The following is a 55,309-nucleotide window of genomic DNA, read 5'->3' on the forward strand; positions in this document are numbered from 1 at the left end:
TGGCCGAGATCCCGGCGCCGCTGGGTATGGGCACCTTGCTGCTGGCAGACGGGCGACGGGTGAAAGGCTTTATCTGCGAACCTTGGGCGCTAGAGGGCGCGACGGACATCACTGAATTTGGCGGTTGGCGCCACTATACCCGTCATCTTTCAAACCGTGGCGTTGTTGGCTGCACAGGCGCACCCCAGTCACTTACCTGAGTAAGCTCCCGGGGATTTACCTGTTTGCCGCCTAGCCACTGCCTGAAAACTATTGGGTATAGCGAATCTGGTCTTATAAGGGTTTCATTATGTTTACTACCGTATTAATTGCCAACCGCGGCGAAATTGCCTGCCGGGCGATCCGCACCCTGAAACGTCTGGGCATCACCAGCGTAGCGGTCTATTCCGACGCCGATCGCAACGCCCCGCACGTGACCGAGGCTAATCTGGCGATACCGCTCGGCGGCGACAAGGCCGCTGACAGCTATCTGTGCATCGACAAGATCCTGGCGGCCGCGGTGCAAACCGGCGCGCAGGCGATTTATCCGGGCTATGGCTTCCTTTCCGAGAGCGCCGAGTTTGCCGACGCCTGTGAAACGGCGGGCATCGCTTTTATCGGTCCGACGGCGGCGCAAATCCGCGAGTTTGGCCTGAAACACCGTGCTCGCGAGCTGGCGGCGGTGGCGCAGGTGCCGATGACGCCGGGTACGGGCCTGCTGAACAGCGTTGAGGAGGCGGTCAGCGCCGCCGGCCGCATTGGTTATCCGGTGATGCTGAAAAGTACCGCCGGTGGCGGTGGCATTGGCCTGACGCGCTGCGACGATGAAGCCGCGCTGCGTGAGGCTTATGACAGCGTAAAACGCCTGGGCGAGCAGTTCTTCCGCGACTCTGGGGCCTTTATTGAGCGCTTTGTCGATCAGGCCCGGCACGTGGAAGTGCAAATATTTGGTGACGGTCAGGGCTGGGTGGTGGCGCTGGGTGAGCGCGACTGCTCATTGCAACGCCGCAACCAGAAAGTGGTGGAGGAAACCCCGGCACCGAATCTGCCCGCCGCCACGCGTCAGGCGCTGCATCAAGCCGCAGTGGCGCTGGGGGCGTCGGTCAACTACCGCAGCGCCGGCACCGTGGAATTTATCTACGACGCTGCGCGTGACGAGTTTTATTTTCTGGAAGTGAATACTCGCCTGCAAGTGGAGCATCCGGTGACTGAATGTGTCACCGGGTTGGATCTGATCGAATGCATGTTGCAGGTGGCGGCGGGCGATGCGCTGGACTGGGCGGCGTTGCAACGAGCGCCGCAGGGGGCATCGATTGAAGTGCGCATTTATGCCGAAGATCCGCTGAAGAATTTCCAACCCAGCCCCGGCGTGCTGACTGAAGTGCACTTTCCGGACGACGTGCGCGTCGACGGTTGGGTGGCCACCGGCAGCGAAGTGTCGGCCTTTTATGACCCGATGATCGCCAAGCTGATCGTTCATGGCGAAGACCGCCGCCAGGCGCTGGAGAAAATGCGTGTCGCGCTGGATGCCACCCGACTGCACGGGATTGCCACTAACCTGGACTACCTGCGACAGGTGATTGCGACCGAGGCATTCCAGAACGGCAGCGTCTGGACACGCATGCTGGACAGCTTCCGGTTCCAACCCAATAGCATTGAAGTGCTGCAGCCGGGCACCTACAGCAGCGTGCAGGATTATCCCGGCCGTGTTGGCTATTGGGATATCGGCGTGCCGCCGTCCGGGCCGATGGACGACTTCGCTTTCCGGCTGGCCAACCGCATTGTTGGCAACCACCCCAGCGCCGCCGGGTTGGAGTTTACCCTGCAGGGGCCGACCCTGCGTTTTCACTGCGACGCCATCATTGCCCTGACCGGCGCGGATTGTCCCGCCGATCTGGACGGTGAGGCCGTGGCCTACTGGCAGCCGATAGCGGTGCGTGCCGGTCAGGTACTGCGTTTGGGGCGAGCACAGCGGGGATGCCGTACCTATCTGGCGGTACGCAATGGTTTTGACGTGCCGGTGTATCTGGGCAGCCGTTCGACCTTTGCGCTGGGGCAGTTTGGCGGCCACGCCGGCCGTACCCTGCGCGTGGCGGACATGCTGGCGGTATCGCAACCGGGTTTGGCCGCCGCCACGACTCCGGCGCCGATTGCGGCCCCGCAGGCAATGGACGAAAGCCTGATCCCGCAGTACGGCAATCTGTGGAATATCGGCGTGCTGTATGGTCCGCACGGCGCACCCGACTTCTTTACCCCGGCATCCATCGAGCGTTTCTTTGCCGCCGAATGGCAGGTGCATTACAACTCCAACCGGTTGGGCGTACGCCTGTCCGGGCCTAAACCGGAATGGGCGCGACAGGACGGCGGCGAGGCGGGGCTACACCCGTCCAACGTGCACGACTGCGAGTACGCCATCGGTTCGATTAACTTCACCGGCGATTTCCCGGTGATCCTTACCCGCGACGGACCGAGCCTGGGCGGCTTTGTTTGCCCGGTGACTATCGCCAGGGCGGAGCTGTGGAAGGTCGGTCAGGTGAAACCGGGGGATCGCATCCGTTTTCATCCTATCGGTTTCAAGCAGGCGCAGTCGCTGGAGCAGGCGCAGCTCGGCAGTATCGAAGCCTTGGCAGCGGTGAAGGCTATCACCCTGGCACCGCCGGATCTGATGCCGGGCACGACCGCCTCCGCCGCCATAGTGGCGGCGTTACCGGCCACCGACAGTCGGCCGGCAGTGGTCTATCGCCAGGCCGGGGATGGTTACATTTTGCTGGAGTACGGCGACAACGTGCTCGATCTGGCGCTGCGGCTGCGCATCCATTTGCTGATGCAATCGCTCAAGCAGGATGCGATCCCGGGCGTGGAGGAGCTGGCACCCGGCGTGCGATCGCTGCAGATCCGTTATGACAGCCGCATTATCGGTCAGGCCGATTTACTCCAGCGCTTGTTGGCGCGCGAACAGGCGTTGGGTGATGTCAGCCAGCTGAAAGTGCCGACGCGAACGGTTTATCTGCCGATGGCGTTTGAAGATTCCGCCACGCTGGGCGCGGTGGAACGTTACCAGCAGACGGTGCGTTCGTCGGCTCCCTGGTTGCCGAACAACGTCGATTTTATCCAGCGCATCAACGGGCTCGGCAGCCGCGAGCAGGTGCGCGACATCATCTTCGACGCCAGCTACCTGATCCTCGGGCTGGGCGACGTCTACCTGGGCGCACCCTGCGCGGTGCCGATCGACCCGCGGCACCGTTTGCTCAGTTCCAAATACAACCCGGCGCGCACCCATACCGCCGAAGGCACGGTTGGCATCGGCGGCATGTACATGTGCATCTATGGCATGGATTCGCCGGGCGGCTATCAGTTGGTCGGACGTACCTTGCCGATTTGGAACAAATTTCTCAAAAACCCGCAGTTCAACCCCGGCGAGCCCTGGCTGCTGCATTTCTTCGATCAGGTGCGTTTCTATCCGGTGAGCGAGCAGGAGCTGGATGAGCAGCGCGAGGCGTTCCGCGAAGGGCGCGCGCAGATCCGCATTGAGGACAGCGAATTCGATTTTGCCGATTACCGCCGTTTTCTGGCGGAAAACGCGGAAGACATCAGCGCCTTCCAGCAGCGCCAGCAACAAGCATTCAGCCACGAAGTGACGCGCTGGCAGGCGGAAGAGGGGGAGGCCGAGGCCCAATTGTTGCCACCGCAGACTGATGAGGAAGAGGTGGATGGCGACCTGGTCAGCGCCGACCTGAATGGCAGCGTGTGGAAGATCCTGGTTGAGCCGGGGCAGAGGGTGGAAGCCGGTCAACCGCTGATCGTGGTCGAGGCGATGAAAATGGAGCTGGCGGTCACCGCGCCGCGCGCCGGGATCATCAAGCGCATCAGTTGCCAGCAGGGGCGACCGGTGGGGCCGGGCGATGCGCTGCTGTGGCTGGAACACGCCAGCTAACGCTCAATCATTCACGTCGGGGCGCGCTATGCCGCGCCCACGGAGAGGCATGCGATGCAAATCACCAATAACCGCAGCAAGGCTCGGCCGGAGGGGCTGGCGGAACGTATCTATCTGCAGCTTAAGGACGACATTTTTGATTTTCACCTGCTGCCGGGCGATCGCTTCAGCGAAAACGAAATTGCCGTGCGTATGGACGTCAGCCGTACGCCAGTGCGTCAGGCGTTGTTCTGGCTGGAGCGCGAGGGCTACGTAGAGGTGCATTTTCGCAGCGGCTGGCAGGTGCGCCCGTTCGATTTTGCCTACTTCGAAGAACTGTATGACCTGCGCATCGTGTTGGAGTGCGAAGCGGTAAAACGGCTGTGCGCTCGGCCAATGGGCGAGGTGCCGGGGCAGTTGGCGGCGCTTACCCGTTTTTGGATCGACGAACCGCGGCTGGAGGAGGGAAAAACCGTCTCAGTGCACGACGAGCAGTTTCATATGGCGCTGGTCGAGGCGGCGGGGAATGGCGAAATGGCGCGTATTCACCGCGATTTGACCGAGAAAATTCGCATCATTCGTCGGCTCGATTTCACCCAGGAAAGCCGGGTGGAGGCGACCTACAACGAACACGCCGCCATTTTGCGGGCGATCTTGCAACACCGAACCGAGGAGGCGCAAACGCGGCTCAGTCACCATATTGCCGTCAGCAAGGCTGAAGTAAGAAAAATAACTCTGCATATGCTGCATCAGGCCCGGCTTCGTCAGCCATAACCCGGCGTCTTTCGAGCTGCAGCGTTGTTGGCTGCAACTCGAAATTCATAGGGTTAATTCTTCTTAACAAGGTGGGTTTTCTAACATCAACATCAGGAGTTTGAATTATGCAACGTCGTCACTTTATAAAAGCTTTTGCGTTGTCCGCCACCGTGATCGGCATGGGGATGGCCTGGGGCGTACAGGCCGCCGACACCATCAAGGTCGGTATCCTGAGCTCGCTGTCCGGCACCATGGCGATTTCTGAAACGCCGCTGAAAGACGTGGCGCTGATGACCATCGACGATATCAACGCCAAAGGTGGCGTGTTGGGTAAAAAGCTTGAGCCGGTGGTGGTGGATCCGGCCTCCAACTGGCCGCTGTTCGCCGAGAAGGCGCGTCAGCTGTTGAGTCAGGACAAGGTGGCGGCGGTGTTTGGCTGCTGGACTTCGGTGTCGCGCAAGTCAGTGCTGCCGGTGTTTGAAGAGCTGAACGGCCTGCTGTTTTACCCGGTGCAGTACGAAGGGGAAGAGATGTCGCCGAACGTGTTCTACACCGGTGCCGCGCCTAACCAGCAGGCAATCCCGGCGGTGGAGTATCTGCTGAGCGAAGACGGCGGAGCGGCCAAACGCTTCTTCCTGTTGGGAACCGACTACGTGTATCCGCGCACCACCAACAAGATACTGCGCGCCTTCCTGCATTCGAAAGGGATCCCGGATAAAGACATTGAAGAGGTCTATACGCCGTTCGGTTACAGCGACTATCAGACCATTGTCGCCAACATTAAAAAATTCTCCGCCGGGGGCAAAACGGCGGTGATCTCCACCATCAACGGTGACTCCAACGTCCCCTTCTACAAAGAGCTGGCCAACCAGGGGATCAAGGCTACCGATGTGCCGGTGATTGCCTTCTCGGTCGGTGAAGAAGAGCTGCGCGGTATCGACACCAAACCGCTGGTGGGTAATCTGGCGGCCTGGAACTACTTCGAGTCGGTGGATAACCCGACCAACAAGCAGTTTGTCAGCGAATGGCGAGCCTACGCCAAGGCCCATAACTTGCCGAACTACGCCACCGCCGTGACCAACGACCCGATGGAAGCGACCTATGTCGGCATTCACATGTGGGCGCAGGCGGTTGAGAAGGCCGGAACTACCGACGTTGATAAGGTGCGCGCCGCCATGGCCGGACAGACCTTCGCTGCGCCATCGGGCTTTACCCTGACCATGGACGCCACCAACCACCATCTGCATAAGCCGGTGATGATCGGTGAGATTGAAAGCAACGGTCAGTTCAACGTGGTGTGGCAGACCGATGCGCCTGTTCGTGCTCAGCCGTGGAGCCCGTACATTGCCGGCAACGATAAAAAGCCGGATCACCCGGTAAAAGGCGGTCAGTAAAACCCGGTTCCCCCGCTGCGGCGGGGGCAGGCTACGACGCCTCATTGCGACGAGACACCCGATGAAACTTTTCTCTTTAAGCCAACTCAGGCCTCTGTGTTTTCTGCTGTGCTGCCTGCCGATGTTCGCGCAGGCGGGGCCGGCCGATGAATTTGCTACGGCCAATCGCACGCAGCAAGCCAAATTATTACAGGCATGGGCCACCGCGCCGGATGCTTCGCGACTGCCGCTGCTGCAAGCGCTGAAACAAGAAAGTGTGGTGATCGACGACGCCAAACATGCCTTTGTCCAGCAGGGCGAAAATTACCAGCCCTTGTCTGGCAGCGCTGCCCCGGTCGGCACACCGAAGAAGCTGTGGTTGAACAATCGGCTGCGCATCCTGATTGCCAACGCACTGTCGGCGCATCGGCTGGTCAGCGAGGACCCGGCGGTGCGTTTACAGGCGGCGCAGGCCCTGCAGCGCGAGGCGCAAAGCGATCAGTTGCCGCTGCTGACCCAGCGTTTGGCGCTGGAACAAGACAGCCGGGTGCATGAGGCATTGAGCATCGCGCTGGCGAATCTGCAACTGAACGATGCCGATGCCGGGGTACGCCTCAACGCGGTGCGCTTGCTTGGCAGCTCGGGCGATCCTGAAACGCAAACGCGCCTGCAGGCGTTGACGGAGACAGGCCATGAGCCGGACGCCGCGGTACGTGCCGAAGCGATGAAAAGCCTGAGCAGCGTGAAACATCGGCTGATGATCGGTGACCTGATCGGCCAGGCATTTACCGGTCTGTCGCTGGGTTCGATCCTGCTGTTGGCGGCGCTCGGTTTGGCAATCACCTACGGCCTGCTGGGGGTGATCAACATGGCACACGGCGAAATGCTGATGCTCGGCGCCTATTCGGCGTATCTGGTACAGGGGCTGTTTCAGCAGTTTGCGCCGCAGTGGCTGGCGCTGTATCCGTTGGTGGCGCTGCCGGTGGCGTTCGCCATCACGGCCTGCATCGGCATGGCGCTGGAGCGCACGGTGATCCGCCACCTTTACGGCCGACCGCTGGAAACGCTGTTGGCCACCTGGGGCATTAGCCTGGTGCTGATCCAAGGGGTACGGGTGCTGTTCGGTGCGCAAAACGTGGAGGTCGCAAACCCGGCCTGGCTGTCGGGCGGTATTCAGCTCCTGCCGAATCTGGTGCTGCCGTGGAACCGCATTGCCGTCATCGTGTTTGTGGCGCTGGTCCTGATCCTCACCTGGCTGTTGCTGAATAAAACCCGACTGGGCATGAACGTGCGAGCCGTGACGCAAAACCGCGCCATGGCCGCGTGTTGCGGTGTGCCCACCGGCCGTGTCGATATGCTGGCGTTCGGGTTGGGGTCCGGCATTGCCGGGTTGGGCGGCGTAGCCTTGTCGCAGTTGGGCAACGTCGGGCCCGAGCTGGGGCAGGGTTATATCATCGACTCCTTCCTGGTGGTGGTGCTTGGCGGCGTGGGCCAGTTGGCCGGTACGGTGGTGGCGGCTTTTGGCCTCGGTATCCTCAACAAAATTCTCGAACCACAGATTGGCGCCGTGCTGGGTAAAATCCTGATCCTGGCGCTGATTGTCCTGTTTATTCAAAAGCGTCCTCAGGGGCTATTTGCCCTCAAGGGCAGGGTGAATGACTGATGAGCCAACCTTTGACTGTAACCGGGGTGCAAAAGGCCCCCCGGCTGGCGCTCGGCATCGGCGGGCTGGCGTTGCTGACGCTGTTAATCATGCCGTTTCTCGCGCTGTTACCGGTGGATCACCCGCTGGCGATCTCCACCTATACCCTGACGCTGGTAGGCAAAATTCTGTGCTATGCCGTGGTGGCGGTGGCGCTTGATCTGGTGTGGGGCTATGCCGGGTTGTTGTCCCTGGGTCATGGGCTGTTTTTCGCCCTGGGTGGCTATGCCATGGGCATGTACCTGATGCGCCAGGCGGCGGGAGAGGGCCTGCCGAGCTTTATGGCGTTCCTGTCCTGGAGCGAACTGCCCTGGTTTTGGAGCGGCACCCAGTATTTCGCCTGGGCATTGTGCCTGATTGTGCTGGTGCCGGGCGTGCTGGCTTTTGTCTTCGGCTACTTCGCCTTCCGTTCAAAAATCAAAGGCGTCTATTTTTCCATCATGACGCAGGCATTGACCTATGCCGGCATGCTGCTGTTCTTCCGCAACGAAACCGGGTTTGGCGGTAACAACGGCTTTACCGGCTTCACCACGCTGCTGGGTTTTCCGATCACCGCGATCGGCACGCGGGTGGCGCTATTTCTGGCAACGGTGTTGTTGCTGGCGGCCAGTTTGGCGATCGGCTTTGCCCTGGCGCGCAGCAAGTTTGGCCGGGTATTAACCGCGGTGCGCGATGCGGAGAATCGCCTGACGTTTTGCGGCTACGATCCAAAAGGTTTCAAGCTGTTCGTCTGGACGCTGTCGGCGGTGCTGTGCGGCCTGGCCGGGGCGTTATATGTGCCGCAGGTGGGCATTATCAACCCGGGTGAAATGTCGCCGACCAACTCGATCGAGGCCGCTATCTGGGTGGCACTCGGCGGACGCGGCACCTTGGTGGGGCCGCTGCTCGGTGCCGGTATCGTCAACGGCGCCAAAAGTTGGTTCACCATGGCGATCCCGGAATACTGGCAGTTCTTCCTTGGCCTGATGTTTATCATCGTCACGCTGTTCTTGCCCAAAGGGGTTATCGGCCTGCTACGCAGAGGGAAATCACAATGAATTCGCTGCAAATGACCGACGAGTTGTTTACCCAACCGTTGCCGGCGGATAAACATCGCCAGCAAACCGATCCGGTGCTGTTGCTCGACAAGATCAACGTCAGCTTCGACGGTTTTCGCGCACTGAGCGATTTGTCGCTGCAGATTGGCGTAGGGGAATTGCGCTGTGTGATCGGGCCAAACGGGGCGGGGAAAACCACCTTGATGGATGTGATCACCGGCAAAACCCGGCCGGACAGCGGCAGAGTATTTTACGATCAAACGGTCGATCTGACCGCGTTGGATCCGATGCAGATTGCCCAGGCCGGCATTGGCCGCAAGTTCCAAAAGCCTACGGTGTTTGAGGCACTGACGGTGTTCGAAAATCTTGAGATTGCCCAGAAGGCGAAAAAATCGGTGTGGGCCTGCCTGCGCGCCAGGCTGAGCGGCGAACAGCGCGACCGTATCGATGAAATGCTGAAAACCTTGCGGCTGGGCAATGAGCGACATCGGCCCGCCGGACTGCTGTCCCACGGGCAGAAGCAATTTCTTGAGATTGGCATGCTGTTGGTGCAGGAGCCGCACCTGTTGCTGCTCGACGAACCGGCAGCCGGAATGACTGATGCGGAAACCGAGTACACCGCCGAGCTGTTCCGCGCATTGGCGGGCAAGCATTCGCTGATGGTGGTAGAGCACGACATGGGCTTTGTCGAAACCATCGCCGATCATGTCACCGTACTGCATCAGGGCCAGGTGCTGGCGGAGGGCTCTTTGGCGCAGGTGCAGGCCAACGAGCAGGTGATTGAAGTCTATTTGGGGCGCTGAGGAACCACTATGTTGCAGGTTAACGAGCTGAATCAATACTACGGCGGCAGCCATATTTTACGCGGCCTGTCGTTTGAGGCCCGCATCGGTGAGGTGACTTGCCTGCTGGGGCGCAACGGCGTGGGGAAAACCACGCTGCTGAAATGCCTGATGGGGCTGATCCCGGTTAAAAGCGGCACTCTCAGTTGGCAGGGAACGGCCCTTAACGGCAAAAAACCGCACCAGCGTGTACAAGCGGGGATCGCCTATGTGCCGCAGGGGCGAGAGATTTTCCCGCGCCTGACGGTAGAGGAAAACTTGCTGATGGGGCTGGCGCGTTTTTCCGGCACGGAGGCACGTAAGGTGCCGGAGCATATTTATGAGTTATTCCCTGTCCTGTTGCAGATGAAAGATCGGCGCGGTGGCGATCTCTCTGGCGGGCAGCAACAGCAGTTGGCGATTGGCCGTGCGCTGGCCTGTCGGCCGCAGTTGTTGATCCTCGACGAGCCGACTGAAGGGATCCAACCTTCGGTGATCAAAGAGATCGGCGCTGTGATCAAGCAGTTGGCGGCAGGGGGTGATATGGCGATCCTGCTGGTAGAGCAGTTCTATGATTTTGCCGCCGAATTGGCAGACAGCTATCTGGTGATGTCGCGTGGCAGCATCATTCAGCGCGGGGCAGGCAGCGCGATGGAGCAGGACGGCGTACGCGGGCTGGTGGCGATATAAACGTGGGGATGACCCAATAAATTGCGTGCGGGTGGGATCCCGGGAGTGATGCAAAACCCTGATGATTCTTACCCAATGGATATCTTCACGAAAATAAATGAGATGCCCAGTGGCTGGCAGAACGCAGAGATCTTGTGCAATCAAGGCTACGTTTCTGCCAAGCTGAAAATGGCTAAGATTATCAAATGCCTTATGAATATGGTTAAGGTAGCCTTCGGCGGCTTGTAATCCATACCGCTCCAGGCCATAGAAATAAATACTTTCCATGTCATCCAGCGCTTTTGGGCGGACGACTAGTTTTCTCCGCATCCTTTTGTTTTACGCCGTATTCTTTCCATGAACACATCTCGATCCCACTCTTGGGCATCGCCACTATTTTCACCTTCGGCGATCAAGCGGCGCAGTTCTTCCAGTTTTGATGCAGCTGTACGTTCGCGCAGGGTACGTACCGATTCGCGGATGACCTCACTTGGGGTACGGTAGTCGCCGCTGGCGACCAGGCCTTCGACAAACCCACGCAGTTCTTCACCCAGGTCTACCGTTAACGTTCTGCCCATTGTGCGCCTCCATCAATTATGTCGCTTTTGTAAGATTTGTTCTTACAATATAGTTGCTAAGATACTCCAGGAACTGACCGACTGCAAACCTCGGTCCGTTTGCATAATCGGGGATACACCTAAAATAATTAAGGATAATTATGAACGAAATCAATATCTCACGCCTGTCTTGTATCATCCTGTCACTGTTTCCGGCCCTGTGGTAATGCCGTTCACTTAAGGTGTTTTTTAGGCCAGTTCAATGTTTTTTCGGTCGATAAACGGGTAAAGCTCCATGAGGTTCTTAAGCTCCGACCGAGCAAGGGGCCGTAGGCGCGGCCCCTTGCAACCCGCGCCTTTGCCCTGTCAGACGGTTGGCTACGCCAACGACTCTCACTTCATCACGCCGCATCACGCCCGACAACGTGGGTGCAGCGAGGGTATCCGCGCAGCGGACAGAGGGTGTTAAGCGAGGGCGCGGGTGGAGGGGCCGCGCCTACGGCCCCTCCCATTGCCGTTCATTGCGGTGGCAGAGAAATGCGGGATATTGACGGCAATTCCGCCTGCACTGAGCCTTCAGGGATCGAATAAAAAATGCCCGTCAGGTTTAAGTGAACGGCATTACGGTCCTGTGGGGATTTTCAGCCTGCTGAATAAAACTGCGGCGAAGTTCGCGAAAGTGTTGCCAAATGCTAACCTGCCGCAGTCTGTCACATTTCGTTCATAATTGTGCCATAGCATAATGACTCTTAAATAAATTGATAATAAATCAACAGGTTAAATTTTTTAAGGGAACAGGCATGAGCGATAAACCACAGAATGATTTGCCGCCGTCGGCGCAGGATCAACAGCAGCAACCGAGCAACCCGGCGCGTCGCCGCTTTTTGGCGGGGGCGACGGCATTGGGCGTTGGCGCCTCTATTGCCCCCTTGGCCGGAGCCGCGGCGGAGGGGAACAAAAAAGTGCTGCTAAACGCTTTGCCGCAAAGTGCACAAAACTCGTTGCTGCGGCGCTATGTGAAGAATGTGGTGGTGATTTACGCCGAAAACCGCAGCTTCAACAACCTGTTCGCCAATTTCCCCGGGGTAGAAAAACCGCTGTCGGCGCTCAAGCCGGAGGAGTACCAGCAGCGCGATCGCGATGGTCAACTGCTGGATACGCTGCCGCCGATCTGGAAAGGCCTGGTGCCGAAGGCTCAGGAAGTCGGACATGTTAACTACAAAATCGACGAAGATGCGGTTTTTACCACTCAACTGCCGAACCAGCCGTTTGTGCTGACCGGGCCGCAGGGGGAAAACCTGCCGCATGGCGTGGTAACTCGCGATTTGTGGCACGTGTTTTATCAGAACCAGATGCAGATCAACGGCGGCAAAAATGACAAATTCGTCGCCTGGGCCGATTCCGGTGCTCTGACCATGGGCTATTACGGCGACGGCGCATACAACCTGCGGCTATGGACGTTGGCGCAGGAATTTACCCTGTGCGATAACTTCTTCCAGGGGGCGTTTGGCGGCTCGTTCCTCAATCATCAGTATCTGATTTGCGCCCGCCCACCGTTCTACCCCGACGTGCAAAACTCTGTCGCCAAAGACGGCATTGCTCAGCTTGAAAGCGACGACGTGACGGACTGGCGTTTAAAGCCGCTGAGCGATTCGCCGGTCAGCGCTTCATTCGGCATTCCGCTGTTCGGCAAAAGCCTGCTGACGCCGGACGGTTACGCGGTCAATACCATGGCGCCACCGTACTGGCCGTCATGGACGCAGGATGAGAAAGATCCGACGTTGGCGGATGCCACCATGCCCAACGTTATGCCGCCACAGAAACACCCGCACATTGGCGATTTGCTCAGCCAGAAAGGGATCGATTGGGCCTGGTACGCCGGTGGTTGGCAGTACGCGCTGGACAACCGCAAAGATCAGGGTGATTTCCCCGGCGCACCGGATTTTCAGTATCATCATCAACCGTTCAATTACTTTGAAAATCTGGGGCCGTCCAACCCGCAGGCGCGCGAAGCTCATTTGCGTGATGGCGGCATTGGCGATTCAACCGCCGGCAATAAATTCCTGGCGGCGGTGGAAGCGGGCACCTTGCCGCCGGTCGCTTTCTACAAGCCACAGGGCAACCTCAATATGCACGCCGGCTATTCGGATGTCGAAGCCGGAGACCGTCATATTGCCCATATTATCAATAGCCTGCGTAATGGCCCACAGTGGGATAACAGCGTGGTGGTCATTACCTTCGATGAAAACGGCGGCTGGTGGGATCACGTTGCACCGCCGCCGGGGGATCGTTGGGGACCTGGCTCGCGCATTCCAGCGTTGGTGATCTCACCGTTCGCCCGTAAGGGATATGTCGATCACCAAGTGTACGATACCGGATCCATCTTGCGATTCATCAGTCGGGTGTTTGATTTGCCAACGCTGGAAGGGCTGGCAGATCGCGATAAGGCAATGGCGACGCGGGGTCAGAAACCCTTGGGGGATCTGACCGGCACGCTGGAGTTTCCGGGGTAATCTCATGCTTGAGCGCTGGAGTTACAGCGCTTTCGACATATACCAGATGCCGATGGAACCTTGGGCGCTGGTGTAGCAGGTCTCGCCGCAAATGCTCAGCCCCTGACGTTGGTAAAAACGCTGGGCGCTGGTGTTGCGCTTTAGCACCTCCAGCCACAGTGTTGTCTGCCGGCGTTCGAGTGCCCGCTGCTGTACCTGTTCAAAAAAACGCTGGCCATAACCCTGGCCGGCATATTCCGGCAGGAAATAGATTTTCTGCAGTTCTGCGCCCGTCTGTTGAGTGGGCGCCAGCAGGCTGTTGAAGTTCAGCCGTGCATAGCCCACCAGACGCTCGTCTTCATAGCCCAACAGCCAGCACACGTTCGGATCCTGCAGGGTCTGCTCCAGGGCTTCGACCGCAAAGTCCTGAGCCAAAAAAGCATCCAATTCCGCTTTATGGTGCCAAAGTTCGCCAAAATGGGCCTGATAAGTACGAATACCGACGTCACGAACTAGCGCTAAATCATGGCGTAAAGCCTGGCGAATACTGAACATGTAAACCTCTTGATGGATAGGAACAGGGCCGTTGGCGAGGATTTAGGCAATCCAGCGCATACTCAATTTACTCAATATCCGCATACCGGAGGGCGTATGACCGAGAAACAACACACCCATCGTCGACAGGGACATCCATGGCCATGCAGATGCTCACTGCCGATCAGCTACAGCATCTTAAGCCAAGTAAAGGTTCGGCGCGATTCCTGATAGTTGAAATCGATCCCGATGCTCATCAACCCCAAAGGCCAGAGTCACGTCGGTAATAACGCTTTGCGTAAAAAACTGACGGACATGGTCAATGACCCCGCGGTGGATCCGAATACGGCGATGCAAATGCTGGAGATTGCGTGGGATAGGGTGACGAAGTCTGCTGGAGTGAAGGTTCCGGTAGCTGCAGTCGACATTGAAAGCGAAGCCAGTGAACCTGACGCTTTAATGGAAACGAGTTATCTATTGCTGTTAGCACGGTATCAGTAACAGATAAAAGCGTTTTAATACATCTATTCGAACTGGCCGATCGCATGGGGATGACGTTTCTGGAGGGGGGTGAGCACGCCAATATTATCGGTTTAGCGCTTTTCCTCTCTTCTTCCTGATCCTGACTGAGCCCGATCAGTCCAAATGTTTCGGCGTCTCGCGCCTGAATCCCAGACCGATAATCCGGCCAAACAAATGTGGCAACCAACGGCTGTTGCCTACCCGGGCCATCAGTTTGGAGCTCTCGCCGGCACGGCGTTTTTTCGGCCTGCGCTGGCTCATTTTGATTTGCAGGAACTGAGTGGCTTTGGTGGGGAAGTTGCGGCGTCGCTGTACCTGCTGCAGGTGTTTTAACTGCAAGCGCTGGCTGCGCAGCGGGGGGATGATCGCGTTGGCGGTCGCGACTGCATCCTGAATCGCCAGATTCACCCCAACGCCACCGATGGGTGACATGGCGTGCGCGGCATCGCCAATGCACAGCACGCCCGGCTTGGCCCACTGATCCAGACGATCGATGCGGATGCTGAGCAGCTTCACCTGTTGCCAACTGACGATCGTTTGCAGGCGATGATCCTGGAACGGTGCCACCTCGGCAATCTGCAGTAAAAAATTCTCCAGCCCGTCTTGTTGGATCGCCTCGAAGCTGCCTTTGTCGATCGAATAGCCACACTGCCAGTATTCACCCCGGTCGATCATGATGAAGTTTTGCTTTGGTCCGGTGTGGCCCATCGACCAGGCCGGATCGCCTTCCTGTTTATCGATTTTCATCCACAACACGTCGCGCGGTGAGCCAAAACTGTGGCTGCTGAGAGAAGCCTGTTCACGCACCACCGAGTTGCGTCCGTCGGTACCTATCACCAACTGGCAGCGAACGCGGATCGGCCCTTCCGGCGTGTCCGCCAGCACGCCGCAGACCTGACCGCGATCGTACAACAGCTGGTGCACCTGCGCGGACTTGATCAGTGTGAATTCGGGAAAGGCGGCGGCCTTTTCTGCCAGAAAGTTGAGAAACTCCCATTGCGGCATAAAGGCGATAAATTTGCAGCGGGTTGGCAAGCGTGTGAAGTCTGCCAGCCGAATGTCACGCCCGGCGATCTCGGCATGCAGCGTTTCCGCACGCTGGTGTGGCAGAGCCAGCAATGCTTCCAGCAGGCCAAGCTGGTGCATGATTTCCAGCGTCGAGGGGTGAATGGTATCGCCGCGAAAATCACGCAGAAAATCGGCGTGTTTTTCCAGCACCGTCACGTTAATGCCAGCCCGAGCCAACAAATAGCCGAGCATCAGCCCGGCGGGGCCGCCGCCAACGATACAGCAACGGGTGACATAAGGCGTGATCAGGGACTGTGGCATAGCGGTGACCTCAACGAGTCGCATCCTGCAAATCGTTATTGAAAACTTTATTGTGATAATGATTATCAATATCAAATAAGGCTGTCAACCCGTGGCACTGTGTGGTCAAAGAGTGAAAACCGATTTTTACCCGTGCTCGCCTGGCGTCAGGCTTTACCTCATCCTGAATGGCCGCCCCGTCGTCACCGGCGGGCAGGGGGAAGAGTATTCCCGAACGCCTTGCTGAAAGCGGTTGACCCGCGATGCCTGACGCGCCATGTTTATCCATAAATCGGTATTATTTTGATTAATGGTTCTTAAAAACGGGACGGTCAGTATGGGGCGTGTCACCTTTGATCTCGAAGATCTGCGCAGTTACGTTACCGGTATTGAGTTGGGCAGTTTCGCCAAAGCGGCGGAGCGGCTGGGGCGCTCAACCTCGGCGGTCAGCGCGCACCTGAAAAAGCTGGAGCAACAGGTTGGCACCCCGATTCTGCGCAAGGCCGGGCGCAACATGGTGATGACCGAGGCCGGCGAGACATTGCTGAGCTACGCCCGCCGGCTGCTGGAGCTGAACGATGAGGCCGCGGCGGCGGTGCGCGGGCTGGATTTGCATGGCCGGGTACGCTTGGGGTTACAGGAGGACTTCGGAGAAACCTTTTTGCCGCAGGTGTTGGGCAGTTTCACTCGCGCGCATCCGCGTGTGCGCATCGAAGCGCGGATCGCCCGCAATGCCGAGCTGATCGACTGGGTATTGAAAGGGGAGCTGGATTTGTCGCTGGCGTGGGACGGGGGCATCAGCACGCCATTTCACCAGGCGCTGGGGCAAAGGCAAATGCACTGGATCGCCTCGCCTGATTTTGATCTGTCGCTCTGGCGCAGTGGGCATGAACCGCTGCCGCTGGTGATGTTCGACGCCCCTTGCCTGATGCGCAGTGCGGCGACGCAGGCATTGGATCGCGCCGGGATTGCGTGGCGTGTCGCCTTTACCAGCCGTAGCCTGAATGGCGTATGGGCCGCCGTCAGCGCCGGGCTGGGAGTGACGGTACGCACCGATGCCGGGCTGCCGTCGGGATTATCCCTTCTGCCGCCCGGCATGTTACCGGCGTTAAGCCCGCTTGGCGTGGTGTTGCATCGCGCACAAGAAACTCCAACGCCGGCCATTCAGCGGTTGGCGCAAATCGTGGCCGACAGAATCAAAAACTAGTCCTGCTCGATCGGCTGATTGCCGCTCAGCGCACCCCATTCGGTCCAGGCGCCGTCATACAGTTTCACCTGTTTTGCATCGAGGGAAAGCAGGCCAAAAGCCAGCACTGCCGCAGTTACCCCGGAGCCACAGCTGGTGATGATTGGCCCGTTGAGATCGACGCCCTTGTCGCTGAAGGTTTTCTTGAGGGCTTCCAGCGATTTGAAGCGGCCGTTTTCCAGCAGTTCGCCGTAAGGAATATTGATGCTGCCGGGAATATGGCCACGGTGCAGGCCGGGGCGCGGCTCTGGGGCTTCAGCGTAAAAACGCGGTGCGGCGCGTGCGTCGAGGATCTGCACCTGCGTGTTCAGCGCCTGTTCCACCTGTTGCATAGTGACTACCGCGTCTGCATTGAAGCGGGCGTTGAAGGTTTGCTGCGTGCGTTGCGTTGCGCCGGTTTCCAGCGGTTGGCCCAGGGCAGTCCAGCCGTTGAGGCCTTCGTCCAGCACATAAACCTGCTGCGCGCCAAAGTTACGGAAGGTCCACCAGCCGCGTGGGGCAGAGAACTGATTGCCCTCGTCATAGAACACAATGGTGTGTTGATCGCTAATGCCCAACTTGCCTGCCGCCGCGCTGAAGGCTTCCGTCGTGGGCAACATATGCGGCAGATCGGTGTTTTTATCCGCGACGTCATCGATATCGAAGTACACCGCGCCCGGGATATGACCGCGTTCAAATTCGGCAAGCATATCTTTTTTCGGTACCAGGCCGACCGGCGACATTCTTACATCGACCACGACCAGATTTTCATCGTTGATATGTTGTGCAAGCCATTGGGGAGTAACCAGAAACGGAGAGTTCATCGTCATTGTTCGCCTGTGGTGAAAACGGTTTTTCACTATACACCAGCGCGCACTCCGATGAGGTAAGATGTTAGCTCAATGGCGAAAACGGGAGCCAGGCGGGATGACGGATAAGCATTTTGGCGGCGCGAAAATCGCGCTGTTGTGCGGCAACAGCGTGCTGACCTATCAGCGAGACGACAAGCCCGACATTCCCTGGCCTGGCTGCTGGGATCTGCCCGGTGGTGGGCGCGAAAACGACGAAACGCCGCTGCAATGCGTGCAGCGGGAAACCCTGGAAGAGTTCGGCCTGCGGATTGCCGCGGGGCAGGTTCGTCATCAGCAGCGCTACGAGGGGATTTTCGCCGGCTATCCACCGACCTGGTTTATGCTGGGCGAAATCACCCCGCAGCAGATTGCCGCCATCCGCTTTGGCGATGAAGGGCAGCGCTGGCAGATGATGACACTCGACCGCTTTATCTATCACCCGCAGGGGATCTCCCATCTTCAACAGCGGCTGGCGGAGCACCTGCAGCGTTAGGGTAGATCCTCGGCCTCCACCCGGGCGATCAGCGCCTCCAACTGACGGTCGGAAAAGACCTCAATGCCGTTCTGACGCAGCAGTTCGGCGGTGACGCCGCTGCCGGGTTTGGTCTGGCCGCTGAAAGAGCCGTCGTAGATAAATTGGCTGCCGCAGGACGGGCTGCCGTCGGTGAGCAGGGCAAAGCGGCAGCCGTGGCGCCGCGCGGTTTCCAGCGCCAGATGGGCGCCAAGCAGGTAACTGTCGGTGACGTCACCGCCGCTGATCTCCATAACCCGAGCCCGTTGCGCGAGCACCGTGGCCCCTTCGGCGGTCGGAGTGATTTCTGCTGAGGGACGTGGCGTGGAAAAGCCGGCGGCCAGTTCCGGGCAGCAAACCACCAAACGGCCTTCGCGCTGCCAGCGCAGCAGGGTGAGATGGGGCAACGGTTTATCGGAACCGTTATAGCGAACTTTAAAACCGGCCAGGCAGGCGCTGAATAAAATTTTTGACGGCATGGGTCTGTCTCTGTCGCAGTGGCGAAAGCGTGGCACAGGTGGCCCACGCGCGCGGCTTTAACATAGCAGAATCAACCCGCCGAGGGCAGGGCCAAACGGTTAATCTCCACCGGTTCAAGGATGCGCAAGTCGGTCTCGCGCCGTGCCACGGCCAACATTGCCAGTCCGATACGTTCGGTGGTGGTGACCTGATTGGGGAACAGCCGTTGGGCGCCAAACCACAGCGGTTTAAAAAGCCGGTACAGTAGATCATAAAGCCGGGTTCGGGAGCGGATGCCGTGCAGCGGCACGATAACGCCCGGGCGGAACATCACCGCATGGAACGGCAGCGCCAACAAGGCATTTTCGGTTGCGCCCTTGACCCGTGCCCACATGCTGCGGCCTTGTTCGCTGCTGTCGGTGCCGACGCCGGAGACGTAAATAAAGACCATGTTCGGGTTTAACCGCGCCAGCGGGCGGCCCGCAGCCAGCGTCAGATCGTAGGTCAGGGCACGGTAGCGTGCTTCGCTCATGCCGGCGGAAGATACGCCTAGGCAGAAGAAGCAGGCGTCATAACCGCTGAGCTGAGTCTCCAGGGCGGACAAATCACTCAGATCGGGCAACGTCAGTTGGCGGAGCTTGGCATCGCTTTGCGCCAGTTCACTGCGGCCGATGCTCAGCACTTCCGTCACCTGCGGATCGAGCAGACATTCGCGCAGTGCGCCTTGCCCGACCATGCCGCTGGCACCGAATATTATCACTTTCATAACCTGTTCTCCTGACGCCCGGCGATGCGTTGATGACGCCAGCGGTTCGGCGTTTGTGATTCCCATTGCATAAAGGCGCGGCTAAATGAATTCAGTTCTTCGAACCCGAGCACGAAGGCAATTTCACCGGGCTCCAGATCGGTATCCGACAGCAGATGACAGGCCGTACGGTGGCGGGTTTTATCCAACAGTTGCTGATAGCTGTAGCCGTGCTGTTGCAGACGACGCTGCAGGGTGCGTGGGCTGAGGTACAGCTCGGCAGCCACGCTGTTCACGCTGGGTCGTTGTCCGCGCATGCTACGGGTGAGGATTGCCATCACCCGTGCGGGCAAACTGTCGTCCTGCTCGACCTTGGCCAACTCGGCTTCCAGCCCGGGCAGCAGCACGGCCAGCATGTCCTGGTTATAGGTGATAAAGGGCTGCTGCATCAGCGCACGATCAAACACCAGCACGTCCAACGGGGCATCGAAGCGGATCGGACAGCTAAAATGGCGCAGCAACGGCGAAGCGGGATCGTGGTGCCGCGTCAGTTCAATCGCCCTCGGTTGAATTGCCAGGCCGGTGCCACGACGGCACAGAGTAGTGATGGACGCAAACATGGCGTCCACCAACAGCTCAGGGGCATGACCTTCGGCCATGGTCCAACGGGTATGCAACCGCACGGCCTCGCCGTCTTCCGTCAGCGTCAGTTCTTCGGGACACACCAACCGCTTGTAGCGGGCGACTTTTTGCAAGGCCTCCCCCAGCGTCGCCGAATGCAGCGCCGCGACCGAAGCGATATCGTAATGCTCCGGTGCGACGTCACTGCCGAGGCGAAGACCAAAGGCCGTATCATCGGTCAGGCGCGGGAGCGCCTGCCAAATATCAAAGAACTGCCTGGTGGAAAGTTTGACCTTTTCGCGCCCGTGGCTGAGCAGCCCGCTGGGGAGGCCGGCCAGTTGACCAAGCTTTTCAATATCCACCCCCAGCGCTTTGAGACGAATGGCTAAGGCGCTGGAGACCGGGATTTGATCGCTGCTCATGGTGTTCCTTATGATTTGCCGGCCACCAACGCCGCCATGGTTTCGTGATCCGGTTGGCTATCGTCCCGGTCGGTGCTCAGGCTGAGGTAACGGAATTTGGCATCCGCCGCTTCCCGTTCGGCCTGCACCTGTCCGGCGATAAATACCGCATCGCTGCCGAGTAACAGGCGCAGCGGGGGTTCATCCAGCTCGGCTATCTGCAAGATAACCTGCGCGGCCTTGGCCGGGTCGCCGGGTTGGTGGCCGTTATGCTGTTGCAAGTAGTCTAGCATGGGCCCAAGCGTTGCCTGGTAAGCGGCGCTGACAGGGGCGATGGCCATTGATGAGCCGGCCCAGTCGGTGCGGAAACCGCCGGGTTCAACCAGGGTCACCTTCACGCCGAAGGGCGCAATTTCTTTTGCCAGCGATTCGGAGAAGCCTTCGACCGCCCACTTGGCGGTGTGGTAAGCGCTCAGACCCGGTACGCCAAGGCGTGCGCCTATGGTGGAGATCTGAATGATATGGCCGCTGCCCTGTTGACGCAGCACCGGTAGCGCCGCGCGGGTGACGTTAAAAACGCCATAGAAATTGGTATCGACCTGGGCGCGGAAATCGGCTTCATCGGCATCCTCCACCGGCGCGATGTTGCCATAGCCGGCATTGTTGACCACCACATCCAGTCGGCCGAAGCTGTCTATTGCTGTCTGTACCGCACGTTTGGCGGCCACGGCGTCAGTAACGTCCAACGCCACGGTGACCACTTGCTCACCGTACTGTTCCACCAGCGGCTGTAACTGCTGTGGCTGGCGTGCGGTCGCGACCAGACGGTGGCCGGCGGCCAAAACAGCCTGCGCCAACTGCTGGCCCAAACCGCGTGAACTGCCGGTAATTAACCATACCTGAGACTGAGACATAACCACCTTCCTGTACCTGCTTGTTGAAGAGGTTCTACTCTAGAAGGTTCGTCCACATGCGGATAATCCGATTGCGCCAGAGTTTAATCCGATCGCGCCAATGTGATGTCGCGCTCTGGGGCGTGCGCCAGCATCAGCATTTGAATGGTCTCGCCAACCCGTTGCACCGCTTGTTCAATCTCTGGCGTCAGCTTGGGCGCATAGTTGATACGCAGGCAGTTACGGTATTTACCGGAGGCGGAAAAAATGCTGCCGACGGCGATCTGCACACCCTGTTGTTCCAAATGGCGATTTAGCCGCAGGGTATCAAACGCTTCATCCAGCTCAATCCACAGCATAAAGCCGCCGCGCGGTTGGCTAACACGGGTACCGGGCGGGAAGTACTTCATAATCCATCCGGTCATCACGTCCCGGTTCTGCTGGTAGCGGGTACGCATACGCCGCAAATGTTGCAGATAGTGGCCGTGGCGGATGAATTCGGCAATCGCCAGCTGTGGCTGGGTCGCGGTAGAGCCGGTGCCGATATATTTCATGTGCAACACGCGCTCCAGATAACGCCCTGGGGCAATCCAACCGATGCGCAGGCCAGGGGCCAGCGTTTTGGAGAACGAGCTGCACAGCAATACCCGGCCATCTTCATCGAAGGATTTGATGGTGCGAGGCCTTGGGTATTGGTAGGCGATATCACCGTATACGTCGTCTTCGATGATCGTCACATCGTAGCGCTGCGCCAGCGTCAGCAAACGCTGTTTACGCTCCTCCGGCATAATGTAACCCAAGGGGTTATTGCAGTTGGGCGTCAACAGAATGGTTTTCACCGGCCACTGCTCCAGCGCCAGTTCCAGCGCCTCCAGGCTGATCCCGGTCAGCGGATCGGTAGGGATTTCCAACGCCTTCATGCCCAACCCTTTCAGCGTTTGCATGGTGCCGTGAAAGCAGGGGGAGTCTACCGCCACGATATCCCCCGGCTGGCAGACGGCGCGCAGGCCGGTGAACAACGCCTCGTGGCAGCCGGTGGTGATCACCAACTGGTCGGCACTAATCTGGCAACCGGAGTCCAGCAGCAGCCGGGCGATTTGTTCACGCAAGCCGATAACGCCTTGAATGCTGTCGTAGAGCAGGCTGCGCAGATCGCCGTGACGGCCCAGGGTGCCCAGCGCTTTGGTCAACGGTTTCAGCGTAGGTTCGCTGATATCCGGCATGCCACGGCCGAGCTGGATCACATCTTCGCGCGGTTTATTTCGGATCAGTTCCAGTACCTGCTCCCACTGCGAAATATCCACCGGTCGCTGCACCGGACGGGTGACGGCGGGAAGCTCGGCCAGAGTGCGGCGCCTTTGTACGAAATAGCCGGATTTGGGGCGCGCTTCCACCAGTTGGCTCTCTTCCAGCAGGCGATAGGCCTGTTGCACCGTGCTGATGCTGACGCCGTGTTCCAGGCTTAGCGCGCGCACCGACGGCAGACGATCGCCGGCCGGATAGAGCCCCTGTTCGATGCGTTGGCTAAGGAGCGCGGCCAGGGTGGCGTAGCGTGTCATACAGATACCCAAAGTGAGAGTGGTTGAGGAAAAAACCGGTACAGATGAGATTAAATTAGACCATTCAGATAGGCAGAGACAGCTTTTGTATGGAAAAAATATCAACGCCCTGAATCTGTATTGTTTTTCGCGCGATCAGCATCATAGGTTTCGTGATCAAACCGAAAGAGGATCTGTGATGAGCATTTCTGTTGAGGGCGAACCGGTACAGCACCGGGCGAGATTTCCACTTTGGCAGTTGTACCTGCAGCGTTATCGCACCCGTAGATCTTTGTTGCAGTTGGACGATGCCCAACTGGCGGACATTGGTCTGTCGCGCGCGCAGGCAATGCAAGAAGGGCGCAAGCCTTTTTGGAGAACATAAATGTTGAAATTGTTGGGTAAGGCCTCGTCGATCAATGTGCGCAAAGTATTGTGGACCAGCCATGAACTGGCGTTGCCGCTGACCAGAGAAGACTGGGGCAGTGGTTTTCGATCCACCCAAACACCGGAGTTTTTGGCCCTCAACCCCAATGGCCTGGTGCCGGTATTGATTGACGGCGATCGGGTGCTGTGGGAATCCAACACGATTTGTCGTTACCTGGCGGGCCGGGAAGGGCGTCAGGATCTGTTGCCGACAGAACCGGGCGCACGGGCAGCGGTAGAAATGTGGATGGACTGGCAGGCCACCGATCTCAACAACGCCTGGCGCTATGTTTTCATGTCGCGAGTTCGCCAGGATGCCGCCTACCAGGATCCGGAGCGACTGGCAGCGGCGGAGCGGGAGTGGAACAGGTTAATGGGCATGCTCGAACAGCATTTGGCGCAGGGGAATGCTTATATTGCTGGCACGACCTTTAGCCTGGCGGATGTGGTCATTGGGCTGTCGCTCAATCGTTGGCTGATGACGCCTTTCTCGCGCCCGGATTACCCAGGGTTACAAGGGTATTTGCAACGGCTGCAACAGCGGCCGGGTTTCTTGCTGTATGGTGCCAACGGGTTGCCATGATATGAAATAAAATATTCATTTTGGCCTGACATCTTTGGCCAGAAGACGCAGCGTACCCTCGAGGCTGCCTCGTTACATTCCCGTCTGCAAGGTTTCATGAACGGCATCACGGATATGAGTTTTATTTTTCTCTTTGCTTGTTATTGAAATTTATATTTCATATAACCGTATCACAGACGGCGCGTTTCATTGAGTGGCGCGCTGACCAGATTACGGATACAGGCAACGGGAGAGGGTGATGAAACAGGTACGCGTTGGTTTAATTGGCACCGGCTACATTGGGCGCTGCCACGCTATTGCTTATGCGCAGGCTGCCACGGTATTTCCACTGAAGGGGGAACTGGTGTTGGAAATGCTGGCGGAAGTGACGCCGGAGCTGGCGCAGCAGCGCGCTGCGGAATTTGGTTTCTCTCGTTCGACCGCCGACTGGCGCCAGCTGGTGGCCGATCCGGCTATTGATGTGGTGGATATCTGCGCGCCGAATTTCCTGCATAAGGAGATGGCGCTGGAAGCGATTCGCCACGGCAAACACGTTTATTCTGAAAAACCGCTGGCGTTGGACGCCAAAGACGCCGCTGAAATGGTGCAGGCCGCTCGCGCCAAGGGGGTTAAAACGCTGGTGGGTTTCAACTATATGAAGAACCCGACCAGCCAGCTGGCGCGCGAAATTATCGCCAATGGCGAGATTGGCGAAGTGGTGCATTTTTACGGCACCCACAATGAAGATTATCTCGCCGATCCGCGTACGCCTATCGATTGGCACTGCCGCAAGGCCACGGCCGGGTTAGGCGCGCTGGGCGATTTGGCGGCGCATATTGTCAACATGGCGCATTACCTGGTGGGTGACATTGTGGCGGTCTCCGGCGATATGCAGACCATTATCAAACAGCGCCCGGATGCGAAAGACCCTACGCTGATGCATCAGGTTGAAAATGAGGATCAGGCCAGCGCGCTGGTGCGTTTTGCCGGTGGCGCCATGGGTACCATCGAGACTTCACGCATTGCCTGCGGGCGCAAGATGGGGCTGACCTACGTGGTCACCGGAACCAAGGGCACGTTAAGTTACACCCAGGAGCGAATGGCGGAGCTGAAGCTGTATCGTCACGATGAGCCGGCGGAGCGCCAGGGGTTTAAAACGCTGCTGGTAGGCCCTAAGCATCCGGATTACGCCGCCTTCTGTATTAGCGCAGGGCACGGCATTGGTTTTAACGATCAGAAAACGGTGGAGATCCGCGATCTGGTTAACGGCATTGCCGCCGGTGATCGCATGTGGCCTGACTTTGAAGAGGGCTGGAAAGTATCTTGCGTGCTGGATGCGATAGCCGCCTCCGCCGAACAACGGCGCTGGCTGGAAATTAATCGCGATTAACCCAGGGCTATGACGCTCACAACTTGAGAGCGTCATAGCTTAACTGGCTAATGAGTTAATAAGCTATTAGCTTGATAACTTGCTGCGGTGATAGCCTGCCAATCAAAAAGCGAAGCAGGAACAACCGAATGCGCCCCAAAAGGCATTGTCGTCTGAAACAGGAATGCTGGAACGGCGGGCGACGTCATGCTGATGCGCGTGCACGCCGCAAGGGCCGCAACACTGGTGCGCCTGGCTCAGCACCCCGACGCGGGCCGCGGCTGAAGGAGGGGCAGAGCGATAATGCCCCGGCACCTGGGTCACCGGCGACCAGTCAGGCAGTACCGGAATTGCCGGCGGCGCCAGCGGTGAAAAACTGCCGGCGGCGTATACCACCTTGCCGTCCACCACCGTCATCACCGATTCAATCCCCTTGATCTGCTCCTCGGGTATGCTGAAATAATCCTGCGACAGCACGGCCAGATCGGCTAACTGTCCGACCTTAATCTGTCCTTTTTTACCCTGTTCGGTTGAGAACCAGGCGCTGCCCTGGGTCCACAACATCAGGGCCGTTTCGCGATCCAATCGCGCACTGTCGTCGTACATCGCCATACCGCCAACGGTACGGCCGGACACCAGCCAATACAGCGCCGTCCACGGGTTATAACTGGCCACGCGGGTGGCGTCGGTGCCTAACCCGACCGGCAACTCGGCCGCCAGCATTTTTGCGACCGGCGGCGTCTGTTTGGCGGCTTCTTTGCCGTAGCGTTCGGCAAAGTATTCCCCCTGAAATGCCATGCGATGCTGTACGGCAATGCCGCCGCCCAGCGCTTTCACCCGCTCGATGTTACGTTCGGAGATGGTTTCCGCGTGGTCGAAGATCCAGTGCAGGCCGTTGAACGGAATATCGCGGTTCACCTTTTCGAACACGTTCAGCATGCGGCTGATGGATTCGTCATAGGTGGCATGCAGGCGGAACGGCCAGCGGTGCTCGACCAGATGGCGCACTACGCGCTCGAGCTCATCTTCCGTACCTTCCGGCAGATCCGGACGCGGCTGGAGGAAATCCTCGAAGTCGGCGGCGGAGAACACCAACATTTCACCGGCACCGTTATGACGGTAAAAATCGGTGCCCTGACCGGGTTTCAGCATGTCGGTCCACAGCTGGAAATCTTCCAGCTCCTGCTTCGGTCGCTGAGTGAACAGGTTATAGGCAATACGCAAAGTGAGTTGCTGCTTATCGTGCAGTTCGGAAATCACCTGATAGTCATCGGGGTAGTTCTGGAAGCCGCCGCCGGCGTCGATGGCGCTGGTCAGGCCCAGGCGATTGAGCTCGCGCATAAACTGACGGGTGGAATTGACCTGTTGTTCAAGAGGCAGCTTGGGCCCTTTGGCCAGCGTGGCATACAGGATCATGGCATTAGGCTTGGCAATCAGCATGCCGGTTGGGTTGCCGTTGCCATCGCGCTGGATCTCGCCCCCCGGCGGATTTGGCGTGTCCTTGGTGTAGCCCACCACTTTCAGCGCGGCTCGGTTGAGTAAAGCGCGATCGTACAGGTGCAGAATAAACACCGGGGTGTCCGGCGCCGCCTGATTGATTTCGTCCAGCGTTGGCATGCGGCGTTCCGCGAACTGGAATTCGGTCCAGCCGCCGACCACCGTACCCATTGTGGGCTGGGGGTACGCAGTGCCTGCTCTTTCAGCATGCGCAGCGCATCGGCCAACGACGGCACGCCTTCCCAACGCAGCTCAAGATTGTAGTTCAGGCCGCCGCGGATCAGGTGCAGGTGCGAGTCATTGAGGCCGGGGACGGCGGTGTGGCCGTGCAGATCAATCACCTGAGTTTCAGGTCCTGCATGCTGCATAACGTCGTTTTCACTGCCGACGGCGAGGAATTTGCCGTCGCGGATAGCAACCGCCTGGGCGGTAGGCGCCTCGCGATCGACGGTGTGAAATTTACCGTTGGTGATAATCAGGGAAGCAGAGTTACTCATAACGTTCTCCCGGCAGGCCGCCTAACGGCGGGTGAGCCATTGATGAAATATGCGTGTGACTATCGGCATCCAGAGGAAGACCACCAGGGCGACGACGGTGGCGTCATTAAGCAGGTGGCCGACCAGCGTGCCGTTCAACTGCGGCAACAGGTTTCCCCAAAACCAGGGCACCAGATTGGTGGACGGAAAAATCACCAGCAGGGTGATCAAAAATTGTTTCCACTTGGCGGGCTGGCGGGTATTGGCGCTCGGCGGCGTGAACCAGAATTCTGCGCCGGGCCGAATTTCAATGCTGTCGCTCTCCAGCAGCAGCGGCGAAACTTCCTCGATGTAGCGTTTGCGCAGCGGTGAATTCACCCACTGGGACAGGTTGTCGAGGTTGTCAAAACGGACCAGTACGGTGTAGGCCTGCTCATGACCGGTGGGGCGGATCACGTTAACGCCCAGATGTCCGGCAAAGTTGGCGGCTTCGGGCATAATGCGCTTCAGCCAGGCCTCGTAGGCCGGTTCCTGCCCCGGCGCCAAACGGTGAGTGATAACTAGCGTGACATGCTGCGGGTGGGCCATAGCACCGACTCCAGAAAAAACCCGGCGACGCGGCCGGGATTAAGGTTTATTTCGCCACCCGCGCCGGGGCGTGATGCACCATGGTGTAAGCGTAGTCAACGCCCATGCCGTAAGCACCGCTATGTTCGCGCACCAGTTCCATAACCGCGTCGTAAGTCTCTTTGCGCGCCCAGTCGCGTTGATACTCCAATAGCACCTGCTGCCAGGTTACCGGGATGGCACCGGCCTGCACCATACGATCGATGGAACGCTCATGCGCATCCACCGAGGTACCGCCGGAAGTGTCGGTGACCACGTAAACTTCATAGCCTGCCTCGAGCGCCATCAGCGCCGGGAAAGTCAGACAGACTTCGGTCCACAGCGCGGAAATCACCAGCTTTTTGCGACCGGTGGCTTCAACGGCCTTTACGAAGGCTGCATCTTCCCAGGAGTTCATCGAAGTGCGTTCAATCGGGGTGATTTCAGGGTGAACCGCCAACAGTTCTGGCCAGATATAGCCGCTGAAACTTTCGGTTTCAACCGAGGTGAAAAGGGTGGGAACATTAAAAATCTTGCCGGCTTTCGCCAGACCGACCACGTTGTTTTTCAGCTGCTGGCGATCAATATTGGCCACGCCAAAAGACATTTGCGGCTGGTGGTCAATGAAAATCAGTGCAGAATTATCTTTATCAAGTAATTGAAACTTAGACATTATTTACCTTCCCAGAAAGACTTAGGTTTAACAACGGGTGAATGTAACGTCGATAAACCGCATGGTAGGCAGGGGCTGATTTCAAAGATAGCGCAGAATTTTTGCCGTCTTGTTGAGTTTTTTTATACACGGAGAGGAAGCGATGAGGTTAAACCTGGAGGCGTTATTGATTCTGGATGCGCTCGATCGGCACGGGTCATTTGCGGCGGCCGCCGCCGTGCTGTTTAAAACACCTTCGGCGTTGAGCTATATGGTGCAAAAACTGGAGAGCGATCTCGACATCACCTTGCTCGATCGCTCAGGCCACCGCGCCAAATTCACCGATACCGGCAAGTTGATGTTGGAAAAGGGCCGGGTGCTATTGCGCGCCGCGCAGGATTTGGAGCAGCAGGCTCGCTATGTGGAAAACGGCTGGGAAAGCGAGATCACTCTCGGTATCGATGCCTCGTTTCCTTTTGAGCGCCTGTTGCCGCTGATGGAAGAGTTTTATCAGCAGAATCACCATACCCGGCTGCGCGTTAGTCACGAGGTGTTGGCGGGATCCTGGGAGTCGCTGGTTTATGGTTGTGCGGATATTATTATTGGCGCGATTTGTGAACCCCCGTCGCGGGTAGGCTATGCTTTTAGTCAGTTGGGTCGGTTGGACTACGTATTTGCCGTCGCACCGCAACACCCGCTGGCGACAATGGCGGAGCCTTTGCCGAAGGCAGAGATCCGTCAGCACCGTGCGGTGGTGGTGCGTGATACCTCAAGGGTGAACGCACCGCAGAACCTGAATATTCTCGAGGAGCAGGACACCTTGACGGTGTTCGGTTTCGACGCCAAGTTGCGGGTGCAGCTCAGTGGTCTCGGCTGTGGTTATTTGCCGCGTTATCGGGCTGAACCTTACCTGAAAAGTGGCGAGTTGGTCGCGAAAAACGTCGAATCTGAGCGCTGCAGCGACGTCGCCTATTTTGGCTGGCGTGAGAATAACGCCGGTTTGGCGTCCAAATGGTGGCGTGAGCGCTTGCAGCAGTGTGCCGATGCCGGGAGCCTGTACCCGGCATCTTGATGCCCCGCCATTGTGCGGAAAGACAAGGATGCAGAATGATGAAAACAGGGATGTGGCTTTTGGTAGCGTTGTTACCGTTGCTGGCCGGTTGTAATACGGACCACCGTTCCGAGGCTGCCGGGCTGGAGAAACCGTTGGCTGCTGCGGCATTGGTGCAGCCGCCGTCGGGCAACTACCCGGAAAGAATGCGGCGTGCCATCACGCAAGAAATGCCGACGCTCGGCAAATACAAATCCCAAACCTGTTCGATCAGCATTCATCTGTTACCGGACGGCTCCCTGAAGGACTTCAAGGTACTGGCAGGCGATGCTGAGTTTTGCGCTGTAGCAAGTCAGGCAGTACAGCGCGCCAAACTGCCCAAAATGACCAGTCAGACCGAATACGCCTTATTCAACAGCTCGGTGCTGGATTTTGTTCCCTGATGCCGATGGCTTACCGCATCGGATGATCTCGCGATTGTGTGGGGCATCAAAAGTACGGCATAAATAGCTGATTTTTAACTTTGCTTTACCGCTTTCGTTATTTTGAGCGCCTGCGCTGCTCGCAGATACTGAGGAAAATGACCCACAGCGAGCCGCCGCATGTCCTCAACCAAAAGCCACAGCCACTATTTGCATTCTGCACAACGCCTTTGGATCCAACAGCTTAACCAGCGCTGGTATTGGCGATGCGAGTTGCCGACCTGGGGCATCATGGCGGCGGTGTACGGCGGCTGGTTTGGCGTGGTGCACTACTGGCAGTCGCTGGGACCCTGGCTTGGCACGCCGTTGCTGATTTTGTTGGCCACCTGGTATATGTCGTTGCAGCATGAGCTGATCCACGGCCATCCGACGCGGTGGCCCCGCGTCAATCAACTCTTTGGCCTGTTGCCGCTGGCGGTGTGGTATCCCTATGGGCTGTATCGCGATTCGCATATTCAGCATCACCGCAATGAACATCTGACCGACCCGCATGAAGATCCCGAAAGTTATTATTTCAGTCAGACACAGTGGCAGCGTTATCCCAGATTGTTTCCGCTGTTGGCCAAGGTGCGCAATACGCTTAGCGGGCGGATTGTGTTCGGTCCGGCGCTGGATATCGTCGCGACGGGGGTTAATGCGCTGAAAGCGATTGCCGCCGGTGAACTGCGCACGTTGGTGATGTGGTTGGTGCATCTGCTGCTGCTGGCGGCAGTGCTGGTTTGGCTGAAGCAACATGGCATTGGCACGGCGTTTTACCTGTTGGCGATCGGCTATCCAGCGCTGGCGCTGACCAAGGTAAGATCGTTTTTTGAGCACCGCGCCGTTGAAGCTCCGCAGGCACGTTCTATTATTAATGAGGCGGCCTGGCCGTGGCGGCTGCTGTTTCTCAATCTGAACTATCATTTAGTTCACCATGATCTCCCCGGCTTGCCGTGGTACGGTTTAAGGCAGGTCTATCTGGCGGAGCGCGGTGCTTACCAGCAGCGCAGCCAGGGATTTGTGGTGCAGGGCTATGGCCAATGGGTCAGCGAATACGCTTTTACCCCGGTCGCCGTTGAGGTTCATCCGTTTAACGCCGGCGAGCCGCTAAAGGAAGTTCAGGGCGAAACCGAAGCCTGGCCGGCGGAGACTTTTATCGTGCGATGGAAACGCGCGTCTCAGGATTTTCCAATCGATCTGGCCAAATAGCCGGAAAATACACAACAAGAGGAAAAAGTATGGCAATCACCCCATTACGTGGTCGCGTTTTCGCTTTGGCACTGGGTTTACTTGCCGCGAGTATCGGCGTGGCTCAGGCGGCCGATACGGTGCGCGTGGGCTCAAAAATCGATACCGAAGGCTCGCTGCTGGGTAACATCATCGTGCAGGTGCTGGAGTCCAACGGCATCAAAACCACCAACAAATTACAGCTCGGTACCACCAAGGTGCTGCGCGGGGCGATCACCTCCGGCGAGATTGACATTTACCCGGAATACACCGGCAACGGCGCATTTTTCTTCTCCGATGAAAAAGATCCGGCGTGGAAGAACGCCCAGGCCGGTTTTGAGAAGGTCAAAAAACTCGATTACGACAAGAACAAAATTGTCTGGCTGGATGCTTCGCCGGCCAACAATACCTGGACTATTGCCATCCGTCAGGACGTGGCGGACGCCAACCACCTGAAGACGCTGGCCGATCTGGGCAAATGGATCAACGGCGGCGGCAAGTTCAAACTGGCGGCCTCGGCGGAATTTATCGAACGTCCGGACGCACTGCCGGCATTCCAGAATGCCTATGGCTTTAAGCTGAATCAGGATCAACTGCTGTCGCTGGCTGGAGGGGACACGGCGGTGACCATTAAAGCGGCGGCGGAGCAAACCTCCGGCGTGAACGCGGCCATGGCTTACGGCACCGATGGCCCGGTGGCGGCCCTGGGTCTGCAAACGCTGGAAGACCCAAAAGGGGTGCAGCCGATTTACGCACCGGCACCGATCATTCGTGAAGCCGCGCTGAAACAGCACGCCAATATCGCCGAGTTGCTGAAGCCGGTCTTTGCAACGCTGGACGGCCCGACGCTGCAAAAACTTAATGCGCAGATCGCGGTGGAAGGTCAGGATGCCAAACAGGTTGCGGCCGCTTATCTGAAAGAAAAAGGATTGGTTAAGGGATAGCGCTGATATTCCCTCTCTCCCCATGGGAGAGAGGGAGAGCAGGGCCCATTGACTATGGAGCCGGAGAGTTTCTTTGATTATTGCCGTAAAAAACCGCGTATTACTGACGCTGCTTGTTCTGTTGCTGCTGGCCGCATTTGGCCTGCCGTTCCTCAGCTATGCCCCCAATCGCCTGCTGTCGGGCAAGAGCATTTCCCTGATTTCCCTGCTGCACGGCCCGGCGCTGTGGCTATTGGCCCCGCTGTTGGTGCTGGCAGTGCTCAGCCTGTTGCCACCGCTCAGGCGCAATGCATTGCTGACCGCGATGGCGGCTGCAGCGCTGCTGGCGCTCACCTTCTGGCTGAGCGGGCATGCCGCGCAGCAGTTGGCGCAGGAAGGTTCCAAACTGGCGCGTACCTCCTGGGGCAGCGGCTGCTGGCTGATGCTGGCGCTGAGCCTGCTGATGGCTGCCGATGCCATCACCCGCATCACGACTTCGCATTTGTGGCGCATGCTCGGTAACCTGCTGGTGATATTGCCTGCGCTGGCGCTGCTGTTCGGCCACCAGTTGGATCAGCTTTCGCTGCTGAAAGAATATTACAACCGGCAAGATGTGTTTGATGCCGCGTTGTTGCAGCACCTGACTATTCTGCTGGCGACGATGGTCCCGGCGCTGCTGATCGGCGTGCCGCTCGGGGTGTTGTGTTTTCGTTCATCCCGTTTGCAAACTCCGATCTTCTCCACGCTGAACATTATCCAGACCGTGCCGTCGATTGCCCTGTTCGGCCTGCTGATCGCTCCGTTGGCTGGATTGGCGAAGGCGGTGCCCTGGCTGGCGGAACACGGCGTCAGCGGCATTGGCATGGCGCCGGCGATAGTCGCCCTGGTGTTGTACGCCCTGTTACCGCTGGTGCGCAGCGTGGTGGCCGGGTTACAGAGCGTGCCCGCCAGCGTGATCGAATCTGCCAGCGGTATGGGGCTGACGCGCGGCCAGATTTTCTTTCGCGTACAGCTGCCGTTGGCTTTGCCGCTGTTTCTGACCGGCGTGCGCATTCTGGCGGTGCAGACCGTCGGCATGGCGGTGGTGGCCGCGTTGATCGGTGCCGGAGGTTTCGGCGCCATCGTTTTCCAGGGGTTGCTGAGCAGCGCGCTGGATCTGGTGCTGCTGGGCGTGATCCCGGTGATCGTGATGGCGGTAATCGTCGATTCGCTGTTTAAATTTATGGTTTCAATTTTGGAAGTGTCACGCCGATGATTAAGTTTAATCAGGTCAGCAAGATTTTTCAGGGTAAGCCGGCGGTGGACGATCTGACGCTGCAGATTGCCAAAGGCGAATTTGCCGTACTGATCGGTACCTCAGGCTCCGGTAAATCCACCACATTAAAAATGATCAACCGGCTGATCGAACACGATCAGGGCAAAATTTACTTTGCCGATGAAGAGATCCAAAAATTCAAACCGCAGGATCTGCGGCGCCGCATGGGCTATGCCATTCAGTCGATCGGCCTGTTTCCGCATTGGACGGTAGAGGAGAACATCGCCACCGTGCCGCAATTGCTGAAATGGCCGCGGGCACGGATCCGCGATCGGGTGACCGAACTGCTGGAGCTGTTGCACCTGGAGCCGGAACTGTTCCGACACCGTTATCCGCATCAGCTTTCCGGCGGGCAACAGCAGCGGGTGGGAGTGGCGCGCGCGTTGGCTGCCGATCCGGAAGTGTTGTTGATGGACGAACCCTTTGGCGCTCTCGATCCGGTAACGCGCACCGCGCTGCAGACGGAGATTGCGCGTATTCATCATCTCTCCGGGCGCACCATCGTACTGGTGACGCATGACATTGACGAGGCGCTGGCATTGGCCGATCGCATCGTGTTGCTCGATCAGGGCCGTGTGGTGCAACAAGGCACGCCGCTGGAGCTGCTGACTGCACCGGCCAACGATTTTGTGCGCGATTTCTTTGGCCGAAGCGATCGCGGCATCAAACTGCTTTCTTTAGGCACGGTGGCGGAACGGGTGCGGCCCGGGCATGCGGACGGTGAGCCTATTTCCTCCACCATGAACCTGCGTGAAGCGCTGTCGGTATTTGTGGCGCGCGGCAGTGAATGCTTGCCGGTGGTGGGGGAGCAAGGAGAGGCACTCGGCGTGCTGCATTTCAACGATCTGATTGCCCAAAAGGCGCTGTCATGAGTGCGCCTAAAGCCCTGCGTTGGCTGCGCGATCCGCTGCCCTGGACCTTTGCCCTGCTGCTGGCGCTGGTGTTTGGCATGAATCATCTGCATGGCCTGTTTGCTGCCTGGTTTCCCGATCTGGAAAGGCCGGTGTATCAGCAGGACAGTTTTATCTCGCTGGTGTGGGCACATCTGTTGCTGGTCGCGGTCTCCAGTCTGATCGCCGTGGTGATTGGCGTAGCGGCCGGGATCGGCGTGACGCGCCCTGCCGGTAAGGCGTTTCGTTCGCTGGTGGAAACCGTGGTAGCGGTCGGCCAGACTTTTCCGCCCGTGGCGGTGCTGGCGGTAGCGGTACCTGTGATGGGCTTTAGCGAACAGCCGGCGATTATCGCACTGGTGCTGTACGGTTTGCTGCCGATCTTGCAGGGCACGCTGACGGGTATTGAATCGGTACCCAGCGCGACCCGCGAGGTTGCGCAAGGGGTTGGTATGAGCGCCAGGCAAATTCTGTGGCGCGTCGAACTGCCGCTGGCGGCGCCGGTGATTGTTGCCGGTATTCGGACCTCGGTGATCATCAATATCGGCACGGCGGCAATCGCTTCCACCGTCGGCACCAAAACGCTTGGTTCGCCGATAATCATTGGCCTGAGCGGTTTTAATACCGCCTACGTGATCCAGGGCGCGGTAGTGGTGGCGCTGCTGGCGATCATTACCGATATGCTGTTTGAGCGCTGGGTGCGCTATCTCACCGCCTGGCGTCAGCAGACGCAGGCGGCTTCTTCTGCGGGGTAAGGGAATAGGATGCAAGTATCTTTGCCGATGTATGGCGTGACTCATCAACCGGCCGAATCTTTCTGGCGAGTGCTGCGCGATAAATTACTGCAGTTGGGATTGCCGCTGGCTCCTGAACAGCTCGTCTGGCCGCACGACCTGGCTCAGCACTGGCTACAGGACGATTTATTGCTCAGCCAAACCTGCGGTTATCCGCTGGTCAGCAGCCTGCAGCAGGTGCAGCTGATCGGGACTTATCACTACCGCGTCGAGGGTTGCGAGGGCGCGAATTACAGCAGTTGGTTGGTGGTGCGCGACGACGACTCAGGCGAGCAGCTAGCGGATTTTCGCGGCCGGATCGCCGCATACAACAGTACCGACTCTCAGTCAGGGCATAACAGCTTGCGTGCGCTGATCGCACCCTTGGCACAGAACGGCAGCTTCTTCAGTGCTGCCATCGCCTCCGGGGCGCACTATCAGTCGCTCAAGCTGATCCAAAACCGGCAGGCAGACATTGCTGCCGTCGACTGCGTCAGCCTGGAACTGTTGAAACGGGCACGGCCCCAGGCGTTGGCCGGGCTGAAAATTATTGGACGAACGGCCAGCGTGCCGGGGCTACCCTTGATTACCTCGTCGCAGACCCCGCCGGAACAGCTGGAAATACTGCGTGCCGGGGCGAAGGCGATGCTGGGCGAAGCGGTAAGCGACAATCTGCTGATCGGCGATTTCAGCCTGGTGCCGCGTTCGGCATACCAAATAATCACCGAGCTGGAGCAGCAGGCCGCCGCCCGCGGGGTGACAGCGCTGTAAGCTTATGACTGGCCCGTGTTCAGGCGGCGCTAAATAATGATGCCTGCGGCAGCGCGCAGAAAATCGCACCAACGGTTGGCGAAGGAAGAGAAGGGGAGTTGCTGCTGAAATGGAGAAATGAGGCGGTTACCGCGCCCTTTGCAGATACCGGCGCGCGTCGGGCGACTGCAGCGTTTTTTTACAACAACGCTGCCAGCGCGGGACGCATCACTTGGCCTGAATGCTCTCTGCCGGAGTGGCAGTGGCGGCGGCTTCGTGTGACGTGGCGGTCTCTTCTAGCGGCGTGGTGGAACGGGTGTACATATTCAGCCCGGCCAGGAATACGCCGCCGAGTGAACCAAAGGCACACAGAAAGATAACGATAATGAACGATTTTTTCAGCATGGGGATGATTTCGCAGGTTGCCAGGAACAACGGGAATTATAGACGCTTCGTAATATGAAACAAGAATCGTTTTAATACCCGTCGTCTTTCAAGCTGCAGCGTTTAAACCTGTTTCCGGTGGATTTGTCACTCCAGCCGCTGTAGGGGGCGAATACATTCGCCCCGATTAATTCGGCCGCAGCGTGCAGCGCCTCTACCTTTCCCTGCTTATGCGACTGACCGGGCGAGCAAACAGGAATTTGCCCAGCGTCACCAGCACCACCGCCGCTACGATAATCACCAGCGCCGCCCATTCACGCGCTGCCAGCGATTCGCCGGCAAAACCGATGCCGAGCAGCACGGCCACCACCGGATTGACATAGGCATAACTGGTGGCTACCGCCGGACGCACGTTTTTCAGCAAAAACATATAGGCGCTAATGGCCAACATGGAACCGAAGATAATCAGGTATCCCAGCGCAAAGAAACCTTTGGCGCTGGGCATCTGCGTCAGGCGTTCACCGCTGAGCTGACTGACAACCAGCAGAACCACTCCGGCAACCAGCATCTCCGCCGCGCCCGCCATCGGTCCGGCCGGTAGCGAAATACGTGACCCCAGCACCGAGCCAAAGGCCCAACTGGCGGAAGCCAGCAGGATCAGTAACGCACCGGTAGGGTTGCCCACCAGGTTATTGCCGGTATTGAGCAATACGATCCCCACCAGGCCCAATGCGATACCTGCCCACTCCAGCTTGGTATTGCGCATGCCCCAAAACAGGCTGAAGAACAGGGTGAACAGCGGTACCGTCGCGACCATCACGGCGGCAATACCGGAAGGTACGTGCTGGTGTTCTGCCACGGTCACCAGACCGTTACCCACCGCCAGTAGCAAGATACCGATAGTGCCAGCGGCCAGCCACTGCCTGAGGGTTGGTAATGCATGGCCGCGCAACGCTAAAAAGCTGAACAGCACTATACCGGCGACCAAAAAGCGGATCCCGGCCATCATCAGCGGTGGCCAGCTCTCCACGCCCAGACGAATAACGAAGTAGGTAGAACCCCAGACAATATATAACGTGAACAGCGCCCCGATTAACGGCAGGACGTTACGGCTACTTTGACTCAGCATGGATATTTATTCTGCAGGGAGGTTATTATTAGAGGACTCAGTAAACCCGATCGCACGGAAGATTAGCAACGCTTTTCACTATTTTTTAACGGCAAGGTCGGCTGGCGAACCGATGAGAATCGAGAGAGAACGCCAGCCTGCAGATAACCTTGAGCCGAGTGCCGATTACAGCAGCGAAATACGGTAGGCGCAGCGGCGTGCACCGGCCAGAATATGTTCGGAACGTTCAACCTGCGCCTGCAACACCTCGGTGAAAATACTCAGCTCAGCACGGCAGAACCCCTGACAAACGGTAGCGGCGGCGCAAATAGGGCAGTGGTTCTCTACCAACAGAAAGGAGCCGTCTTCCTGAGTACGGCATTCGGCCATATAGCCTTCGCGGCAACGAATGGCCGTCAGACGCTGAACCCGTTCCTGCAAGTCGGTAGCGCCAATCATCGCCTGCTTGTAATTAATCCGCGTTTCTTGCTCGCGGGTGTCGATCAATAACTCAATCGCCTGCTCGCCCAGCTTGTCGCGTACGGTACGCAGCAACTGTACCGTCAATTCTGAATGGGTATCCGGAAAGCGCGCATTGCCGGCGGCGGTCAGGTGCCAGAGCTGCACCGGTCGGCCGACACCGCGGGTTTCCGCCACGGCTTCAACCAGCCCGTCTTTGGCCAGTTTGACAAACTGCTGGCGCGCAGCCTCACCTGTGGTGCCAAGAACCTTTCCTGCATCAGACGCTTGTTGTGGGCCGCGGGTTTTTAATAGTGTCAGCAAACGGTCACTGACCGATTGTGCGGGACTACCGCCATTTTCCAAGTTTATTCTTGACATATTTCTCCGCCTCGCCCTACCATTATTCCAAGTTAACTCTTGTTAAATTTAACGCAATATCACTATTAACTCAATGCCCTTCCTCTGAAAACAGGACGACAACCGTGATAACCAACGATGATAGCCGCTGGGCCGACTTATTCTCCGGCAAAAATGGCGCCAGTGCGATCGCGCTCTCACTCGGCGTAGCGCTGCATGCGATCAATATTCTGGTCGCCACCACCATTCTGCCCTCGGTGGTGCAGGATATTGGTGGCCTGAATCTGTATGCCTGGAACACCACGCTGTTTGTGGTGGCGTCGATTCTCGGATCGGCGTTATCTGCACGTCTGCTCAGTGGTTACGGTGCACGCAGTGCCTATCTGGTGGCGTCGCTGTTCTTTATTGCCGGGGCAATGCTGTGTGCATTGGCGCCGTCGATGCCGGTGATGCTGATAGGTCGCACCGTGCAGGGGTTCGGCGGCGGGCTGATTTTCGCGCTTTCGTACGCCATGATCAACCTGGTGTTCGAGCAAAAACTTTGGCCGCGGGCAATGGCGCTGATTTCGGCGATGTGGGGTATTGCTACGCTGGTGGGACCGGCGGTGGGCGGCATTTTCGCCGAACTGAACGCCTGGCGCTGGGCCTTTGGTATCCTGTTGCCAATCATGGTGTTGTACGCCGGGTTCACCTTCCTGATCCTGCCGAAAGGCAAACCGCAACAGCAGGCAGCGCCGCTGCCGGTAGCCCAGCTGTTGCTGCTGGCGGTGGCGGTGCTGGTGGTATCCGCCGGCAGCCTGGCCGACAGCGCCTGGGTCAATTTTGGCGGTATTGCATTGGCCGTGCTGATGATGGTTTGGCTGATTCGCCGTGAAGCGCACTCCCGCGCCCGTCTACTGCCTCAAGGCGCTTTACGCCGCGGTTCCCCTCTGGCTTCGCTGTATATCACCGTCTCCCTGCTGGTTGTGGGCATGACCAGCGAAATCTTCGTGCCTTATTTCCTGCAAACGCTGCACGGGCAGTCACCGCTGATTTCCGGCTATATCGCAGCCACCATGGCGGCGGGCTGGACGCTGTCGGAGATCCTCAGTTCGGGCTGGCGCAGTGCGGGTATGCGCCGGGCCATTATCAGCGGGCCGCTGTTTGTGTTTGTCGGGCTATTGGCCCTGGGCGTATTGATGCCAACGCCTTCCGGTGGTCATTGGTCGGCACTGACGCCGATTGTCATCGCTCTGACAGTGGTGGGGTTTGGTATCGGTTTTGGCTGGCCACATCTGCTGACGCGTATTCTGCAAGTCTCGCCAGAGGCGGATAAGGATATTGCCGGCGCGTCGATCACTACGGTGCAACTGTTTGCCACCGCGTTCGGTGCCGCGTTGGCGGGAATGGTCGCCAACCTGGCCGGACTGAACGTGCCGGGTGGGGCACCGGGTGCCGCCTCCGCCGCGCGCTGGCTGTTCCTGCTGTTTGCCTTGGCGCCGCTGCTGGCGGTCTTTAGCGCCTGGCGCTGTGCGGCGATTACTCCACCTGTTGTGGCAACCAGCGATGCCGAAATTGCGCTGGCATCGCCGGGGTTGTCGCTCTCTGCCACCCCTGTGCGCGAATGCGTTCGTCCTGAATAAGACGGGTGCCGCCTGCTGGTTTTTATAACTTCGCAGGGTTTACTTTAAAATCTGATTGACGAATCCCGTATTTGAGATTATTTCTCTCATATGGGATTTTTCATATCAGGGCTATAGAGATCATGGATAACGGAGTGGACAGCGCCGACCTTCGCTTGGCGCAACGGCTGTCTGATTTACGCCAGCAGCAGGGCTGGTCGCTGGAAGCGTTGGCGCAGCAAACCGGCATCAGCCGGGCAACGCTATCGCGGGTTGAGCGTGCGGAAACCAGCCCGACTGCCTCGTTGTTGAACAAACTGTGCGCGGCGTATGGGCTGACCATGTCACGGCTGCTCAGCGAGGTTGAGGACGAACCGCCAGAGTTGCTGCATCGCGAACAGCAGACGGTGTGGGTTGATCGCGCCAGCGGTTTTCATCGTCGTTCGGTATCGCCGCCCGCCGCCCTCTATAAGGCGGAATTTATCGAGGGCAGGCTGGAGGCCGGCGCGGTGATCGCTTATGACGCCCCTTCGATACACGCGCTTGAACACCATTTATGGCTGCTGGAAGGCCGGCTTGAATTGACGCTGGAGGCGCGAACTTTTCAGCTCGAACCGGGCGATTGCCTGCGTTACCGCTTGTTCGGCGCTTCAAAATTTCATGCACCCGGCCCCGAGCCGGCCCATTACACCCTCGTTATCTGCAGGCCATAATCATGATTGAGATACAGCAATTGAACGTCAGTGCGGTACAGAGTGCGATCCCTGAACTGGCGGCGATGCTGCATGCCAGCGTCTCGCAGGGGGCGAGCATCGGTTTTGTCATGCCGTTTAGCGTTGAGCAGGCGCAGGCGTTCTGGCACCGTCTGTTGCCGGCTATTGAACGGAAGGAAAGGCTGCTGCTGGTGGCCCGAGATCGAGATGCCGGAAGGGTGGTCGGTACGGTGCAACTGCTGCTGGATATGCCTGATAACGGCCGCCACCGGGCGGAGGTGGTGAAGCTGATGGTGCACCCGGATGCTCGCCGTCAGGGCATTGCCCGCAGCCTGATGTTGCAGGTGCAACAGCTGGCGGTTGAGCATCAACGGCATTTACTGGTGCTAGATACCCTGACCGGCGACACGGCGGAAGGCCTGTACCGTCGGCTGGGCTTTCAACTGGCGGGCAGCATTCCGCAATACGCACGCGCCAGCAATGGCGGTGCGCTGGATGCCACCAGTTATATGTATAAATTGCTCTGACTACCCCGTCGTTTTTCAAGCGTTATCGCCTAAGGGGGCGAACGTATCGCCCCCTTAATCAGAACGCAGCCAGCGCCGTCCCTGCAAGGCTCAGGAAGTTATTGTCCGTTCCAGGCCTTGATTGCCTGTTGGCGAATCTGCAGCTTTTGCTCTGGCGTCAGCTTGTTATAGTCCTTCGCCATGCCGCTTTCCCAATCGCCGTACAGCGGATTGGGCAACACGATAAACTCGGTGCCGAATTTGCTTTGGTTGTCGGCGACGAACGCCCGCCGCTGCGCGTTATCTTTGTGGTAGGTCGCGGCGCCGAAGTCGTTCAGGTTGTCACCGGCGTAAACCACGATGTCGTAACCGGCGTTCTTGATTGCGTCGAAACGCGCCTGCTTGTTGGAGGTATCACCGCTTAACAGCACGGTTTTTTCCGACATGCCGGTGAAGCCCAATTTTTGCATATTGGCCAGCGTGGCGGCGTATTCAGACTGTTTGCGGTTGGAGACGTAAAACATGGTGCCCTGATGACTGTTGACGTAGCGGGCAAACTGCACGGCACCTGGCACCGCGCCGGCCTGTTGCGCCTGTGACCACTTCGCCCAGGTGGCAGCGGCGAAAGGTTGGCCCTGCTGCGCCTGCCAGCCGGAATAAGGGCTGTTATCCAGCATAGTTTCGTCCAAATCGACCACCACGGCCTTCTTCTTGCCCGGCGCGGCCTTGGCCTGATCAAAGGCCAGCCTGGCGCTGTTGAAGGCCTGGTGCGTCAGCGCCTGATATTCGCCGGATTGCTGGAACCAGTTCAGCGCCAGCACGGATTGCTCAGCCAACTGCTGTTGTGCCTGCCGATCGGTTTTTGCTGGCTGCACGCAGCCGGTCAGGGTCACCAGCGCAATGCCGATCGCCGCGCCGAGGGCCATTTTCTGTCTCATTATTCCTGCCATAAATAAATCACTCTCTGATTGTTATTGTGGTGTGTTCAAGGTCATCGTCATTTCAAACTGGCGCAACGCGTCCTGCTGCCAGCCGAGTCGGTCGAAGAAGGGGGCGGCCACTTCAGGAACGTAAACGTTGGCTACCAGCGGTAACGGCGCAAACTTCGCCTGTAATGCAGCCAGCATGGTACGGGCATGGCCCTGACTGCGGTGCTGCGGCGGCACGTAGATCATGCGCAAAAAGCACTTGTCGGCGCCCAACTGCACCACCGCATAGGCCTGGTGGCCAAGGCTGAAAGCATGGGGTTTGCCGGGTAGCTTGAACAACGTCTCCGGCGCGATCAGCCAGGGCAGGTCGGTGGCACCCTCGGCAATCAGGCGGTGAGAGACGAACAGCGGGTCGATCTCTTGCAACTGCGCAACTTCGGCAAGTACCGGCGTAGCGGCCAGATGCCCGGTCAGCGTGCGGACGATTTGCAACCCGGCCCGATGGTAGAGCGCCAACGCAGCCTCGTTCCCTTCAATCACTTCCAATGACAGTTGACGATCGCCGCGCTGATGCGCGTCGGCGACAATGCGTTTCATCAAGGCTTTTCCCAAGCCTTTGCCGCGCATTTCCGGACGGATGGAGAGTGCCGATATCCGGCTGTGCAGGCCACGGCGGCTGATCAGCGCCAGCGCTACCGGTTGTTGCTGGTGGGTAACGATAATACTGTCGTTCAGGCTGAGGTCTTCGGCACCAAAACGGCGGGCGAAGGTATCACCGTCAATCACGAAACGTACAATATAGTTTTCAAAACAATGACAAAGGATCTGCGCCAGCTCGTCGCTGCTGTAGCGCAGGGCGCTTTGGTACTCGAAGCTTTCATCGGTGTGCATGAGCTTTCCCTGTCTAAGGCGGAAGCTATACATCTAGACCCGATTGTTTTATAAGGCAAGTTTCCGCGTGCGGTTACGGGATATGCAGCGGTAAATGAGGCAGGAACAGGTGGTAAAAGCACAAATGAAAAAACCGGGCGTTGCCGCCCGGCGAAGTAACTCTGGGTATAAAGTGAAGCTAAGGTTTGCAGTGGTGGTTATTCATCACATCAGAACTGGTAGGTCAGGGCGACGGCAATCACGTTGTCGTCTTTCAGACCCAGCTTGTTATCGCTGTCGAGTTGGTTGATTTTATAATCGACATAGGTCGACATGTTCTTGTTGAAATAGTAGTAGGCGCCAACGTCGATATATTTCACCAGGTCGGCGTCGCCGATGCCTTCAATATCTTTGCCTTTCTGCTGAACATAACCCAGCGATGGACGAAGACCGAAGTCGAACTGATATTGCGCAACCAATTCCAGACCTTCCGCCTTATTGGCAAAGCCGCTTACGGAAGTGGAATTATTATTGATAGTGGCGGTGCCGGAGATTGGCGCGATATTACGGCTTTGCGAATAGGTTGCTGCCAGGTAAACATCGTTGTTGTCGTATTTCAGGCCGCCGGCCCAAATATCAGCTTTGTCGCCCTTACCGAAGGTACCCGCTTTTTGCCCGGCAGTACGGTTGGAAGAGGCATAGGCGGCACCCACGCTCAGGCCGTCGATGATTTCATAGCTGGAAGACAGACCCCAACCGTCGCCGTTCGCCTTGCTGTTGGAACGGCCGTCGTTTTCGTTCTTGCCCTGGTACTGTACCGCGAACTTCAGACCTTCAACCAGGCCGAAGAAGTCATTGTTACGGTAGGTTGCCACGCCGTTGGTACGACCATTCATAAAGTTGTCGGTTTTGACGTAGGCGTCATCACCGAACTCGGGCAGCATATCCGTCCAGGCGCCGACGTCATAGATAATGCCGTAGTTGCGGCCGTAGTCGAATGAACCGATATCTTTATATTTCAGACCGGCGAAGCCCAAACGGGTTTTGGTATCTTTTGTGCCGTCAGATTCAGAGTGGTTGGCTGCTATTTGATATTCCCACTGGCCATAGCCAGTCAGCATATCGTTAATTTGAGTAGCGCCTTTAAAACCGATACGCACATAGGTTTTATCGCCATCATTACCGGCATCGTCAGAGAAATAGTGCAGTGCTTTTACGCGGCCGTAAAAATCAAGTTTGTTGCCGTCTTTATTGTAGATTTCTGCTGCCTGTGCTGTCTGCGCAATTAAAAGTGCCGGAATAATAACGGCCAGAAGATTACGTTTCATGATTTACCCTGCTTTATTCGATTGAAAGACGCTTATCATCAGTAGTACTGCTGTTTCACTGTGCCGCCTGTTTTTTTGCAGCGAGGATTTTTTACCGTAGTTATGTGATCTATTTATGACAAAATATTCATTTCCATGTCGAACGATTAAAAATCTCGCGGAAAGCGTCTGTTTCTTCTACGGGCATCCAGAATTCCCCGTGATGCCCATCAGGTCGCTGCCAAAAATCATGCGTGAGATTTATACGTTGACGACTTCATTCAGCGCATCAGGAGGGCTTATTGTCCTGTTTATGTGAATGATTGATGCTGAAAATCCCGATTTTCACCCATGCAGGTTGAGGGTAGCGTAAAGCTTCCCTTAAGCAGCAGGAGTGCAAGATGCAACCTTCCCAACAGGCTGGCCAGCAGGCGTTTGGCGACATTGCCCCCAAGTTGGCGCAGCTCAGCGACAGCGTATTATTCGACGATGTATGGCAGCGACCGGGGCTCACGCCGCGCGAGCGCAGTCTGATCACCGTGGCGGCGCTGGTGGCGCTCAACCGCGTGGAGCAGATGCCATTTCATCTGCAACTGGCCGAACGCAATGGCGTGGGCGTTGAACAGCTCGCCGAGGCGATCACCCATCTGGCGTTTTATGCCGGTTGGCCAGCGGCGGCCTCTGCCGTGGCACGCCTGCGCGAATTGAAACAGGAGTAGTCCCATGCCATTCAGCCGTATCGCTTTGCATCAGGGCAAGTCAGCGCAATACCTGAAAACCTTATCTGACAGCCTGCACCAGGCGCTGGTCGAGACTTTTAGCGTGCCGCCGGCCGACAAGTTTCAGGCCATTGATCAATACCGCCCCGGCGAGCTGATTTACGATCCCCATTATCTCGGCGGCCCACGTTCGGCGGATTATGTGCTGTTTTACATCACCATTGGCCGTCCGCGCGATACCGCCACCAAACAGCATTTTTATCAGCGGTTGGCGGCGTTGCTGGAAGAAAACCTGCAGTTGAGCCCGCAGGATGTGATGGTAGTGATTACCACCACCCAACAGGACGAGTGGTCGTTCAGTGCGGGTCGCGCTTCAATGATCGAAGGCTAGGCTGACGCAGCCGACGGTCTGTGGGACAATAGCGCCATCATTTCGTTGAGATACAGAGTTGAATGGCGCTCTCCCCCGCAGTTAAAGATCAGATTGGCCAGTGGTACAAAGCCCTGCAGCAACAAATACCGGATTTTATTTCCCGTGCACCGCAACGGCAGATGATCGCCGAAGTCGCGAAAACCCTGGCCGGAGATTATCCGCGCCACCTGGCGATTGAGGCGCCGACCGGCGTGGGCAAAACCCTGTCGTACCTGATCCCAGGGATCGCCGTAGGCCGCGCGGAGAGCAAACCCCTGGTGGTCAGTACCGCCAACGTGGCGTTGCAGGATCAGATCTACAGCAAGGATTTGCCGTTGCTGAAGAAGATCATTCCCGATTTGAAATTCACTGGCGCCTTTGGCCGCGGGCGCTATGTTTGCCCGCGCAATCTGGCGGCATTGAGCACCGACGTCAGCGAGCAGGGCGATCTGACGCTGTTCCTGGATGACGAACTGGCGCCTTCCAGCGGGGAAGAGCAGGCGCTGTGCCAGAAACTGAGCAAAGCGCTCAGCCGCCATGAGTGGGACGGGTTGCGCGATCATTATCAGCTGACGATCGACGATCCGCTGTGGATTAAGCTCAGCACCGACAAGGCCAACTGCCTGGGGCGCAACTGCCACTACATCCGCGAATGCCCGTTTTATATCGCCCGTAAAGAGATTGAAACCGCCGACGTGGTGGTGGCTAACCATGCTCTGGTGATGGCGGCGCTGGAAACGGAATCGGTACTGCCCAACCCGAAAGAGCTGTTGCTGGTGCTGGACGAAGGCCATCACCTGCCGGAAGTGGCGCGTGACGCGCTAGAGATTGACGGTGAAATCACCGCGCTGTCGACCAATTTGCAACTGGACATGATCGTGCGTCAGGTTGAACAGTGCATGACGCAATATCGCCCGAAAGGCCCACCGGGGCTGACCAACGACGAACGTTTGAAAAATCACTGCGAAGAGATGCGTGAGCTGATCCAGATTTTCGAGCATCAGGTCAGCGCCTATCTGCCGACCGACACCGTGATTGCCGAACACCGGTTTGAAATGGGCGAACTGCCTGCGGAGATGGTGGAAACCAGCGCACGCTTGTTCAAGCTGACTGACGCGTTGCGTGGGGTGGCGGAATTTATCCTCAACGATCTCAGCGAGCAAACCGGTAAGCACGACATTGTGCGACTGCACCGGTCAATCATTCAGATGAGCCGCACCCTGGGTTATCTGGAAGCGATGAGCAAACTGTGGCGGCTGGCGGCGCTGGACAAGTCTTCCAATGCGCCGATCTCCAAATGGGTCACGCGCGATTTGCGCGATAACGTGACGCACCTGTATTTGCACTGCGTAGGCATTCGCGTGAGCGATCAGCTCGAAAAGCTGTTGTGGCGCAAGGTGCCGCATGTGGTCGTCACCTCGGCGACCCTGCGTTCATTGAACAGCTTTGCGCGCCTGCAGGAAATGAGCGGGCTGAGCGAGAAAGCCGGCGATCGTTTCGAAACCCTGTCTTCGCCGTTTAACCACGTTGAGCAGGGCAAGATTGTCATCCCGAACATGCGTTTCGAACCGGCGATGGCCAACGAAGCTGAGCATCTGGAAGAGATGGCGCGCTTTTTCCGCGCCGAGCAGGCCAGCGGCAAACATAAGGGCATGCTGATCCTGTTCAGCAGTCATCGTGCGATGCAGACCTTCCTCAGCTACGTGACCGATTTGCGCCTGATGCTGTTGGTACAGGGCGATCAACCGCGTTATCGCTTGGTGGAAGAGCACCGCAAGCGGGTCGAAAAAGGCACTGCCAGCGTGCTGATCGGCCTGCAGTCGTTTGCTGAAGGGCTGGATCTAAAAGGGGAATTGCTGACCCAGGTGCATATTCACAAGATCGCCTTCCCGCCGATCGACAGCCCGGTGATCCTGACCGAAGGCGAGTGGCTGAAGTCGCTGAAGCGTTATCCCTTCGAGGTACAAAGTCTGCCGAGCGCCTCGTTCAACCTGATCCAGCAGGTGGGCCGACTGATCCGCAGCAACGAATGCCACGGCGAGATCGTGATTTACGATCGCCGCCTGCTGACCAAAAGCTACGGCTCGCGCCTGCTGGCGGCATTGCCGGTGTTCCCCATCGAACAGCGTGAGGTGCCTGAAGCCGACAAAGCGCACCAGGCAGCGCTTAAATCCGCCGCCGAAGCGGAGAAAAAGAGCAAGAAGCGCAAGAGCCCGTTCGCCCGCAAACGTACCCGTTAATCACAGCATTGGCGGCAGGCGACGTTTCACCGGCGTTGTTTTGACGATGGAGGTATTGCTCTGTGCGCGCTCGGCCAGCCGATCGAGGATCTGGTCGAGTTGCTCCATCGAATGCGCCACCAGACGCACGATAAAGCAGTCTTCGCCGGTCACCTTGTCACACTCAACCACCTCCGGGATCTCCTGAATCATTTGCTCGACCTTTTTCAGCATGCCCGGCAGCGGTTTGATGCGCACCAGCGACTGAAAAGCGTAGCCCAACGCCTGCAAATTGACGTTCAGGGTGTAGCCCTGGATCACGCCGCTCTCCTCCAGCCGCCGCAGCCGCTCCGAGGTACTGGGTGACGACAACCCGACGCTGGCGCTGAGGGTCTTCAGCGACACCCGCGCATCCTCTGCCAGCAGGTTCAGGATTTGACGATCGATAGCATCCATAGGCTCTCCATTAGGTTTTTTTCAATTCATGCCTTAATTAAAAAGGAAGTTAAGCATTATTGCCTTTTTTATGCCATGGAAACCGCTGCAGGAAAGCCGCAAGCTAAGTGCCTAGGCTTACTGTGAGGAAACCAAGATGAATGCAGAGATAAAACGCGGCTCGTTGGAGATGATCGCCGCGATGCTGATTTCCGGTACCATCGGCTGGTTTGTGCTGATGTCCAGCCAGCCGGTGATCAACGTGGTGTTCTGGCGCTGTGCGGTGGGGGCGCTGGTGCTGCTGGCCATTTGTGCTGCGCTGGGGCAGCTGCGGCGCGACAGCCTGACGCGTACTACGTTGCTGGTGGCAATCGCCGGCGGCGTAGCGCTGGTGGTTAATTGGCTGTTGTTGTTTGCTGCCTATTCCTATGCGTCGATCTCCATCGCGACGGCGGTGTATAACACGCAGCCGTTCATGCTGGTGGCGCTGGGGGCGCTGTTTCTCGGCGAGAAGCTGACCCTGCGTAAGCTGTTTTGGTTGGTATTGGCGTTTATCGGCATGACGTTGGTGGTGTTGGCGCAGCCCAAACAGGCCGGTGGACAGAACAACTACCTGATGGGCATTTTGTTGTCGCTGGGCGCGGCATTTTTTTACGCGCTGATGGCGCTGACCGCCAAACGGCTGAAAGGGACGCCACCGCACCTGATCGCCTTGATCCAGGTAACGGTCGGCGCGCTGATGCTGTTGCCGATGGTAGATTTCCACGCGCGGGCCAATGCCGGACAGTGGGGTATGCTGGTGACGGTGGGCGTATTGCACACCGGGATCATGTATGTGTTGCTGTATGGCGCGATCCAAAAGTTGCCGACCAACCTGACAGGTTCGCTGTCGTTTATTTATCCGATCGCCGCCATGCTGGTGGATCGCCTGGCGTTCGGTCACCGATTGGTGGCGCTGCAGTTTGCCGGCGCTGCCCTCATTTTGCTGGCGGCGGCAGGCATGAACCTGCTGGGGGAGCGCCGTGTTCGGCTAGCGGCTGCGCCAGGCGGCAAGCAGGCCCCCGAACAATGACAGCGCCAACAGCAACAACATCACCGGCGTGTAGCCGTAGCTCGGGTAAATCAGGGTCGCCACCGCCAGGCCAACGGCGCCGCCGAGATTGTGCAGTGTCCAGGTGATGCCTAACGCGCCGCCGCTTTGCGACTCGCTGACGCTGTTGAGCGTCGCCAACACCAGCGGGCCGAGAATGCAGCCCCAGCCCAGCCCCATCAGGGCGAAGGCACCGAGCAGCAGCGGCAGCGGGCTGTCGACGTTAAACCGGCTTTGCAGGGCCGCGGAGCCGGCAAGGGCGGCAAAACCGAGGATCAACGCCGCGCGTGGGCCGGATTTATCCACCCATCTGCCGACCCAGGGCGAGAGGGCTGCCATCACCGCGGTGGTTGGCAGCAACAACAGTCCCAGCATCGTTCCCTGGTAGTGGCGGGTGTTTTCCAGGTAAATCGGCATCAAAAAGAAAGCGGCGCAGTAGAAAAAGGCCAATAGCGCGCTCATCAGGCAAACGCGCAAAAAGGCGGGACGCCGCAGCAAAACCAGCGGTACCAGCGGCGAATGTGCCCGTCGTTCAACCGGCAGTAGCAGGCCGAGCGCGGCGAGCGCCAGTGCAGCCGTTAACCCGGTTTTTGCGCTCAGCCATCCCCATTGGCTGCCCTGACTGATGGCCAGCAGCAGCCCGGCAACGCCGATCACCAACAGCAATAAACCGGGGATATCCAGCCTGCTGCCTTGTTGGGCGCGAGACTCTCGAACGCTTCCCAGGCAGAAGGCGAAACTCAGCGCAATCAGCGGCACGTTCAACAGAAACACCCAGCGCCAGCCCAGGGAACCGACCAACAGGCCACCGGGCCGATCGCCAGACCCAGGCCGTTGACCGCCAGCAAAATGCCGATTGCACGACCGCGCTGCTGCGGCGGCCAGGCATCGGCGACAATGGCCGTAGTGGCGGTGTACAGTACCGCGCAGGCGGCGCCCTGCACAAAACGCCAGACGTTGAGCAGCTCAATACTGCCTGAGAGCCCGGCGCCCAACGACGCGGCGGCGAACGTCAGCATTCCGCAGTACAACACCCGACGACGGCCATACAGATCCGCCAGCCGCCCGGCGCTGACCATAAAGGCGCACAGTGCCATCACGAACAACGTCATCACCCATTGTACGCTGCTCAGGCTGGCGGCCAGCTCACGCTGGATCGCGGGGATGGCGGTATTGACGATGGTGAAATCGATACAGCCCAAAAAGCTGGCGATACTGATGCCAATCAGCAGACGCCATAGTTGGGGCGTGCCGCTGTCGGTCAGAATTTCACTGCGTTCGCTCATAGGGGTTTCCTGGCAGAGAAAGAGTGCGTTCAGTTTACTCAGCGAAGGCGGTAGCCAGTGGCGTTGTTTCATCGTTTAATAGGCGAATTAATATCGCCAATAGGGCAGGTATCATGATTTCCAGCGAACGATTACATGCAATCCGCGCCTTTGTGCAGGCGGTGCAGGCCGGTGGTTTTAGCCGTGCCGCCGAGCAACTGGGCCTTTCGCGTTCAACGGTGGGTAAAGCCGTGGCTCGGTTGGAACAGCGGCTGCAGGTGCGGTTGTTCCAACGCACCACGCGCAGCCTGTCGCTGACCGATGAAGGGCAGTTGTTCTATGACGATTGCCTGAAGGCGCTGGCGGCACTGGAAGCGGCGGAAAACCAGCTGGCGGTTCGGGCCCAAACGCCGGAGGGACGACTGCGGGTATCGCTGCCGGTGCTGTTCGGCCAAAAGTGGGTGATGCCACCGCTGCTGGCATTGGCGGACCGTTACCCGAAATTGCACATCGAAGCGTTGTTTTCCAACCGTGCGGCAGATTTGGCGGAAGAGGGGATCGATTTGGCAGTGCGTATCGGTTCGCCGGGTGATGCCGCGGCCATCACCGCTCGGCAACTGGGTGAGCAGCGGCAAATACTCTGCGCAGCTCCGGGTTATCTGACACGACAGGGGGAACCGAGCACGCTAGCAGAACTGTTGCAGCATCAGGCGATTGGCTTACTGCGTGATGGGCGTAGCCAGCCGTGGCATTTGCTGGATGAGCAGGGTAAAGCTCAGCGGCTGTCGCCACCGGCCCGTTTGAGATTGGGCAATATGGAGGCGGTGCTGGGGGCTGCCTGCGCCGGTCAGGGGGTTGCCATGCTGCCGCGTTGGCTGGCGCATGATGCGCTGACGGCCGGGAGGTTGCGTGAGGTTTTACCCGGCAGCTGCGGTGCGGGGCTGGCGATTAACGTGGTCTGGCTAAAAGGGACTGGCATGCCGTTACGGGTGAGGGTCGCCATTGATGCCCTGCTGGCGGCCTTCACTCCCCAAGCGCCGTGGCAGTGATTTGGCGCTGGTAAACGCCGGTGGCGCGGCTATGATAAAGCCTGCTTCCCACCATGCTGCGTACGGGTGACTTATGATCGATGCTTCCACCATTTTGCTGTTTTCCGGGGCCTGTCTGGCGCTGACGGTGACCCCTGGGCCGGATATGTTGCTGATTGCCTCGCGCAGCGTTAGCCAGGGGCGCCGTGCCGGTTTCGCGTCACTGGCGGGGATCCAACTGGGTACCTATTGCCACGCGCTGGCGGCGGCGTTAGGCCTGTCGCAACTGTTTGTCGCGGTCCCGCTGGCCTATGATGCGGTGCGCATGTTGGGCGCTGCTTATTTACTGTATCTGGCGTGGAAAACGCTGCGATCCGGCAGCAGTTTGCAGGCTTCTACGGGGTTGGCGGCGGTACCGGCTGCACGCATTTTCCGGCAGGGATTATTCACCAACATTCTTAACCCAAAAATGGCGCTGTTCGTTTTAGCGCTGTTCCCACAGTTTATCGATCCACACGCCGGTTCGCTGGTGGTACAAATGCTGTTGCTGGCGACGGTGTTAAATCTGGTGGGGTTGGTGATTAACGGTGGGTTGATCCTGGCGGTCAGCGGCATGAAAAACCGTTTTGTCGGCCGCCGTTTCAGTGCGCGCTGGCCGAATTACCTGTTGAGCGGCGTGTTCGCCGGGCTGGCCTGCAAGCTGATTTTTGACAGCCGCAAATAGCCTTACGCCTGTAAGGATGCTTCAAAAGCCGCGCTGGCCGGGCATTGCGGTAGCGCGCTGTACATCACCAGCCGCAAATGATTTTCTTCATCGACAATAAACGACGCATGTTCGAAGGTCACCTGGCCGGCGCCCGGTACGATGAACGTACGTTCTCCCTGGCAGCGACCGTGAATGTCATGCTGTTGCCATAGCTGACGAAACTGAGGCGAAACCTGCTCTAGCGCCTGCACCCGCTGTTGCATGGTGGCGTCTTGTGGCGCACGCGCATAGTCGCGGCGGAAGCTGGCGAGGATTTGCGGTGCCTGCGCTTGCCATTCCACCAGCCGTTGATTGAGTTGGGGATCGGCAAACAGCATCCACAGCATATTGCGCTGATCCGCCGGGCGATCGCCAATCGCGAATAGCCGTTCCGCCGCCGGGTTCCAGGCGATGATGTCCCAGCTCAGATTCATCACGTAAGCCGGGCGCAGTTGCAGATCGTCCAGCAAGCGGCGCACCAGCGGTGAAACCTGACACCACTGATGACCGACCGGTACCGGCGGGCGTTGATGCGCCAGCAAAAACAGATGGTAGCGCCCGGTCGCATCCAGCTTTAATACCCGCGCCAGATTTTCCAGAAAATCGACCGAAACGTTGATTTCCCGCCCCTGTTCCAGCCAGGTGTACCAGGTCAATCCTACGCCTGCCAACGCGGCGACTTCTTCGCGCCTCAACCCCGGCGTACGGCGACGCGTGCCGCTCGGTAAGCCGACGGCCTGCGGTGACAGCTTCTCGCGTTTTTGACGCAGAAAATCCGCCAGATCCTGACGGGTTCGGTTGAGGGTACGCGGTGGCATAGCGGCCGTCCTGTTGCTGTTAGTAATAGTATAACTGGCTATATAGTAACAGTTTATGACATGTTCCATACTGCCGCCATCGTAATCTTTGGAGGCACGTATGGAACAGTCATTAGCGCAAGGCGATCGTCGTCTGGTGGGGTTACCGGTGTTGCTGTTGGGCGGCTTTGTGACGGTGTTTGACCTGTTTGTGGTGAACGTCGCGGCGCCGGTGATCCAGCAGCAGTTCGCGGCCAGTTTCGCTGGCGTGGGGTTGATCATTGCCGGTTATGAGTTGGCATTCGGCGTGTTGTTGATAGCCGGTGGACGTCTGGGCGATCGCTTTGGGCGACAGCGTATGTTTAGCCTCGGCATGCTGGGGTTTACGCTGACGTCGGCGCTGTGCGGTATGGCTACGTCACTGAGCATGCTGATCGTTGCGCGTTTTCTTCAGGGCGCGGCGGCAGCGCTGCTGTTTCCGCAGATATATGCGTTGATGCGCGTATTGTACAACCCACATCAGCGGCGGCGCGCCTTCGCCTGGCTGGGGATGACGCTGGGGCTGGCGGCGATTTTCGGCCAGATATTCGGCGGGTTTATTATTGAAGCCGATGTTTTCGGCAGCGGCTGGCGTATGATTTTTCTGATCAATCTGCCGATTGGCGTATTGGCAATCGTGGCGGCGCGTCGCATTCCCGAGTCACGTCTTGAACAAGCACAGCGGCTGGACGGCATGGGCTTGCTGTTGGCGGCGACCGGTTTGCTGTTGCTGCTAGTGCCCTTGTTGGAAGGGCCATCGCGCGGCTGGCCCTGGTGGGTATTACCGGCGTTGGCTTGCGGAATTGGCATGCTGTGGGCTTTTATTCGTTGGGAGCGGCGTCTGGCGCAGCGTTCTGGGGATGCGGTCCTGGATCCTGCGCTGTTGCGGCAGGGCAGTTTTACCCCGGGGGTGGCCGTGGTGCTGGCGATTTACTCGACCGCCTCTTCGTTCTTTCTGTGTTTTGCCCTGCTGCTGCAAGCGGGAATAGGCCTGACGCCGTTTCAGGCCGGTAGCCTGTTTGCCCCCGCCAGCGCGGCATTTATGCTGGCCTCGTTCCTGGCACCGGGGCTGGTGCAACGCTGGGGGAACGGCGTGCTGGCGCTTGGCGTCGCAGTCTATGCCGCCGGCATGGCGCTGTTGGTGGTGGAGGTGCTGTCGGGTGCGGCATTGGTACAGCCGTTGTGGTTATTGCCGGGGCTGGTGATCCTGGGCTTCGGCCAGGCGCTGAGCATGACGCCTTTGCTTAATTTGGTGCTCGGGCTGGCGAAAGAGCATCAGGCCGGGATGGCCGCGGGGGTCATTTCGACCGTGCAGCAGGTGGGCGGGGCGTTGGGGATTGCCGCCAGCGGCGCGTTTTTTGTTCCCCTGTTGGCGGGCGGTGCTGGCGCAGAACGTTACGGACAGGCGTTTGCCGGCGCGATGGTTTACAACCTGCTGGCGATGGCCGTTGCCTTCGGCTTGCTGAGGTGGATCATCCAAAAACAACGCAAACTGGCCCTTCAGTAAACCCATGGCGGGTGTTATTGCTATTTACCGCCAACCGTAAATCCCCAAGGAGCCAAGGTAATGTATCTGCCTGCCTCATTCCGTGAAGACCAACTGGACGCTCAAATTGCGCTGGTGCGCGCCAACCCGCTCGGCATGTTAATCAGCCAGGGGGAGCAGGGCCTGGTGGCGGATCCGCTGCCCTTTTTAATCGATGCCGATGAGCAGGGTAACGTCCTGCTGCGGGCGCATTTGTCCCGTGCCAATTCTCATTGGCGGCTGTTGCAGGCCGCCAGTGAGTGCCTGGTGATTTTTCAGGGAAGAGACGGATATATTTCCCCTGGTTGGTATGAGACCAAACGCCGGAGCGGCAAAGTGGTACCCACCTGGAATTACAGCGTGGTACAGCTGCGCGGTACGCCACGGATCACGGAAGATGCCCGCTGGCTGCGACAACAGCTGGAGGGTTTAACTGCGCTGCAGGAGGGGCATCAACCTGAACCCTGGCGAATGGAAGATGCTCCAGCCCACTATATTGCCGCACAGATCCAGGGCATTGTCGGCATTGAGATAGCCGTAACCGAACGTTTGGGCAAATGGAAAATGAGCCAAAACCGCAGTGCCGAAGACGCTGATGGGGTGATCGCCGGGCTGCGAGCAGGCGATTCGGACCAGCAGCAACTGGCGGATGAGGTTGAGCGTCGACGCGGATAGGGTATGCTGATCCCAGATTGGATCAGGGGACAGCAGAACGATGGATTACACCAAAATTATCAAAGAAATCGGCCGTGGCAAAAACCATGCGCGCGATCTGGATCGGGAAACCGCTTTCCAGCTCTATCAAAAGATGCTGGCCGGTGAGGTGGGCGAACTGGAGTTGGGCGGTATTCTGATCGCCCTGCGGATTAAAGGCGAAGCCGAAGAGGAAATGCTCGGTTTTTATCTGGCGATG

At 58.3% G+C, this 55,309-nt stretch carries 55 protein-coding genes and 3 pseudogenes (2 of these 58 running past the window's edge); 35 read left to right on the forward strand and 23 right to left on the reverse strand.

Translation table 11 applies throughout. From position 1 onward, the window contains the following. The 8 genes from atzF to urtE form a co-directional block, all read left to right on the forward strand. Window positions 1-200, forward strand: the final stretch of a protein-coding gene (gene atzF / locus AC1RKG_RS04585; RefSeq protein WP_493182208.1) for an allophanate hydrolase. Its footprint begins 1,672 nt before the window's first position; the window shows 200 of its 1,872 coding nt (coding positions 1,673-1,872); its start codon lies off the left edge, out of view; the stop codon is at window positions 198-200. An 89-nt stretch (window positions 201-289) separates the two neighbouring features. Further along, window positions 290-3,913, forward strand: a complete 3,624-nt coding sequence (gene uca / locus AC1RKG_RS04590) for an urea carboxylase (RefSeq protein WP_493182209.1) — start codon at window positions 290-292, stop codon at window positions 3,911-3,913. A 54-nt stretch (window positions 3,914-3,967) separates the two neighbouring features. Then, complete coding sequence (locus AC1RKG_RS04595; protein ID WP_046374174.1) at window positions 3,968-4,666, forward strand: GntR family transcriptional regulator; 699 nt, start codon at window positions 3,968-3,970, stop codon at window positions 4,664-4,666. A gap of 107 nt (window positions 4,667-4,773) precedes the next feature. Beyond that, window positions 4,774-6,042: an urea ABC transporter substrate-binding protein gene (gene urtA / locus AC1RKG_RS04600; protein ID WP_493182210.1), complete on the forward strand. Its 1,269-nt coding sequence runs from the start codon at window positions 4,774-4,776 to the stop codon at window positions 6,040-6,042. Between the two features lie 61 nt (window positions 6,043-6,103). Further along, a complete protein-coding gene (urtB, locus tag AC1RKG_RS04605; protein WP_048761414.1) occupies window positions 6,104-7,684 on the forward strand; it encodes an urea ABC transporter permease subunit UrtB in 1,581 nt (526 codons plus the stop codon). Next, window positions 7,684-8,760, forward strand: coding sequence for an urea ABC transporter permease subunit UrtC (urtC, locus tag AC1RKG_RS04610; RefSeq protein WP_187962515.1), 1,077 nt, complete (start codon window positions 7,684-7,686; stop codon window positions 8,758-8,760). The genes urtB and urtC overlap by 1 nt, the downstream gene beginning before the upstream one ends. Continuing rightward, entirely contained in the window at window positions 8,757-9,563 is an 807-nt protein-coding gene (gene urtD, locus AC1RKG_RS04615) for an urea ABC transporter ATP-binding protein UrtD (RefSeq protein WP_493182211.1), read from the forward strand. Before urtC ends, urtD begins: the two co-directional genes overlap by 4 nt. A 9-nt stretch (window positions 9,564-9,572) precedes the next feature. Further along, entirely contained in the window at window positions 9,573-10,271 is a 699-nt protein-coding gene (gene urtE / locus AC1RKG_RS04620) for an urea ABC transporter ATP-binding subunit UrtE (protein ID WP_020825846.1), read from the forward strand. 45 nt (window positions 10,272-10,316) lie between these two features. On the opposite strand, the pseudogene AC1RKG_RS04625 reads toward urtE, so the two are convergent. Both AC1RKG_RS04625 and AC1RKG_RS04630 read right to left on the reverse strand, forming a co-directional pair. Beyond that, a pseudogene (locus AC1RKG_RS04625) lies at window positions 10,317-10,580 on the reverse strand (type II toxin-antitoxin system RelE/ParE family toxin); the annotation flags it as partial. Beyond that, window positions 10,565-10,828, reverse strand: coding sequence for a type II toxin-antitoxin system ParD family antitoxin (locus AC1RKG_RS04630; RefSeq protein WP_129940125.1), 264 nt, complete (start codon window positions 10,826-10,828; stop codon window positions 10,565-10,567). The pseudogene AC1RKG_RS04625 and the gene AC1RKG_RS04630, both read right to left, overlap by 16 nt. 779 nt (window positions 10,829-11,607) lie before the next feature. On the opposite strand from AC1RKG_RS04630, the gene acpA reads away from it, so the two are divergent. Continuing rightward, a complete protein-coding gene (gene acpA, locus AC1RKG_RS04635; protein ID WP_493182213.1) occupies window positions 11,608-13,320 on the forward strand; it encodes an acid phosphatase in 1,713 nt (570 codons plus the stop codon). Between the two features lie 21 nt (window positions 13,321-13,341). On the opposite strand, the gene AC1RKG_RS04640 is transcribed toward acpA, so the two are convergent. After that, entirely contained in the window at window positions 13,342-13,854 is a 513-nt protein-coding gene (locus tag AC1RKG_RS04640; protein ID WP_493182214.1) for a GNAT family N-acetyltransferase, read from the reverse strand. 228 nt (window positions 13,855-14,082) lie between these two features. On the opposite strand from AC1RKG_RS04640, the gene AC1RKG_RS04645 reads away from it, so the two are divergent. Then, entirely contained in the window at window positions 14,083-14,334 is a 252-nt protein-coding gene (locus AC1RKG_RS04645) for a hypothetical protein (RefSeq protein ID WP_493182215.1), read from the forward strand. A gap of 135 nt (window positions 14,335-14,469) precedes the next feature. On the opposite strand, the gene AC1RKG_RS04650 is transcribed toward AC1RKG_RS04645, so the two are convergent. Then, complete coding sequence (locus tag AC1RKG_RS04650) at window positions 14,470-15,684, reverse strand: FAD-dependent oxidoreductase (protein ID WP_020825853.1); 1,215 nt, start codon at window positions 15,682-15,684, stop codon at window positions 14,470-14,472. 10 nt (window positions 15,685-15,694) lie between these two features. After that, window positions 15,695-15,952: a hypothetical protein gene (locus tag AC1RKG_RS04655; RefSeq protein ID WP_493182217.1), complete on the reverse strand. Its 258-nt coding sequence runs from the start codon at window positions 15,950-15,952 to the stop codon at window positions 15,695-15,697. A 48-nt stretch (window positions 15,953-16,000) separates the two neighbouring features. Here AC1RKG_RS04655 and AC1RKG_RS04660 point away from each other — a divergent pair, with 48 nt between their 5' ends. After that, window positions 16,001-16,870 (forward strand): LysR substrate-binding domain-containing protein, encoded by an 870-nt coding sequence (locus AC1RKG_RS04660; RefSeq protein ID WP_493182219.1) that lies wholly within the window; start codon window positions 16,001-16,003, stop codon window positions 16,868-16,870. Here AC1RKG_RS04660 and sseA read toward each other — a convergent pair. Next, window positions 16,867-17,712 (reverse strand): 3-mercaptopyruvate sulfurtransferase, encoded by an 846-nt coding sequence (gene sseA / locus AC1RKG_RS04665; RefSeq protein ID WP_174573980.1) that lies wholly within the window; start codon window positions 17,710-17,712, stop codon window positions 16,867-16,869. The two genes, AC1RKG_RS04660 and sseA, sit on opposite strands and share 4 nt — an antisense overlap. 103 nt (window positions 17,713-17,815) lie before the next feature. Between sseA and AC1RKG_RS04670 the strand changes: the two genes are divergently transcribed. After that, on the forward strand, window positions 17,816-18,232 hold the full coding sequence (locus AC1RKG_RS04670; protein ID WP_493182220.1) for an NUDIX hydrolase: 417 nt from the start codon (window positions 17,816-17,818) through the stop codon (window positions 18,230-18,232). Here AC1RKG_RS04670 and AC1RKG_RS04675 read toward each other — a convergent pair. The 5 genes from AC1RKG_RS04675 to AC1RKG_RS04695 form a co-directional block, all read right to left on the reverse strand. Continuing rightward, window positions 18,229-18,729 carry a 2-thiouracil desulfurase family protein gene (locus tag AC1RKG_RS04675; protein ID WP_262244494.1) on the reverse strand — a complete coding sequence of 167 codons (501 nt, stop codon included), beginning with the start codon at window positions 18,727-18,729 and terminating at the stop codon, window positions 18,229-18,231. The genes AC1RKG_RS04670 and AC1RKG_RS04675 overlap by 4 nt on opposite strands. 71 nt (window positions 18,730-18,800) lie before the next feature. After that, window positions 18,801-19,475: a Rossmann-fold NAD(P)-binding domain-containing protein gene (locus AC1RKG_RS04680; protein ID WP_020825858.1), complete on the reverse strand. Its 675-nt coding sequence runs from the start codon at window positions 19,473-19,475 to the stop codon at window positions 18,801-18,803. Then, on the reverse strand, window positions 19,472-20,497 hold the full coding sequence (locus AC1RKG_RS04685) for an AraC family transcriptional regulator (protein ID WP_046374163.1): 1,026 nt from the start codon (window positions 20,495-20,497) through the stop codon (window positions 19,472-19,474). The genes AC1RKG_RS04680 and AC1RKG_RS04685 overlap by 4 nt, the downstream gene beginning before the upstream one ends. Window positions 20,498-20,505: 8 nt before the next feature. Continuing rightward, window positions 20,506-21,390 (reverse strand): oxidoreductase, encoded by an 885-nt coding sequence (locus AC1RKG_RS04690; RefSeq protein ID WP_493182222.1) that lies wholly within the window; start codon window positions 21,388-21,390, stop codon window positions 20,506-20,508. A gap of 83 nt (window positions 21,391-21,473) precedes the next feature. Continuing rightward, window positions 21,474-22,928, reverse strand: coding sequence for an aminotransferase-like domain-containing protein (locus tag AC1RKG_RS04695; protein WP_048761448.1), 1,455 nt, complete (start codon window positions 22,926-22,928; stop codon window positions 21,474-21,476). 178 nt (window positions 22,929-23,106) lie between these two features. Here AC1RKG_RS04695 and AC1RKG_RS04700 point away from each other — a divergent pair, with 178 nt between their 5' ends. The 3 genes from AC1RKG_RS04700 (at window position 23,107) to AC1RKG_RS04710 (ending at window position 25,285) form a co-directional block, all read left to right on the forward strand. After that, entirely contained in the window at window positions 23,107-23,292 is a 186-nt protein-coding gene (locus tag AC1RKG_RS04700) for a DUF1127 domain-containing protein (protein ID WP_046374161.1), read from the forward strand. Continuing rightward, window positions 23,293-23,916, forward strand: coding sequence for a glutathione S-transferase family protein (locus AC1RKG_RS04705; protein WP_116690922.1), 624 nt, complete (start codon window positions 23,293-23,295; stop codon window positions 23,914-23,916). 238 nt (window positions 23,917-24,154) lie between these two features. Then, window positions 24,155-25,285 carry a Gfo/Idh/MocA family protein gene (locus AC1RKG_RS04710; protein WP_020825864.1) on the forward strand — a complete coding sequence of 377 codons (1,131 nt, stop codon included), beginning with the start codon at window positions 24,155-24,157 and terminating at the stop codon, window positions 25,283-25,285. Window positions 25,286-25,387: 102 nt separating this feature from the next. On the opposite strand, the pseudogene AC1RKG_RS04715 reads toward AC1RKG_RS04710, so the two are convergent. From AC1RKG_RS04715 to AC1RKG_RS04725, 3 genes and pseudogenes are all read right to left on the reverse strand, one after another. Then, a pseudogene (locus AC1RKG_RS04715) lies at window positions 25,388-27,258 on the reverse strand (amidohydrolase). Window positions 27,259-27,279: 21 nt separating this feature from the next. After that, the gene (locus AC1RKG_RS04720; RefSeq protein ID WP_115059469.1) at window positions 27,280-27,825 is read right to left on the reverse strand and encodes an antibiotic biosynthesis monooxygenase; all 546 of its coding nucleotides are present in this window, start codon (window positions 27,823-27,825) and stop codon (window positions 27,280-27,282) included. Between the two features lie 46 nt (window positions 27,826-27,871). After that, window positions 27,872-28,516 (reverse strand): hydrolase, encoded by a 645-nt coding sequence (locus AC1RKG_RS04725; protein WP_020825867.1) that lies wholly within the window; start codon window positions 28,514-28,516, stop codon window positions 27,872-27,874. Between the two features lie 142 nt (window positions 28,517-28,658). On the opposite strand from AC1RKG_RS04725, the gene AC1RKG_RS04730 reads away from it, so the two are divergent. The 8 genes from AC1RKG_RS04730 (at window position 28,659) to AC1RKG_RS04765 (ending at window position 35,906) form a co-directional block, all read left to right on the forward strand. Continuing rightward, on the forward strand, window positions 28,659-29,567 hold the full coding sequence (locus AC1RKG_RS04730) for a LysR family transcriptional regulator (protein WP_261103403.1): 909 nt from the start codon (window positions 28,659-28,661) through the stop codon (window positions 29,565-29,567). A gap of 35 nt (window positions 29,568-29,602) precedes the next feature. Next, window positions 29,603-29,989 carry a cell envelope integrity TolA C-terminal domain-containing protein gene (locus AC1RKG_RS04735; protein ID WP_493182226.1) on the forward strand — a complete coding sequence of 129 codons (387 nt, stop codon included), beginning with the start codon at window positions 29,603-29,605 and terminating at the stop codon, window positions 29,987-29,989. A gap of 159 nt (window positions 29,990-30,148) precedes the next feature. Beyond that, complete coding sequence (locus tag AC1RKG_RS04740; protein WP_493182228.1) at window positions 30,149-31,216, forward strand: fatty acid desaturase; 1,068 nt, start codon at window positions 30,149-30,151, stop codon at window positions 31,214-31,216. Window positions 31,217-31,245: 29 nt separating this feature from the next. Next, window positions 31,246-32,178, forward strand: a complete 933-nt coding sequence (gene osmF / locus AC1RKG_RS04745; protein ID WP_020825872.1) for a glycine betaine ABC transporter substrate-binding protein OsmF — start codon at window positions 31,246-31,248, stop codon at window positions 32,176-32,178. A 79-nt stretch (window positions 32,179-32,257) separates the two neighbouring features. Continuing rightward, window positions 32,258-33,412, forward strand: coding sequence for an ABC transporter permease (locus AC1RKG_RS04750; protein WP_493182560.1), 1,155 nt, complete (start codon window positions 32,258-32,260; stop codon window positions 33,410-33,412). Further along, on the forward strand, window positions 33,409-34,344 hold the full coding sequence (locus tag AC1RKG_RS04755) for an ABC transporter ATP-binding protein (RefSeq protein WP_493182230.1): 936 nt from the start codon (window positions 33,409-33,411) through the stop codon (window positions 34,342-34,344). The genes AC1RKG_RS04750 and AC1RKG_RS04755 overlap by 4 nt, the downstream gene beginning before the upstream one ends. After that, entirely contained in the window at window positions 34,341-35,117 is a 777-nt protein-coding gene (locus AC1RKG_RS04760) for an ABC transporter permease (RefSeq protein ID WP_116690916.1), read from the forward strand. Before AC1RKG_RS04755 ends, AC1RKG_RS04760 begins: the two co-directional genes overlap by 4 nt. 9 nt (window positions 35,118-35,126) lie before the next feature. Further along, window positions 35,127-35,906 carry a phosphate/phosphite/phosphonate ABC transporter substrate-binding protein gene (locus AC1RKG_RS04765; protein WP_261156805.1) on the forward strand — a complete coding sequence of 260 codons (780 nt, stop codon included), beginning with the start codon at window positions 35,127-35,129 and terminating at the stop codon, window positions 35,904-35,906. 207 nt (window positions 35,907-36,113) lie between these two features. Here AC1RKG_RS04765 and AC1RKG_RS04770 read toward each other — a convergent pair whose 3' ends face one another. The 3 genes from AC1RKG_RS04770 to AC1RKG_RS04780 all read right to left on the reverse strand — a co-directional run bounded on the left by AC1RKG_RS04770 (window position 36,114) and on the right by AC1RKG_RS04780 (window position 38,217). Then, window positions 36,114-36,290 carry a hypothetical protein gene (locus AC1RKG_RS04770; RefSeq protein WP_162838007.1) on the reverse strand — a complete coding sequence of 59 codons (177 nt, stop codon included), beginning with the start codon at window positions 36,288-36,290 and terminating at the stop codon, window positions 36,114-36,116. Between the two features lie 193 nt (window positions 36,291-36,483). Beyond that, a complete protein-coding gene (yedA, locus tag AC1RKG_RS04775; protein WP_400825217.1) occupies window positions 36,484-37,398 on the reverse strand; it encodes a drug/metabolite exporter YedA in 915 nt (304 codons plus the stop codon). 165 nt (window positions 37,399-37,563) lie between these two features. Next, window positions 37,564-38,217 (reverse strand): helix-turn-helix transcriptional regulator, encoded by a 654-nt coding sequence (locus AC1RKG_RS04780; protein ID WP_046374146.1) that lies wholly within the window; start codon window positions 38,215-38,217, stop codon window positions 37,564-37,566. A gap of 104 nt (window positions 38,218-38,321) precedes the next feature. Between AC1RKG_RS04780 and AC1RKG_RS04785 the strand changes: the two genes are divergently transcribed. The 3 genes from AC1RKG_RS04785 (at window position 38,322) to AC1RKG_RS04795 (ending at window position 41,037) form a co-directional block, all read left to right on the forward strand. Further along, window positions 38,322-39,818, forward strand: coding sequence for an MFS transporter (locus tag AC1RKG_RS04785; protein WP_493182232.1), 1,497 nt, complete (start codon window positions 38,322-38,324; stop codon window positions 39,816-39,818). 122 nt (window positions 39,819-39,940) lie between these two features. Continuing rightward, window positions 39,941-40,510, forward strand: a complete 570-nt coding sequence (locus AC1RKG_RS04790) for a helix-turn-helix domain-containing protein (protein ID WP_493182234.1) — start codon at window positions 39,941-39,943, stop codon at window positions 40,508-40,510. Between the two features lie 2 nt (window positions 40,511-40,512). Further along, complete coding sequence (locus AC1RKG_RS04795) at window positions 40,513-41,037, forward strand: GNAT family N-acetyltransferase (protein ID WP_130015983.1); 525 nt, start codon at window positions 40,513-40,515, stop codon at window positions 41,035-41,037. A gap of 98 nt (window positions 41,038-41,135) precedes the next feature. Here the strand turns inward: AC1RKG_RS04795 and AC1RKG_RS04800 are convergent, their stop codons facing one another. From AC1RKG_RS04800 to ompC, 3 genes are all read right to left on the reverse strand, one after another. Beyond that, window positions 41,136-41,954, reverse strand: a complete 819-nt coding sequence (locus AC1RKG_RS04800) for a 5'-nucleotidase, lipoprotein e(P4) family (protein ID WP_369982326.1) — start codon at window positions 41,952-41,954, stop codon at window positions 41,136-41,138. A gap of 33 nt (window positions 41,955-41,987) precedes the next feature. Then, window positions 41,988-42,836 (reverse strand): GNAT family N-acetyltransferase, encoded by an 849-nt coding sequence (locus AC1RKG_RS04805; RefSeq protein ID WP_020825884.1) that lies wholly within the window; start codon window positions 42,834-42,836, stop codon window positions 41,988-41,990. A 209-nt stretch (window positions 42,837-43,045) separates the two neighbouring features. Next, window positions 43,046-44,143 carry a porin OmpC gene (gene ompC, locus AC1RKG_RS04810; protein ID WP_046374141.1) on the reverse strand — a complete coding sequence of 366 codons (1,098 nt, stop codon included), beginning with the start codon at window positions 44,141-44,143 and terminating at the stop codon, window positions 43,046-43,048. 380 nt (window positions 44,144-44,523) lie between these two features. Between ompC and AC1RKG_RS04815 the strand changes: the two genes are divergently transcribed. From AC1RKG_RS04815 to dinG, 3 genes are all read left to right on the forward strand, one after another. After that, window positions 44,524-44,841, forward strand: a complete 318-nt coding sequence (locus AC1RKG_RS04815; RefSeq protein ID WP_493182236.1) for a carboxymuconolactone decarboxylase family protein — start codon at window positions 44,524-44,526, stop codon at window positions 44,839-44,841. 4 nt (window positions 44,842-44,845) lie between these two features. After that, complete coding sequence (locus AC1RKG_RS04820) at window positions 44,846-45,232, forward strand: tautomerase family protein (RefSeq protein WP_115059461.1); 387 nt, start codon at window positions 44,846-44,848, stop codon at window positions 45,230-45,232. Window positions 45,233-45,294: 62 nt separating this feature from the next. Continuing rightward, complete coding sequence (dinG, locus tag AC1RKG_RS04825; protein ID WP_493182237.1) at window positions 45,295-47,493, forward strand: ATP-dependent DNA helicase DinG; 2,199 nt, start codon at window positions 45,295-45,297, stop codon at window positions 47,491-47,493. On the opposite strand, the gene AC1RKG_RS04830 is transcribed toward dinG, so the two are convergent. Next, window positions 47,494-47,928 (reverse strand): Lrp/AsnC family transcriptional regulator, encoded by a 435-nt coding sequence (locus AC1RKG_RS04830; protein ID WP_020825889.1) that lies wholly within the window; start codon window positions 47,926-47,928, stop codon window positions 47,494-47,496. It abuts the gene before it with no gap. Between the two features lie 136 nt (window positions 47,929-48,064). On the opposite strand from AC1RKG_RS04830, the gene AC1RKG_RS04835 reads away from it, so the two are divergent. Then, window positions 48,065-48,979: a DMT family transporter gene (locus AC1RKG_RS04835; protein WP_493182238.1), complete on the forward strand. Its 915-nt coding sequence runs from the start codon at window positions 48,065-48,067 to the stop codon at window positions 48,977-48,979. Here the strand turns inward: AC1RKG_RS04835 and AC1RKG_RS04840 are convergent. Next, window positions 48,938-50,355: pseudogene (locus AC1RKG_RS04840) on the reverse strand (MFS transporter). The gene AC1RKG_RS04835 and the pseudogene AC1RKG_RS04840 sit on opposite strands and share 42 nt — an antisense overlap. A 41-nt stretch (window positions 50,356-50,396) precedes the next feature. Here AC1RKG_RS04840 and AC1RKG_RS04845 point away from each other — a divergent pair. After that, window positions 50,397-51,311 (forward strand): LysR family transcriptional regulator, encoded by a 915-nt coding sequence (locus tag AC1RKG_RS04845; protein WP_493182240.1) that lies wholly within the window; start codon window positions 50,397-50,399, stop codon window positions 51,309-51,311. 73 nt (window positions 51,312-51,384) lie between these two features. Beyond that, a complete protein-coding gene (locus tag AC1RKG_RS04850; RefSeq protein ID WP_493182242.1) occupies window positions 51,385-52,014 on the forward strand; it encodes a LysE family translocator in 630 nt (209 codons plus the stop codon). A gap of 2 nt (window positions 52,015-52,016) precedes the next feature. Here the strand turns inward: AC1RKG_RS04850 and AC1RKG_RS04855 are convergent, their stop codons facing one another. After that, a complete protein-coding gene (locus AC1RKG_RS04855) occupies window positions 52,017-52,853 on the reverse strand; it encodes a helix-turn-helix transcriptional regulator (protein WP_048761502.1) in 837 nt (278 codons plus the stop codon). 100 nt (window positions 52,854-52,953) lie between these two features. On the opposite strand from AC1RKG_RS04855, the gene AC1RKG_RS04860 reads away from it, so the two are divergent. The 3 genes in view from AC1RKG_RS04860 to ybiB are tightly spaced (at most 60 nt apart) and all read left to right on the forward strand, a layout consistent with a single transcriptional unit that may run on beyond the window. Continuing rightward, window positions 52,954-54,378 carry an MFS transporter gene (locus tag AC1RKG_RS04860; protein ID WP_129940140.1) on the forward strand — a complete coding sequence of 475 codons (1,425 nt, stop codon included), beginning with the start codon at window positions 52,954-52,956 and terminating at the stop codon, window positions 54,376-54,378. 60 nt (window positions 54,379-54,438) lie between these two features. Next, window positions 54,439-55,071 carry an FMN-binding negative transcriptional regulator gene (locus AC1RKG_RS04865; protein ID WP_142815655.1) on the forward strand — a complete coding sequence of 211 codons (633 nt, stop codon included), beginning with the start codon at window positions 54,439-54,441 and terminating at the stop codon, window positions 55,069-55,071. A 40-nt stretch (window positions 55,072-55,111) separates the two neighbouring features. After that, window positions 55,112-55,309, forward strand: the 5' end (the start) of a protein-coding gene (ybiB, locus tag AC1RKG_RS04870; protein ID WP_493182245.1) for a DNA-binding protein YbiB. Its footprint extends 762 nt past the window's final position; the window shows 198 of its 960 coding nt (coding positions 1-198); its start codon is at window positions 55,112-55,114; its stop codon lies beyond the right edge, outside the window.

The sequence above is a fragment of the Serratia sp. GW822-FHT06D09 genome (assembly GCF_058799515.1).

Bases quoted from the DNA above. Each gene is read 5' to 3' on its own strand.
- uca (WP_493182209.1), top strand. From the start codon at position 290: ATGTTTACTACCGTATTAATTGCCAACCGCGGCGAAATTGCCTGCCGG.
- AC1RKG_RS04595 (WP_046374174.1), top strand. From the start codon at position 3,968: ATGCAAATCACCAATAACCGCAGCAAGGCTCGGCCGGAGGGGCTGGCG.
- urtA (WP_493182210.1), top strand. From the start codon at position 4,774: ATGCAACGTCGTCACTTTATAAAAGCTTTTGCGTTGTCCGCCACCGTG.
- urtB (WP_048761414.1), top strand. From the start codon at position 6,104: ATGAAACTTTTCTCTTTAAGCCAACTCAGGCCTCTGTGTTTTCTGCTG.
- urtC (WP_187962515.1), top strand. From the start codon at position 7,684: ATGAGCCAACCTTTGACTGTAACCGGGGTGCAAAAGGCCCCCCGGCTG.
- urtD (WP_493182211.1), top strand. From the start codon at position 8,757: ATGAATTCGCTGCAAATGACCGACGAGTTGTTTACCCAACCGTTGCCG.
- urtE (WP_020825846.1), top strand. From the start codon at position 9,573: ATGTTGCAGGTTAACGAGCTGAATCAATACTACGGCGGCAGCCATATT.
- AC1RKG_RS04630 (WP_129940125.1), bottom strand. From the start codon at position 10,828: ATGGGCAGAACGTTAACGGTAGACCTGGGTGAAGAACTGCGTGGGTTT.
- acpA (WP_493182213.1), top strand. From the start codon at position 11,608: ATGAGCGATAAACCACAGAATGATTTGCCGCCGTCGGCGCAGGATCAA.
- AC1RKG_RS04640 (WP_493182214.1), bottom strand. From the start codon at position 13,854: ATGTTCAGTATTCGCCAGGCTTTACGCCATGATTTAGCGCTAGTTCGT.
- AC1RKG_RS04645 (WP_493182215.1), top strand. From the start codon at position 14,083: ATGCTCATCAACCCCAAAGGCCAGAGTCACGTCGGTAATAACGCTTTG.
- AC1RKG_RS04650 (WP_020825853.1), bottom strand. From the start codon at position 15,684: ATGCCACAGTCCCTGATCACGCCTTATGTCACCCGTTGCTGTATCGTT.
- AC1RKG_RS04655 (WP_493182217.1), bottom strand. From the start codon at position 15,952: ATGGATAAACATGGCGCGTCAGGCATCGCGGGTCAACCGCTTTCAGCA.
- AC1RKG_RS04660 (WP_493182219.1), top strand. From the start codon at position 16,001: ATGGGGCGTGTCACCTTTGATCTCGAAGATCTGCGCAGTTACGTTACC.
- sseA (WP_174573980.1), bottom strand. From the start codon at position 17,712: ATGAACTCTCCGTTTCTGGTTACTCCCCAATGGCTTGCACAACATATC.
- AC1RKG_RS04670 (WP_493182220.1), top strand. From the start codon at position 17,816: ATGACGGATAAGCATTTTGGCGGCGCGAAAATCGCGCTGTTGTGCGGC.
- AC1RKG_RS04675 (WP_262244494.1), bottom strand. From the start codon at position 18,729: ATGCCGTCAAAAATTTTATTCAGCGCCTGCCTGGCCGGTTTTAAAGTT.
- AC1RKG_RS04680 (WP_020825858.1), bottom strand. From the start codon at position 19,475: ATGAAAGTGATAATATTCGGTGCCAGCGGCATGGTCGGGCAAGGCGCA.
- AC1RKG_RS04685 (WP_046374163.1), bottom strand. From the start codon at position 20,497: ATGAGCAGCGATCAAATCCCGGTCTCCAGCGCCTTAGCCATTCGTCTC.
- AC1RKG_RS04690 (WP_493182222.1), bottom strand. From the start codon at position 21,390: ATGTCTCAGTCTCAGGTATGGTTAATTACCGGCAGTTCACGCGGTTTG.
- AC1RKG_RS04695 (WP_048761448.1), bottom strand. From the start codon at position 22,928: ATGACACGCTACGCCACCCTGGCCGCGCTCCTTAGCCAACGCATCGAA.
- AC1RKG_RS04700 (WP_046374161.1), top strand. From the start codon at position 23,107: ATGAGCATTTCTGTTGAGGGCGAACCGGTACAGCACCGGGCGAGATTT.
- AC1RKG_RS04705 (WP_116690922.1), top strand. From the start codon at position 23,293: ATGTTGAAATTGTTGGGTAAGGCCTCGTCGATCAATGTGCGCAAAGTA.
- AC1RKG_RS04710 (WP_020825864.1), top strand. From the start codon at position 24,155: ATGAAACAGGTACGCGTTGGTTTAATTGGCACCGGCTACATTGGGCGC.
- AC1RKG_RS04720 (WP_115059469.1), bottom strand. From the start codon at position 27,825: ATGGCCCACCCGCAGCATGTCACGCTAGTTATCACTCACCGTTTGGCG.
- AC1RKG_RS04725 (WP_020825867.1), bottom strand. From the start codon at position 28,516: ATGTCTAAGTTTCAATTACTTGATAAAGATAATTCTGCACTGATTTTC.
- AC1RKG_RS04730 (WP_261103403.1), top strand. From the start codon at position 28,659: ATGAGGTTAAACCTGGAGGCGTTATTGATTCTGGATGCGCTCGATCGG.
- AC1RKG_RS04735 (WP_493182226.1), top strand. From the start codon at position 29,603: ATGATGAAAACAGGGATGTGGCTTTTGGTAGCGTTGTTACCGTTGCTG.
- AC1RKG_RS04740 (WP_493182228.1), top strand. From the start codon at position 30,149: ATGTCCTCAACCAAAAGCCACAGCCACTATTTGCATTCTGCACAACGC.
- osmF (WP_020825872.1), top strand. From the start codon at position 31,246: ATGGCAATCACCCCATTACGTGGTCGCGTTTTCGCTTTGGCACTGGGT.
- AC1RKG_RS04755 (WP_493182230.1), top strand. From the start codon at position 33,409: ATGATTAAGTTTAATCAGGTCAGCAAGATTTTTCAGGGTAAGCCGGCG.
- AC1RKG_RS04760 (WP_116690916.1), top strand. From the start codon at position 34,341: ATGAGTGCGCCTAAAGCCCTGCGTTGGCTGCGCGATCCGCTGCCCTGG.
- AC1RKG_RS04765 (WP_261156805.1), top strand. From the start codon at position 35,127: ATGCAAGTATCTTTGCCGATGTATGGCGTGACTCATCAACCGGCCGAA.
- AC1RKG_RS04770 (WP_162838007.1), bottom strand. From the start codon at position 36,290: ATGCTGAAAAAATCGTTCATTATCGTTATCTTTCTGTGTGCCTTTGGT.
- yedA (WP_400825217.1), bottom strand. From the start codon at position 37,398: ATGCTGAGTCAAAGTAGCCGTAACGTCCTGCCGTTAATCGGGGCGCTG.
- AC1RKG_RS04780 (WP_046374146.1), bottom strand. From the start codon at position 38,217: ATGTCAAGAATAAACTTGGAAAATGGCGGTAGTCCCGCACAATCGGTC.
- AC1RKG_RS04790 (WP_493182234.1), top strand. From the start codon at position 39,941: ATGGATAACGGAGTGGACAGCGCCGACCTTCGCTTGGCGCAACGGCTG.
- AC1RKG_RS04795 (WP_130015983.1), top strand. From the start codon at position 40,513: ATGATTGAGATACAGCAATTGAACGTCAGTGCGGTACAGAGTGCGATC.
- AC1RKG_RS04800 (WP_369982326.1), bottom strand. From the start codon at position 41,954: ATGAGACAGAAAATGGCCCTCGGCGCGGCGATCGGCATTGCGCTGGTG.
- AC1RKG_RS04805 (WP_020825884.1), bottom strand. From the start codon at position 42,836: ATGCACACCGATGAAAGCTTCGAGTACCAAAGCGCCCTGCGCTACAGC.
- ompC (WP_046374141.1), bottom strand. From the start codon at position 44,143: ATGAAACGTAATCTTCTGGCCGTTATTATTCCGGCACTTTTAATTGCG.
- AC1RKG_RS04815 (WP_493182236.1), top strand. From the start codon at position 44,524: ATGCAACCTTCCCAACAGGCTGGCCAGCAGGCGTTTGGCGACATTGCC.
- AC1RKG_RS04820 (WP_115059461.1), top strand. From the start codon at position 44,846: ATGCCATTCAGCCGTATCGCTTTGCATCAGGGCAAGTCAGCGCAATAC.
- dinG (WP_493182237.1), top strand. From the start codon at position 45,295: ATGGCGCTCTCCCCCGCAGTTAAAGATCAGATTGGCCAGTGGTACAAA.
- AC1RKG_RS04830 (WP_020825889.1), bottom strand. From the start codon at position 47,928: ATGGATGCTATCGATCGTCAAATCCTGAACCTGCTGGCAGAGGATGCG.
- AC1RKG_RS04835 (WP_493182238.1), top strand. From the start codon at position 48,065: ATGAATGCAGAGATAAAACGCGGCTCGTTGGAGATGATCGCCGCGATG.
- AC1RKG_RS04845 (WP_493182240.1), top strand. From the start codon at position 50,397: ATGATTTCCAGCGAACGATTACATGCAATCCGCGCCTTTGTGCAGGCG.
- AC1RKG_RS04850 (WP_493182242.1), top strand. From the start codon at position 51,385: ATGATCGATGCTTCCACCATTTTGCTGTTTTCCGGGGCCTGTCTGGCG.
- AC1RKG_RS04855 (WP_048761502.1), bottom strand. From the start codon at position 52,853: ATGCCACCGCGTACCCTCAACCGAACCCGTCAGGATCTGGCGGATTTT.
- AC1RKG_RS04860 (WP_129940140.1), top strand. From the start codon at position 52,954: ATGGAACAGTCATTAGCGCAAGGCGATCGTCGTCTGGTGGGGTTACCG.
- AC1RKG_RS04865 (WP_142815655.1), top strand. From the start codon at position 54,439: ATGTATCTGCCTGCCTCATTCCGTGAAGACCAACTGGACGCTCAAATT.